Source organism: Streptomyces sp. NPDC031479 (assembly GCF_055581065.1).
The window spans coordinates 55,281-104,079 of record NZ_JBVIKC010000027.1 but is presented as its reverse complement, the minus strand read 5'-3'; the positions used below and the strand labels follow the sequence as shown (position 1 = coordinate 104,079).

Below are 48,799 nucleotides of genomic sequence, written 5' to 3'. Positions count from 1 at the left end.
GGTACTGCAGGGGGGACCCTGTGGGAGAGTAGGACGCCGCCGAACAATCATTGTGGGAAAGCCCCGCACCTTATGGTGCGGGGCTTTTCTGCGTTCAGGGGCCGGTCGGTCCGCTCGTGGACTCCTGTAGGGTCAGGGGGCAGCGATTCAACCATTTCTAGCGTCACAGTGGAGGCCCCCGGGTGGAGGTCCAGGAGACTCGGGTTCAGACTGACCGAATTTTCACCATTCCGAACATCCTGAGCATGGCTCGCCTCGCCGGCGTACCCCTGTTCCTCTGGCTGATCCTGGAGGGCTACGACGGGTGGGCGCTGGCCGTCCTCATGTTCAGCGGGATCAGTGATTACCTCGACGGGAAACTCGCGCGACGCTGGAATCAGATCAGCAATCTGGGGCGGCTGCTGGACCCCGCCGCGGACCGCCTCTACGTCCTGACCACGCTGTTCGGGCTGACCTGGCGCGGGATCCTGCCCCTGTGGCTGACCGGGCTGCTGCTCGCCCGTGAGGCAATGCTGCTGGTCATGGTGTGGATCCTGCGTCGGCACGGCTATCCGCCGCCCCAGGTGAACTTCCTCGGCAAGGCCGCCACCTTCAACCTGATGTACGCCTTCCCGCTGCTGTTGCTGAGCGACGGTACCGGCTGGTTGGCCTGGACGGCGTCCGTTTTCGGATGGGCGTTCGCGGGTTGGGGTACAACGCTCTATTGGTGGGCAGGAATCCTATACGTGGTGCAGGTCCGCCGTCTCGTGAAGGCGGATGCCACGGCCGATTGAGCTCGCTCGGCGCCGGTACTGACGCGGAGGAGTAGCGGAGTCACCGTCCGGGACGGGTGAGGTCGGCCAGACCGTCATCTCTCTAGGAGGACTCTTCCGACATGAAGGCCGTCGTGATGGCCGGTGGCGAAGGTACGCGGCTTCGCCCCATGACCTCAAGCATGCCCAAGCCGCTCCTGCCGGTGGCGAACCGGCCGATCATGGAGCACGTGCTGAGGCTGCTGAAGCGGCATGGACTCAGCGAGACCGTGGTCACCGTCCAATTCCTGGCGTCACTCGTCAAGAACTATTTCGGTGATGGCGAGGAGCTCGGAATGGAGCTCACCTATGCCAATGAGGAGAAGCCACTCGGCACCGCCGGCAGCGTGAAGAACGCCGAGGAGGCCTTGAAGGACGACACCTTCCTGGTCATCTCCGGTGACGCGCTGACGGACTTCGACCTCACCGATCTCATCAACTTCCACAAGGAGAAGGGCGCACTGGTCACGGTGTGCCTGACCCGGGTGCCGAACCCGCTGGAATTCGGCATCACCATCGTGGACGAGGAGGGGAAGGTCGAGCGCTTCCTCGAGAAGCCGACATGGGGGCAGGTGTTCTCGGACACCATCAACACCGGCATCTACGTGATGGAGCCGGAGATCTTCGACTACGTCGACGCCGACGTCTCCGTCGACTGGTCCGGTGACGTCTTCCCGCAGTTGATGAAGGAAGGCCGGCCGATCTACGGCTACGTGGCCGAGGGCTACTGGGAGGACGTCGGCACGCACGAGAGCTACGTCAAGGCACAGGCCGACGTACTCGAAGGCAAGGTCCAGGTCGACATGGACGGCTTCGAGATCTCCCCCGGCGTGTGGATCGCCGAAGGGGCCGAGGTGAGCCCGGACGCCGTCCTGCGCGGGCCGCTGTACATCGGGGACTACGCCAAGGTCGAAGCCGGTGTGGAGATCCGCGAGCACACGGTCATCGGGTCGAACGTGGTCGTCAAGAGCGGCGCCTTCCTCCACAAGGCCGTCGTGCACGACAACGTGTACATCGGGCCGCACAGCAACCTGCGCGGCTGCGTCATCGGCAAGAACACCGACATCATGAGGGCCGCCCGGATCGAGGACGGGGCCGTCATCGGTGACGAGTGCCTGGTGGGCGAGGAATCGATCGTCCAGGGCAACGTGCGCGTCTACCCCTTCAAGACCATCGAGGCCGGCGCGTTCGTCAACACGTCGGTGATCTGGGAGTCGCGCGGCCAGGCCCACCTCTTCGGTGCCCGCGGGGTCTCCGGGATCCTGAACGTCGAGATCACCCCGGAACTGGTGGTCAAACTCGCCGGGGCCTACGCGACGACCCTGAAGAAGGGGGCCATCGTCACCACGGCCCGTGACCACTCCCGAGGCGCGAGAGCACTCAAGAGGGCCGTGATCTCGGCCCTCCAGGCCAGCGCCATCGACGTGCGCGACCTGGAGAACGTACCGCTGCCCGTCGCCCGGCAGCAGACCGCCCGAGGAGCCGCCGGCGGGATCATGATCCGGACCTCTCCCGGGGTGCCGGACTCGGTGGACATCATGTTCCTCGACGAGCGGGGCGCGGACCTCTCGCAGGCGCAGCAGCGCAAGCTGGACCGGGTCTACGCACGCCAGGAGTACCGCCGCGCCTTCCCCGGCGAGATCGGCGACCTCCAGTTCCCGTCAAGCGTCTTCGACTCGTACACGGGCTCGCTGCTGCGCCGGGTGGACACCACCGGCATCGCGGATTCCGGCCTCAAGGTGGTCGTGGACGCCTCCAACGGCAGCGCCGGACTCGTGCTGCCCAGCCTGCTGGGCCGGCTCGGGGTGGACGCGCTGACGATCAATCCCGGCCTCGACGAGTCGCGGCCGACCGAGACCGCGGAGTCCCGGCGGGCCGGACTGGTGCGGCTCGGGGAGATCGTGGCCTCGGCGCGGGCTGCCTTCGGCGTGCGCTTCGACCCGGTGGGCGAGCGGATCTCGCTGGTGGACGAGCGAGGGCGGATCATCGAGGACGACCGGGCGCTGCTCGTCCTGCTCGACCTGGTCGCCGCCGAGAAGCGCAGCGGCAAGGTCGCGCTGCCGGTGACCACCACACGGGTCGCCGAGCAGGTCGCCGCCTACCACGGCACGCAGGTGGAGTGGACGACGACCTCGCCCGACGATCTGACGCGGGTGGGCCGTGAGGAGACCACGATCTTCGGCGGCGACGGCCGGGGCGGGTTCATCGTCCCGGAGTTCAGCAGCGTCTTCGACGGATCGGCGGCGTTCGTACAGCTGATCGGACTGGTCGCGCGCACCCAGCTCACCCTGAGCCAGATCGATGCCCGCATCCCGCGGGCGCACGTGCTCAAGCGGGACGTGCCGACGCCGTGGGCGGCCAAGGGGCTCGTCATGCGGCGGGTCGTGGAGGCGGCCGGCGACCGGCAGGTGGACACCACGGACGGCGTGCGCGTCGTGGAGACCGACGGACGGTGGGCCCTGGTGCTGCCGGACCCGGCGGAGGCCGTCACCCACCTGTGGGCCGAAGGACCCGACGACGCTTCCGCGCAGGCCCTGCTCGACGAGTGGGGCGCGGTCGTGGACGGTGCCGGGGAGCACTGACCGCAGGCCGGCCCCGTAGGGCGGCCGGGGGCGCGACCGCGGCCGGGGCGGGCACGGTCAGTCACCCGGCCCGGTCCTCCGGACGGCGCATTGGATGTGGGCGGCGGCGACATGCGACGATGTGCGGCATGTCGCAGCCGCCCACCAACCGGAGTCCGGCCACGCCGCCCGCGCGCCCGGACGCGTCCATGTCGCTGCTGACGCACGTGATGGACAACAGCCTCGACGAGGGTTATGCGGAGGCGTCGGCCCGGCGCGAGGCGGACGGCACGGCGGGACTGCCGCGTACCCTCAAGGCCAAGCTGGCGCTCGCCGCCGGGCTCGTGCTGGCCGCGATGGTCGTCACCCTCGGTGCGGCCCAGGCGCGGATAGCGGCGCCGGTGCTGGCCAAGGAGCGCCAGGAGCTGATCGACCGGGTCGAGCGGGCCGACGCGCACGCCAACGGCCTGGAGCGGGACATCGAGCGGCTGCGGACCGAGGTCGAGGACCGGCAGGGCGCGGTGCTCAAGCAGCCCGGCGGGGAGCGGGCCCGGTTGCTCGCCCTGCTGTCGGGTGCAACCGAAGTGCACGGTCCGGGCGTCAAACTGGTGGTGGACGACGCGAAGGGATCTTCGTCGGGCGGCGGTGGCGGCCCGCGGGAGAGCGCCGGTTTCTCGGACACCGGCCGGGTCCGTGACCGGGACATGCAGCGGATCGTCAACGGGCTCTGGCAGGCCGGGGCGGAAGCCGTCTCGATCAACGGCCAGCGGCTGACGTCACTGTCGGCGATCCGGGCGGCCGGTGACGCGATACTGGTCGACAACAGGCCTCTGGTGCCGCCCTACGAGATCCTCGCGGTGGGGGACAAGAAGCGGCTCGGCACCGCCTTCCAGGATTCCGTGGACGGCCAGTACCTGCACGTCCTGCAGGAGAGCTACGGGATCCGCTACACCCTGTCCGCCGTGGACGAGGTGAAGCTGCCGGCCGCGTCGAGCCTGACCGTCCGCACAGCCACAGCAGTAGAGCCGAAGAAGGGTGCATCGTGATCGCGGTACTGGGCCTCGTGGCCGGAGTGGTGGTCGGACTTCTGGTCCGGCCCGAAGTGCCGGCCGTGGTGGAGCCTTATCTGCCGATCGCCGTGGTGGCGGCGCTGGACGCGGTGTTCGGCGGCCTGCGCGCGATGCTGGACGGGATCTTCGTCGACAAGGTCTTCGTGGTCTCGTTCCTCTCGAACGTGGTGGTGGCCGCGCTGATCGTCTTCCTCGGCGACAAGCTGGGCGTCGGCTCGCAGCTGTCGACGGGCGTGGTCGTCGTCCTCGGCATCCGGATCTTCTCCAACGCCGCGGCCATCCGCCGGCACGTCTTCCGGGCGTGAGGCCGATGAGCAACGACAACACCCCGCCCGAGGAGCCCCGGGTTCCCGAGCGCCCCCAGAAGGGCGAGGCCGGCGCGGAGGCTCCGCGGTCCGGTCCTGGGCCCGGGGAGCCGCAGGAGAGCGGGCGCCGGCGCCTGGCGGCCGGTCTGTGGCCGCCGCGGGTCAGCCGGGCCCAACTGATCGTCGCGCTGCTGCTGTTCGTGCTGGGGCTCGGGCTCGCGATCCAGGTGCGGTCCAACAGCGACTCCAGCGCGCCGCTGCGCGGTGCCCGTCAGGAGGACCTCGTCCGGATCCTCGACGAGCTGGACGGGCGGACCAAGCGCCTGGAGGACGAGAAGCAGAAGCTGGAGGACCAGCGCAAGGAGCTGGAGAGCAGCTCCAACCAGGCCGAGGAGGCCCGGCGGCAGACGGTGGAGAAGGAGCGCCAACTGGGCATCCTGGCCGGTACCGTGGCTGCTCAGGGGCCGGGGATCACACTGAGGATCACCGACACCAAGGGCCAGGTGCGCTCCGACCAGCTTCTGGACACCCTCCAGGAGCTGAGGGCGGCCGGGGCCGAGGCGATCCAGATCAACGGCGTGCGCGTCGTCGCGGGCTCGTACTTCTCGGACGAGGGCGGAGGGGTCTCGATCGACGGTAAGAAGATCACACAGCCCTACGAGTTCAGGGTGATCGGCAGACCGCAGGACCTGGAGCCGGCGCTCAACATCCCGGGTGGTGTCGTGCAGACCATGGAGAAGGAGCAGGCCACGGTCGCCGTCACACGGTCGGCGAAGATCGTTGTGGATGCCTTGCGGGCTGCGAAGCAGCCTGACTACGCTCGGTCGTCATCGTCGTGACGCGGGGCGGAGTGTGGACAGGCTCACGTGGGCGTATGCCTGCGGGGGGTCGACGCACCGAAGTCGCGGTGCGTGGTGGAAACTGTCTGGTGGTTACGGACGTTGTGAGAATGTCCGGGTCGGCAGGTGTGTGCATGCAGAGTTCGTCCTGCCCCACGGGCGGGTCTGTTTCGTTCAAGGGGAATCGCCCGTGAAGTTGTTTGAGAAGTTGTTCGGCAAGAAGAACCGCGAGGAAAGCGGCGCGGCGCGCCACCGTGCGGGGCACGGTGACGGCGAAGGGCAGGGCGACCGGCCGCTCTTCCGCGACGAGGTGGCCGGTCCGGGTGACATTTCGGGCGCGCAGGGCGCGTCGTCTGTTGACCCTGCCGGTTCCGGACGCATAGGTTTCGGTGACCCATCAACCTCAAGTGCGGGTGGAGGGTTTGCCCCCGACCCGTATGCCACCAATGCCTCCGCGGGGCAGCCGCGGCGCGAGGAGCCGTCCATGTCGGCCGAGCAGGTTTGCAGCAGGTGTGGCCACCGCAGCGATGCGGCGAGCCGTTTCTGCTCGAACTGCGGGGCGCCGCTGCGGGCGGGTCTGACGCCGGAGCGTGCTTCGGAGACCACGTCCACCATCTCGATCTCGGGCCTCGAGGCCTACGAGGCCGAGGTGTCGGGACAAGCGCACGTGTCGTCCTCGCTGTCCCCCGAGGCCCAGGCCGCGGTGGAGGCACTGCCCCCCGGTTCCGCCCTGCTGATCGTGCGGCGCGGCCCCAACTCGGGCAGCCGCTTCCTGCTGGACGGCGAACTGACCACGGCCGGCCGGCACCCGCAGAGCGACATCTTCCTGGACGACGTGACCGTCTCCCGGCTGCATGTGGAGTTCCGCAGGGGCCAGGAGGGCGGCTTCACCGTCGCCGACGTGGGCAGCCTGAACGGCACGTACGTCAACCGTGAGCCGATCGACTCGGTCGCCCTGCACAACGGCGACGAGGTCCAGATCGGCAAGTACCGGCTGGTCTTCTACGCGAGCCTGCGGGGCATCTGACCCTTCCCCCGGACGTGGTCCGGGGGGACCCCAGGGAAGGTCCCATGCTGCGTACCCCGACCGGCGGTGCCCCGAAGAGCGGCACCGCCGGGTCCGCCGGGCGGCTGGTGAGCATCGGAACGGTGCTCACCATGCTGCGTGACGAGTTCCCCGACGTCACGATTTCGAAGATCCGCTTCCTGGAGGCGGAGGGGCTCGTGGAGCCCGAGCGCACACCTTCCGGATACCGCAAGTTCAGCACGGGTGACGTGGAGCGGCTCGGCCGCGTCCTGCGCCTGCAGCGGGACCACTACCTGCCGCTGAAGGTCATCCGCGAACAGCTCGACGCGCTCGACCGGGGCGAGCAGATCCGCATTCCCGGGCCCGCGTCCCACGGGGAGGCGGTGGACCCGGCCGGTCCCGTCGCCCTGTACGGGGAGGTGGGCCGGGAGCGGCCCACCGTGGCCCGGGTGGGCCGGGCCGAGCTGATCGCCGCCGCCGAGGTGGACGAGGTACAGCTCGTCGAATGGGAGTCGTACGGGCTCATCTCCGAGGTTCCGGACGGGGGGTTCGACGCCGAGGCGGTCACCGTGGCCCGCCTGATCGCGGATCTCGGCCGTTTCGGGCTGGAACCCCGCCACCTGCGGGCCATGAAGGCCGCCGCGGACCGGGAGGCCGGTCTGGTGGAGCAGCTCGTGGCACCGCTGCGGCGGCACCGCAACCCGCAGACCAGGGCGCACGCCGAAGCCACGATGAAGGAGCTCGTGGGGCTCTCCGTACGGCTCCACGAGGCCCTGGTGCAGACGGCCCTCGGGGTGCGGTCGCACTGACCGGACGGCCCCGGAAGGGGCCCCGACTACCCAAACCTGCCGAGCAGGTCCTAGGGTTGCTGTGTGAACGAGCTCGACGTTGTGGGTGTCCGGGTGGAAATGCCCTCCAACCAACCGATCGTGCTCCTGCGTGAAGTGGGAGGCGATCGGTACCTCCCCATCTGGATCGGTCCTGGGGAGGCGACCGCCATTGCCTTTGCGCAGCAGGGCATGGCCCCTGCCCGGCCGCTGACGCACGACCTGTTCAAGGACGTGCTGGAGGCGGTCGGTGAGGAGCTCACCGAGGTCCGGATCACGGATCTGCGGGAGGGCGTCTTCTACGCGGAACTGGTCTTCGCCAGCGGGGTCGAGGTGAGCGCGAGGCCTTCCGACGCCATAGCGCTGGCCCTGCGCACGGGAACGCCGATCTACGGCAGTGACGGCGTCCTGGACGACGCCGGAATCGCCATTCCCGACGAGCAGGAGGACGAGGTGGAGAAGTTCCGCGAGTTCCTCGACCAGATCTCACCCGAGGACTTCGGCACCGGCCCGCAGTGAGGGCCGGGGGGTGTGAGGGGCGCAGCCGCGGCGAAACGCGGGCCGCGTCGACCACCGGGAACTTTCAGCCCATTCGAGTAGCCTTTCCCCGCAACGGGGTACGGGAAACCACTCTCAGGGTGATTATCACTCGGCGTGCCGAGTGTGGCGATCGTTGACGCACCCCTGGTCACTGCCTACCTTCAAGGTGGCAGGTCAAGGACGGAGGGTCGGCGTGAGGATCACGGGCGACGGTACGACCGGGGGCACCCCCGCACGGAGTGACGGTGGCTCGTACCCGCTGCACGGCGGCGCGCAGGGTTCCGCGCACCGTCAGCCGGCTTCGACGCCGGTCGGACCGGTGAGCGACGCTCCGGCGCCCGAGCAGGTCGGCTACCGGGGACCGACGGCGTGCGCCGCCGCCGGGATCACCTACCGCCAGCTCGACTACTGGGCCCGGACCGGGCTCGTGGAGCCCAGCGTGCGGCCCGCGTACGGGTCGGGCACGCAGCGCCTCTACAGCTTCCGGGACGTGGTCGTCCTCAAGATCGTCAAGCGCTTCCTGGACACCGGGGTGGCGCTCCAGAGCATCCGCACCGCCGTCCAGCACCTGCGTGACCGGGGTTTCGACGACCTGGAGCGCATGACGCTGATGAGCGACGGTGCCACCGTCTACGAGTGCACCTCCCCGGACCAGGTGGTGAGCCTGCTCCAGGGTGGACAGGGCGTTTTCGGCATCGCCGTCGGCGTGGTGTGGCGGGACGTGGAGAACGCGCTGTCGCAGCTGCACGGGGAGCGCGTGGACACCGGGGAGACCCTGGTGGGCCACAACCCCGCCGACGAGCTGGCCGCGCGCCGCAACCGGGCCGTCTGAGCGGCGCGGGGGCGCCCGTGGCCGCGTTGTCAGTGGCGTAGGGCAGCATCGGGGCCGTGAGAGCCGCGCCGACCATCCTGCACCTGGACATGGACGCCTTCTACGCCTCGGTCGAGCAGGCGTCGAAGCCCAGCCTGCGGGGCAAGGCCGTCATCGTCGGGGGGCTCGGGCCGCGCGGTGTGGTGGCCACCGCCTCCTACGAGGCCAGGCGGTTCGGGGTGCACTCGGCGATGCCGACCGCCCAGGCCCGTCGGCTCTGCCCGAACGGCGCCTACCTGATCCCGCGCTTCAGCCTCTACCGGCAGGTCAGCGACCTGGTCATGGGCCTGCTGCGGGAGCTGTCGCCGCTGGTGGAGCCCCTCAGCCTGGACGAGGCCTTCGTCGACCTGGAGGCGGGCGGCACGGCCTTCGACTCGGCGAGCGCCCGGGCCACGGGGGAGCGGCTGCGGGCCGACATCGAGGCCGCCACGGGGCTCAGCGGCTCGGTGGGCCTGGCCGGGTCGAAGATGCTGGCCAAGGTGGCCTCCGAGGAGGCCAAGCCGGCCGGGCTGCTGCTGATCGAGCCCGGGACGGAGCGGGAGCTGCTCGCGCCCATGTCGGTGCGGACCCTGCCCGGGGTCGGGCCGGCCACCGGGGAGCACCTGCGGCGGGCCGGGATCACCACGGTGGGGGAGCTGGCCGAGGCCGGCGAGGACGAGCTGGTCCGGATGGTGGGGAAGGCGCACGGGGCCGGGCTGTACCGGATGGCGCTGGGGCTGGACGACCGGCCCGTGGTCGCCGAGCGGGACGCGAAGTCGGTCTCGGTGGAGGACACCTTCGACGTGGACCTGCACGACCGCGTCCGCATCCGCTTCGAGGTGCAGCGGCTCGCGGACCGGTGCGTGGGGCGCCTGCGGTCCTCCGGGCACTCGGGCCGGACCATCGTGCTGAAGGTGCGCCGCTACGACTTCTCCACGCTGACCCGTTCGGAGACCCTGCGCGGGCCGACCGACGACCCCTCGGTGGTCCGGGAGGCCGCGGCGCGGCTGCTGGAGGGCGTGGACACCACCGGAGGCGTGCGGCTGCTGGGGGTGGGGGTGACGGGGCTCGCGGACTACACGCAGGAGGACCTCTTCGCCCAGGTGCTCGGCGCCGGGGCGGAGGAGGGCGGTGCCGCCTCGGAGGGCGCCGCCTCGGAGGGCGTCGCGCCGGAGGAGGAAGAGGCGGGCGAGCCGGACGCGGCCGGCGGGACCGGTGCGGCCGGCGGGACCGGTGCGGCCGGTGGGGCCGTCGCGGAGGCGGGCGGGCCGGACGCGGCGGCCGCGCGGTACTGGCCGGCGGGGAGCGACGTACGGCACGCCCTGTACGGGCCCGGATGGGTCCAGGGCAGCGGGGTGGGGCGGGTGACCGTACGGTTCGAGCGGCCCGGATCGCCGCCCGGGCGGGTGCGCACCTTCCGGGTGGACGATCCCGAACTGGCGTCCTCCGATCCGCTGCCCCTCGTGGGGCGGGCGGAAGGGACGGCCACGACCTAGATCCGCTCCTCGGGCGGCGGGTGGTGGAAGTCGGTCGGCAGGGAGACGTCCAGGCCGTAGTGGTGGTAGAGCTGGAGCTCCTGCTCGGGGGACAGGTGGCGCCCGACACCGAAATCGGGTGCATCTCTGATCAAGGAACGCTCGAAGGGCACGCGCAGGGTGTCGTCCACCACTTCACTGGGCTCCAGGGGGACGAAGGCGTCCCGCCCGAAGAGGCCGGTCCGGACGGCGGCCCATTCGGGCACGCCAGTGGCGTCGTCGAGGTAGACCTCGTCCACGGTGCCGATCTTGGCGCCGTTGCGGTCGAACGCCTTGCGGCCGATCAGGCTGCGCGGATCGATGTCGGTCTGCACGGTCCCTCCGTACGGTCGCAGTGGTACAAGTCATTCGTAATGACTACGAAAGTGCATATTTGAAGAGGGGGCCACTCGGGGAGGGTCCAGATCCTCGCTGGTAGGCTGGGTGATGGCTGTTGACCCTGTGCGGGAGAGTCCTCCGAGTGAGTACGACGGAGGCGCCGAAGGAGCAAATCCTCCCCGGAATCTCTCAGGCATACGTACCGCACGTGGTGAGGCCACTCTGGAAAGCAGGGGCGGGTACCGGGCACGCAGTACCGGTTCCCCTCCTCACCGACGGTGAAAGCCGGACCTCAGGGGCGATCCCCGTGCGGCCCGGTGAAGCTCTCAGGTTGAGATGACAGAGGGGGAGGCCGTCCGGGTGCCCGCGCCGTGGTGCCCCTCGCAGGTCATACGACCAGGAGGCCTCCGTCATGACCGCCAACCGCATTCCGCTCTCTCAGCTGGAGCGAGGCATCCCCTTCGAGCAGCGTCACATCGGCCCGGATGCCGAGGCGCAGGCGAAGATGCTCGCCCAGGTGGGCTACGGCTCCCTGGACGAACTCACCGCCGCCGCGGTACCGGATGTGATCAAGACCGCCGAGGCGCTGAACCTGCCCGAGGCGCGCACCGAGGCCGAGGTGCTGGCCGAGCTCCGCTCGCTGGCCGACCGCAACCAGGTGCTGTCGTCGATGATCGGCCTCGGCTACTACGGCACCTTCACGCCCCCGGTGATCCTGCGCAACGTCATGGAGAACCCGGCCTGGTACACGGCGTACACCCCGTACCAGCCCGAGATCTCGCAGGGCCGCCTCGAAGCGCTGCTGAACTTCCAGACCGTCGTCGCCGACCTGACCGGCCTGCCGACCTCCGGTGCCTCCCTGCTCGACGAGGGCACCGCCGCCGCCGAGGCCATGTCCCTGGCCCGCCGCGTGGGCAAGGTCAAGGGCGGCGTCTTCCTGATCGACGCCGACGCGCTGCCGCAGACCATCGCCGTGATCGAGACGCGCGCCGAGCCCATCGGGGTCGAGGTCGTCGTCGCAGACCTGTCCGACGGCATCCCGGCCGAGATCGCCGAGCGCGGCGTCTTCGGCGTGCTGCTCCAGTACCCGGGTGCCTCCGGCGCCGTCCGCGCGATCAAGCCGGTCATCGACCAGGCGCACGGGCTCGGTGCCATCGTCACCGTCTCCGCCGACCTGCTCGCCCTGACCCTGCTCACCTCCCCGGGCGAGCTGGGCGCCGACATCGCCGTCGGCACCACCCAGCGCTTCGGCGTCCCGATGGGCTTCGGCGGCCCGCACGCCGGTTACATGGCCGTCCAGCAGCAGCACGCCCGCTCGCTGCCCGGCCGCCTCGTCGGCGTCTCCGTGGACGCGGACGGCAACAAGGCGTACCGCCTGGCCCTGCAGACCCGCGAGCAGCACATCCGCCGCGAGAAGGCCACCAGCAACATCTGTACCGCCCAGGTGCTGCTCGCGGTCATGGCCGGCATGTACGCCGTCTACCACGGCCCGGACGGCCTGCGCACGATCGCGCGCCGGACCCACCGCTACGCCGCGCTCCTCGCCGCGGGCCTGACGGCCGGCGGGGTCGAGCTGGTGCACGGCTCCTTCTTCGACACCGTCACCGCCCGGGTGCCCGGCAAGGCGGCCGAGGTCGTCGCCGCCGCCCGTCAGGGCGGGGTCAACCTCTTCCAGGTCGACGCCGACCACGTCTCCGTCTCGTGCGACGAGACCACCCTGCGCGCCGACCTCGACGCAGTCTGGGCCGCCTTCGGCGTCAGCGCGGACATCGAGGCCCTGGACGCCACCACCGCCGACACGCTGCCCGAGGGCCTGCTGCGCTCGGACGCGTACCTCGGCCACCCGGTCTTCCACCAGCACCGCTCCGAGACCGCGATGCTGCGCTACCTGCGCAAGCTCTCGGACAAGGACTACGCGCTGGACCGCGGCATGATCCCGCTGGGCTCCTGCACCATGAAGCTCAACGCGACCACCGAGATGGAGCCGGTGACCTGGCCCGAATTCGGTCAGCTGCACCCGTTCGCCCCGGCGGAGCAGGCGGAGGGCTACCTCACGCTCATCACCGAGCTGGAGGAACGTCTCTGTGAGGTCACCGGATACGACAAGGTCTCGATCCAGCCGAACGCGGGCTCCCAGGGCGAGCTCGCCGGCCTGCTGGCCGTGCGCGCCTACCACCGGTCCAACGGCGACGAGCAGCGCACGATCTGCCTGATCCCGTCCTCCGCGCACGGCACCAACGCCGCCAGCGCCGTGATGGCCGGAATGAAGGTGGTCGTCGTCAAGACCGCCGACGACGGCGAGGTGGACGCGGCCGACCTGCGCGCCAAGATCGAGCAGTACCGCGACGAGCTCGCGGTCCTGATGATCACCTACCCGTCCACGCACGGTGTGTTCGAGGAGCACGTCGCCGACATCTGCGCCCAGGTGCACGAGGCCGGCGGCCAGGTCTACGTCGACGGTGCCAACCTGAACGCCCTGGTGGGCCTCGCCAAGCCGGGTCACTTCGGCGGCGACGTCTCGCACCTGAACCTGCACAAGACCTTCTGCATCCCGCACGGCGGCGGCGGCCCGGGCGTCGGCCCGGTCGGTGTCCGGGCCCACCTGGCCCCGTTCCTGCCGAACCACCCGCTCCAGCCGACCGCCGGCCCGGAGACGGGCGTCGGTCCGATCTCGGCCGCGCCGTGGGGCTCGGCCGGCATCCTGCCGATCTCGTGGTCGTACGTACGCCTGATGGGTGGCGAGGGCCTCAAGCGCGCCACCCAGGTGGCCGTGCTCGGTGCGAACTACATCGCCAAGCGCCTGGAGCCCCACTACCCGGTCCTCTACACCGGTCCGGGCAACCTGGTCGCCCACGAGTGCATCATCGACCTGCGTCCGCTGTCGAAGGCGACCGGCGTGAGCGTGGACGACATCGCCAAGCGCCTGATCGACTACGGCTTCCACGCGCCGACCATGTCCTTCCCGGTGGCCGGCACGCTGATGATCGAGCCGACGGAGTCCGAGGACCTCGGCGAGATCGACCGCTTCTGCGACGCGATGATCGCCATCCGCGCCGAGATCGAGCGGGTCGCGGGCGGCGAATGGCCGGTGGACGACAACCCGCTGGCCAACTCCCCGCACACGGCGGCGGCGCTGGGCGGTGAGTGGAACCACCCGTACAGCCGTGACGAGGCTGTCTTCCCGGGCGGCGTCACGGCCGCCGAGAAGTACTGGCCGCCGGTGCGCCGGATCGACGGTGCCTTCGGCGACCGCAACCTGGTCTGCTCGTGCCCTCCGCTGGACGAGTACGACAACTGAGTCCCGTGACACGGTGAAGGGGCCGGTCCTGGAGCGTGAGCTCCGGGACCGGCCCCTTCGCGTGGTCCTTCCTCGTGCCGGCTCGGTGCAAGGTGGCCTAGGCCACCGCGAGCGGGCGGTGCGGAGCGATGATCTGGCCGTCCGGCAGCAGCTCACCGGTGTCCTCGAAGAGCAGGACCCCGTTGCACAGCAGGCTCCAGCCCTGTTCCGGGTGGTTGGCCACCGGGCGCGCGGCCTCCCGGTCGGCGGACTCTGATGACGGGCAGGCAGGCTGGTGCTGGCACATGGATGCGTTCTTTCGCTGCGGTGTGGTCTGTTCGCTACGGCTCGATGCGTGATTCATGGCCGTCCCCCTGGGTCGTCCCCGCGCCTGCGGGGAGGATGTCCTCAGTCTTCCCCCACGACGGCTGCTTCGCAGGTATTTCCCGGCAGCTGTCCTCATGGATTGAGGACGCATCACTCGTGCGGGCGGTTCAGGCCAACTGCCCTGTCATTTCGGATGGTTCGCGGGTGGTCCGGGCGGACTAGGCCGGATGGGCAACCCGGGCCACCCCGAACAGGCCAACGGCGGAGCGGGGCCTCAGGCGGCCGGGGCGGCCACCGGGGGCGGGACGGGCGGGGCCGACCGGGTGAGCCGGTGGGTCAGCACGGGCAGCAGTTCGGATACGGGGTGGGGCCGGAACGCGGCGATCCCGGGTGGCGCCGGTGCCAGTGGCACCAGCAGGTCGGCGGCGGCGGGCAGGCCGGCCGCGGCGTCGGCGCCGACCGCCCCGTGCAGCCACAGCGTCAGCATGTACAGCTCGGGTACGGACAGCAGCCGGGGCTGGTAGCCCTTGCCGAGCGACTCGGCCTGGCGCAGGGCGCGTTCGGTGGCGGCGACGTAGGGCCCCTCGAAGAAGTGGGAGAAGGCCCACCCGTCCGGGGTCAGCCGGGTGTCGGCCGCGGCGACGAAGCGGTCGCCGCTGCGGATCAGGAACCGCCACCCGGTCAGCCGGGTGCGCGGCGGCCGGCCGCCCGCCGGGCGGCCGGACCCGTCGAGCCGGTCGAGCACGTGCACCGGAAGCGGGAGTTCGGCGGTCACCGGCCCTTGGAGCGCGCGCAGGGACGGAGTGTGCGCCTCGTGGACGGCGGTGGGGGAACCGAGTGCCGCGAGGACGCTGCGCAGGGCGGGCGCGGGAGCCGGGGGAACATGCAGCGGCATGGTGGGTCGCCTCTCACTTGGGAGACCTGTGGTACGGGGGAAGGTGCGGACGGCGCTGTCGCATTCTGGGGCCAGAGGGGGGCTGAGGGGCAATGGCCGCGCGCCAACTCTCTGCCTCGTTTGCGGAGTTTATACGACATGTGTTCACGCGGTGTTTCGGCTAGCTGTCCCGCCTATTGCCGACAAGGCGCATACCGGTCCCGCTGTCAGGCTATTCATGCCGGTTGCGCGCGAACGTGCCGCGCTGACCTCGGAGGTTACCCGAAGGGCGCTCGGCTGGAAAGCGTCTGTTATCGGGAATCGGCACAGTCTACGCGGAATTTGCATACGGCGAGTTGCCAGGTGAATGTGCCGAAGCGCCCATCAGGCCATACCGGCGCGCGCTCCCCGCCGGACCGCCCGGCCCGGAGTTATCGATCACGGGGCTGGGCATCATCGACCGTAACGCGCGCCCGGGTGCACCGTTCCGGGCCACACGAGGAGGGACGCTTCGATGGGGGAGAAGGTCGTGGCAGGAGGATTCGACCTGTCCGATCGGCATCGGTATCGGAGGAAGCTCCACGAGTGCCTGGAGGGACTGGAGCGCCTTCTGGCGGAGAAGAGGTTCGATCGGCCCAAGAACATGATGGGACTGGAGATCGAGCTGAATCTCGCGGGTGCCGACGGTTTGCCGCGCATGGTGAATGCACAGGTACTGGAGAAGATTGCGAGCGCCGATTTCCAGACCGAACTCGGAATGTTCAATCTGGAGGTGAACGTACTCCCGCACCGTCTCGGCGGCCGGGTATTCGACCAGCTCGCCGAAGAGCTGAGCGCGGGGCTGCACTACGCCCACCGGCAGGCCGCCGAGATCGACGCGGGAGTGGTGATGATCGGCATCCTGCCGACGATCTCCCGGTCCGACCTCGCCCTCGCCAACCTCTCGGCCGTGGACCGCTACTCGCTGCTCAACGAGCAGATCCTGATGATGCGCGGCGAGGACTTCACCCTCGACATCGACGGGGTGGAGCGGCTGACCTGGAGCACCGGGTCGATCGTGCCGGAGGCCGCCTGCACCTCCGTACAGCTGCACCTCCAGGTGACCCCGGCGCGGTTCGCGCACGTGTGGAACGCGGCGCAGGCGGTGACCGCCGTGCAGATAGCGGTGGGCGCCAACTCGCCGTTCCTCTTCGGGCGGGAGCTGTGGCGGGAATCGCGTCCGCCGCTGTTCACCCAGGCCACCGACACCCGGCCCCCGGAGCTGCAGGCACAGGGGGTGCGGCCGCGCACCTGGTTCGGGGAGCGGTGGGTGGACTCGGCGTACGAACTGTTCGCCGAGAACGTGCGCTTCTTCCCCTCCCTGCTGCCGATCTGCGACGAGGAGGAGCCGCTGCGGGTCCTCGCGGAGGGCGGTGTGCCGAGGCTGCAGGAGCTGGTGCTGCACAACGGCACGGTCTACCGCTGGAACCGCCCCGTCTACGGGGTCGCCGACGGGGTGCCCCACCTGCGGGTGGAGAACAGGGTGCTGCCGGCCGGGCCGACGGTGGCCGACGTCGTCGCCAACGCCGCCTTCTACTACGGGCTCGTACGGACCCTCGCGGACGAGCAGCGCCCCGTGTGGACCCGGATGCCGTTCGCGGAGGCGGAGGCCAACTTCGACGCGGCCTGCCGCTACGGGATCGACGCGCGGATCCGCTGGCCGCGCCGCGGCCGGGCCGGGGGACTGGTGAGCGTGCCCGCGGTGCGCCTGGTGCTGGACGAGCTGCTGCCGATGGCCGCGGCCGGGCTGGACGCCTGGGGGATCGAACCCGCCGACCGTGACCTGTACCTCGGGATCATCGAGGAGCGCTGCCGGCGCCGGGTGAACGGGGCGACCTGGCAGGTGGACACCTACCACCGGGCGCTCGCCGGCGGGCTGGACCGGGACGCCGCCCTGGCGGCCACCACCCGCCGCTACAGCGAGCTGATGCACAAGGGCGACCCGGTCCACACCTGGCCCGTCGGCGTGGAGGAGCAGGAGGTGGACGCCGGCGGGGCCGTCCGGCGCTGACCGGTGATCCGCTCCGGGCCCCGAGGAGGCAGTATGGGGTGGTCGGAACAGGATGACGCGGTGGGTTGGCGGGACGGGAGTCGGGCGTGCGGGCGGAGCCGGAGCCGGTGGTCGGGGAACTGCGCGGGGACGGGCGGCGGGGTCTGCTGCGGACCGAGACCCTGCTCGTGCTCGCGCTGTCACTGGGCGCGAGCGGGGTCTCGGCCCTGATCAGTTTCATCGGTTCGCTGACCAAGCCCGGCGGCCTCAAGGACCAGGCGGCCACGCTGAACGGCTCGTACGCCCCCGGGCGGCCCTGGCTGGACCTGGCCTGGCAGTTGTTCGGGATCGCCTCCGCCCTGGTTCCCGTCCTGCTGGTCGCACACCTGCTGACCCGGGAGGGCGTGCCGGGGCTGCGCGTCCTGGGCTTCGACCGGACCCGGCCGGGGTGGGACCTGGCCCGGGGCGCGCTGGTCGCTGCCGGGATCGGGAGCGCGGGACTGGCCTTCTACCTGGCGGCGCGGGCCTCCGGCTTCAACCTGACGGTGGTGCCGGAGGCGCTGCCCGACGTGTGGTGGAAATTCCCCGTACTGATCCTCTCCGCGGTGCAGAACGCCGTGGTGGAGGAGGTCATCGTGCTGGCCTACCTGCTGCGCCGGCTCGGCCAGCTGGGCTGGTCGCCGACGGCCGCGCTGCTCGCCAGCTCCGTCCTGCGCGGCTCGTACCACCTCTACCAGGGCATCGGCGGGTTCGTCGGCAACATGGTGATGGGCGTCGTCTTCGTGCTGGCCTACCGCCGCTGGGGCCGGGTGGGACCCCTCGTCGTCGCGCACACGCTGCTCGACGTGGTGGCCTTCGGCGGGTACGCGCTGCTCGCGGGGAAGGTGGGCTGGCTGCCCACCCCGTAGCCGCCGGGCTCAGGGCGCGGTGAGCAGCTCGCCGTCGATCACGGTGACCGCGCGGCCGGTGAGCAGGGTCCGCTGGCCCGCGAGGGTGACCCGGACCAGGCCGCGGCGGGCTCCGCCCTGGAGGCCGGTCATCTCGGTGCGGCCCAGGCGGGCGGCCCAGAAGGGTGCGAGGGCGGTGTGGGCACTGCCCGTCACCGGGTCCTCGTCGATGCCGTGGACGGGGAAGAAACCGCGCGAGACGAAGTCGTAGCCCCGGGAGGGCTCCTCGGCGGGGGCGGTGACGATCACGCCGCGACGGGCGTAGGCGCGCAGGGCCGCGTGGTCGGGCGCGAGTTCCCGCACGGTCCGCTCGTCGGCCAGCTCCACCAGCAGGTCGCCGATGTGGGCGGCGGTGTCGTGCAGCGAGACGATCGTGGCGCCCAGGGCGCGGGCGACCTCGGGGACCGGATCGACCGGGGTCAGCGAGGAGGTGGGGAAGTCCATCGTGACCGTGCCGTCCCCGGCCGCCTCGGCCGTGAGGACCCCGCAGCGCGCGTCGAACCGGATCAGGCCCTTGGCCAGGCCGTTCTCGTTCAGTACGTGGGCGGTCGCGAGGGTGGCGTGCCCGCACATGTCGACCTCGCCGGCCGGGGTGAACCAGCGCAGCGCCCAGTCGGCGGCCCCGCCGGGCGGCAGGGGACGGACGAAGGCGGTCTCGGAGAGGTTGACCTCGGCCGCGACCTGCTGGAGCCAGCCGTCCGGGGGGAAGGGCCCGTCGAGGACGAGGACCCCGGCGGGATTGCCCTGGAAGGGGCGGTCGGTGAAGGCGTCGACGATTCGGATGCGCATGGACCGACCGTAGGGCGCCCCCGCCGGCGCGCACCAAGGCCAATCCGGGATGACTGGCCTTGGTGCGGGCGGTCAGGTGCGAGAGAGGGCCTTGGTGCCCGACAGGACCGGGACGGGAAGGAAGTTCCCGTCACCGCCCCCGCAGGTCGCGGTCGTGTCGGCGGTGCCGGAGACCTTCGTCCCGGTCCTGAACCGGCCGTCGCGGCGCGTGGGCACCACCGTGGTGAAGTGGTCGGTGAGGCGGGCGGAGTAGTACTGGCACTGCTGGAGGTTCACGTACCGCCCGGCGGTGAGGTCCAGGGCGATCACGTCGGACAGCAGGGGGACGAGGTAGTAGAGGCCGCGGCCGGGGCCGCAGGTGACGGTGGTGTCGGGCGTGTCGGAGACGTTCGTGCCGGAGCTCCACTCACTGCCGCCGCCGGGGGCCACCACGGTGAGGTGGTCGTGCTGGAGCTCGGAGTAGTACACGCACTGGTGGAGGTTCAGGTACCGGCCGGAGCCCAGGTCGAGCGACTGGAGTGAGGCCCACGGGCGGATCGTGGTGTAGTTCCCGTCTCCCGGGCCGCAGGACAGGTCCGGGTCCGGTGCGGCGGCGGTGTTCGTCGCGGCCGTGAACCGCCCGTCGCCGCTGGGCGGCACGACCGTGGTCAGGTAGTCGACGCCCGGAGTGGGCGCGTACACGCACTGGTGCAGGTTGAGGGTGTGGCCGGCCGGCGGCCGGGTGTGCCCGGCGTCCGCGTTGGCCGGGCCCGGTACCAGCAGCAGCGCGGTGGCGCTGAGGGTGGCGGCGAGCCATTTTCCGGCGCGTCCCGTGTGGCGCACGAAGGTCCCTTTCTCTTCGGTGCGGGTGCTCCGTTCCGCGCCCCGCGCGGGGAGCGCGGCCAGCACAGCACACGCGTACGTCCCTCGTCAGGAGGTTCCCGCACGGATCCACTCGAACGGCCCCATTCCGCTCGACTGTCGAAGATAGGTTCCGATATATCGTTGACGCATCGCGATGGGTCAGCGATAGTGAAGGAGTCGAAGCGTCGAGAGTCGCTGCGACAGCCACCACGACAAGCGATGACGAAAGGAGCGCAGTGATGCGTTCACGTGGACAGCACGAGCACGGACACGAGCACGGACGGGGTCACGGCCACTGCGGGCCGGACCGTCGGGAGGAGTTCCGGGGGCTGCGGGCCGCCTTCGGGCCGTTCGGGCCGCCCTTCGGCGGCGGACCCTTCGGCGGAAGGGGCGGCCGCGGCGGGCCCCGGGGACGGGCGCGGCGCGGTGACGTGCGCGCCTCGATCCTGGCGCTCCTCGCCGACCGGCCGATGCACGGCTACGAGATGATCCAGGAGATCGGCGAGCGCAGCGGCGGGGCGTGGAAGCCCAGCCCGGGTTCGGTGTACCCGACCCTGCAGCTGCTGGAGGACGAGGGCCTCATCGTCAGCCAGAGCGAGGGCGGCAAGAAGCTGTTCACGCTCACCGACGCGGGTCGCACCGAGGCGGAATCGGGTCCGGACGCCCCCTGGGCGGACGCCGGGCGCGGCTTCGACTTCGAGGCGATGCACGAGGTCCGCACCGCCGGCGTCGGCCTGATGGAAGCCTTCGGGCAGGTCTTCAAGACCGGCTCGCCCGAGCAGCGGGAGAAGGCCCTCGCGGTCGTCAACGACGCCCGCAAGAAGCTCTACCTGATCCTGGCCGACGAGCACTGACCAGGACGCCGGGCCTCCCGGCACACGCACGGCGCGCCCCGCGAGATCGCTCGCGGGGCGCGCCGTGCGCGTGCCGGGGGCCGGGCCGGGGGCGGGTCAGGCGACCAGGCCGGCCAGCTTGCGCAGGGATTCGTTCAGGGCGGCGGTCGCCGAGTCCTTGAGCTTGCCCGCCATGAGGGACACCGCGGCGCCCGTGAACTCGCCGTCGATGCGGACGGTGGTGGCGTCGCCGTCCGGGAGCAGGGTGTAGCGGGTCAGGACGGCCACGCCCATCGGGCCCTTGCCGGTGATCGCGAAGACGCGCTGGTCCTCCAGTTCCGAGACGGTCCACAGGACCTCTGCGGGGAAGCCCATCATCTTCATGTTCTCGGCGAAGGTGGACCCGACCGCGAGGGTTTCGGGACCGCCCTTCGGGAAGTCGGTGTGGGTCATGCTCCACTGCCCGTACGCGTCCCAGTCGGTCAGCTGGGCCCAGAGCTTCGCGGCGGGCGCCTCGATGCGTGATTCCGCGGTGACTTCAGCCATGCGTCCACCCCTTCTCGTCGGGTTCGTGCGGCGGAAGGTAGTCCCGGGGGGCGGAACATTCAATACTGACGACCTGTCAGAAACGGCGGGTTCCGGACCGGCCGGTACCGACTGCGTCTCAACAGGCGTCACCGGCGTGACGCTCCTGACCGGCCCTGCCATGATGGCCCGATGCAAGCGTCAGGGAAGAACGCCGGACTGGGCCTCGCCCTCGTCTCGGCGTGTGCGTTCGGTGGTTCCGGTGTGGCGGCGAAGCCGCTGATCGAGGCGGGTCTGGACCCGCTGCACGTGGTGTGGCTGAGGGTGGCCGGGGCGGCGCTGGTGCTGTCCCCGCTGGCCTGGCGGCACCGCGGTCTGGTGCGGCGCAAGCCCCTGCTGCTCGCGGGCTTCGGCCTGGTCGCCGTCGCGGGCGTGCAGGCCTTCTACTTCGCCTCCCTGTCGAGGATCCCGGTCGGCGTGGCCCTGCTGCTGGAGTACCTGGGCCCGGCCCTGCTGCTCGGCTGGATCCGCTTCGTGCAGCGCAAACCGGTGACCCGGGCCGCCGCGGCCGGTGCGGCGGTGGCGGTCGCGGGGCTGGCGTGCGTGGTCCAGATCTGGTCGGGGCTGAGCCTGGACCCGCTCGGGGTGCTGCTGGGGCTGGCCGCCGCCTGCTGCCAGGCCTTCTACTTCGTCTTCGCCGACCAGGGCGCCGACGGGGACGACGTGCCCGACCCGATGGGCGTGATCGCGTACGGGATGCTCGTCGGGGCCGCGGTCATGACGGTACTCGCGCGGCCCTGGGAGATGGACTGGGCCGTGCTCGGCGGGAACGCGCTGCTCGGGGACACCGAGGTTCCCGCCCTGGCCCTGCTGGGCTGGGTGGTGCTGGTCGCCACCGTGTTCGCGTACCTGACCGGGGTGGTCTCGGTGCGCAAGCTCTCCCCGCAGGTGGCCGGTGTGGTGGCCTGCCTGGAGGCGGTCATCGCCACCGTGCTGGCCTGGGTGCTGCTGGGCGAACACCTCTCGACCCCGCAGATCGTGGGCGGCGCGCTGGTGCTCGGCGGGGCCTTCATCGCGCAGTCCTCGCGGCCGGCGCCGCCCGCGGCGCCGGATCCGGCCGTGCCGGCCCCCGAGACCGCCAGGGCGTAGGGCGGGGCCGACTGGCCGGAGGCGGGGAGCGCCCCGTAGGGTGACGGACATGCCGTCGATCGTGCTTCCGCCTCCCGCCGCCTAGCGCGGGCGGCCTCCACGCGAACGAGAGACCCGCCCGGGGAGTCCCCGGGCCGGTGAGCGCTGCCCGCGAAGCGATGACCTGCTTCCCTCATCCTTCACGCATGCGCGGAGACACACGTGTCGAACCATTCGCCCGCTGCCGGGCGCAGTCTGCTGTACCTCGTCGTCGCCGGAGTCGCCTGGGGCACCGCCGGGGCGGCGGCCTCCCTCCTGTTCCTGGCCAGTGACCTGGGCCCCGTCGCGCTGTCGTTCTGGCGGTGCGCGGGCGGTCTGGTGGTCCTGCTGGGCGTGCTCGCCGTACGCCGTTCGGTGCGGGCGCGGCGGGCTCCGCGGGGCGTGTCGGCCTCGCCCGTCGCGCCGGCCTCGCCCGTCCCGGCGCTTTCGCTGATCGGGACCGGGTTGATGTTCACCCTGTTCCAGGCGGCGTACTTCGCCGCCGTACGCGACACCGGCCTCGCCGTCGGCACCGTCGTGACCCTGGGGGCCGGGCCCGTGCTGATCGCGCTGGGCGGCCGGTACTGGATGGGCGAACGGCTGGGCCGGGGCGGAGCGGCAGCCGTGCTCGGCGCCCTGGCCGGTCTCGCCGTGCTGGTGCTGGGCTCCGGTGGGGGCGAGGTGCGGCCGCTCGGGGTCGGCTGGGCGCTGCTGTCGGCCGCCGGGTACGCGGGGATGACCCTGCGGGCGCGGTGGCTGGGCCGGCGCGGGGCCGGCGGGGACCCGCTGGTCACCACCGCGTGGTCGGTGGCGGTGGGCACGGTCTGCCTGCTGCCGCTCGCCCTGGTCGAGGGGCTGCTGCCGCACACCGCCGACTGGGGCCGGGTGTGCTGGCTGCTGGTCTACGTGGCCACGGTGCCCACCGCTCTCGCGTACGCGCTGTACTTCACCGGCGCCGCGTCGGTGCGGGCCGCGACGGTGTCGGTGATCATGCTGATCGAGCCGGTCAGCGCGGCGGCGATCGCCGTCGGGATGCTCGGCGAACGGCTGACCGGGGCGGTGGTGCTGGGCACCGTACTGCTGCTGTCGGCGGTGGGCGCGCTGATCGCGGCCGAGGCGCGCGGTCCGCGGGCCGGGTCCGGGGGCGGGCCGGTGGCCGGGGGCGGTTCCGGGCCGGTGGCCGGGCCCGCCCCGGAGCCTCAGAGCGCGGCGAGGTAGTCCGGGGCCGTGACGCCGGGGGTCAGGTCGGCGGCCGGGAGCGGGGTCCCGTACGCCGGCGCGACCGGGACCACGCCGGACCAGAACGGAAGGCCCAGGTCCTCCGGGTCGTCGTTCGGGCCGCCGGTGCGGATCTTCGCGGAGACCTCGTTCAGGTCCAGGCGGATCACCGCGGTCGCGGCGAGCTCCTTGGCGTTGGCCGGGCGGGAGTCGGCCGAGCGGCCCGGGACGACGTGGTCGACGAGGGCGTCCAGGGCCATCCGGCACTCGTCCTCGTCGGTGACCTGGTAGGCGGTGCCGTGGATGACCACCGAGCGGTAGTTGATCGAGTGGTGGAAGGCGGAGCGGGCCAGTACCAGGCCGTCCACGTGCGTCACCGTCAGGCAGACCGGCAGGCCCGGGTCGGCCTTCCCGGCGGCCAGCAGCGGGCGCGAACCGGTGGATCCGTGGACGTAGAGGGTCTCGCCCACCCGGCCGAAGAGGGTCGGCAGGACCACCGGCGCGCCGTCGCGGACGAACCCGAGGTGGCAGACGTAGGCCTGGTCGAGTATCGAGTGCACCGTCTCGCGGTCGTACCTCGCCTTCTGGCGGCCGCGGCTCGGGAGGGTGCGGTCCGTGGGTTCGTAGGCGGCCGGGGTGGCGCTCATGGTGCGGACTCCGTTGTACTAGTGCATAATGTTGTTTGTGCTAGGAGAGTATCGGATCACAGGCCGTCGCGCATCGGATATCGCGGCGAGCATCGAAACGGGTGTCGGTTCCGGCGCGCTCGCGCCCGGAGCGCTGCTGCCCCCGATGCGGGAACTGGCGGGGGAGCTGGGCGTCAACCCCAACACCGTGGCCGCCGCGTACCGGACCCTGCGCGAACGCGGCGTCATCGAGACGGACGGCCGGCGCGGCAGCCGGGTGCGCGCGCGGCCCGCCACGGCGCCGCGCGACACGCTGCGGATGACCGTCCCCGAAGGCGTCCGGGACGTCACGGAGGGCAACCCCGACGTGTCCCTGCTGCCCTCCCTCGACGCGGCGCTGGCCGCCGCCGCCCGTTGGTACGCGCAGGCCCCGGCCCTCTACGGCCAGGACCCGGTGCTTGCGGACCTCGCCCGGATCGCACGGGCGGACCTGGACGCCGACGGGGTCCCGGCCGGGCCCGTGGCCGTGACCTCGGGGGCGCTGGACGGCATCGAGCGGGTGCTGGCCGCGCACCTCAGGCCGGGCGACGCGGTCGCGGTGGAGGACCCGGGCTGGGGGGCGATGCTCGACCTCGTGCCCGCGCTGGGGCTGAGGACGCTGCCGGTCGCCGTCGACGACGAGGGGCCGGTTCCGTCGGCGGTGGCGCGGGCCCTGGCCGACGGGGCGCGGGCCCTCGTGGTGACGGCCCGCGCGCAGAACCCGACCGGCGCCGCGGTCGGTGCCGCGCGGGCCCGGGAACTGCGGGAACTGCTGGCCGGGCACCCCGGGGTGCTCGTCATCGACGACGACCACGGGCACGGCATCGTGGACGTGCCCCTGTGCCCATTGAGCGGGGTGACCCGGCACTGGGCGCTGGTCCGCTCCACGGCCAAGGCGTACGGGCCCGACCTGCGGCTCGCGGTGCTCACCGGTGACGCGGTGACCCTCGACCGGGTCCGGGGCCGGCAGCGACTGGGGCCGGGCTGGGTCAGCCGCCTCCTGCAGCGCGCGGTCGTGGAGCTGTGGACCTCCGGCGCCGTGGACCCGCGGGCGGTGGCGCGTTCGTACGGGCTGCGCCGGGACGGGCTGATCGCGGCGCTGGCCGAGCGCGGCGTACGGGCGCACGGGCGCAGCGGGATGAACGTGTGGGTGCCGGTCGCCGACGAGACGGCGGTGGTCACCCGGCTGCTGACCGCCGGGTGGGCGGTGACGGCCGGGGCCCGGTTCCGGGTGGAGGCGGGTCCCGGCGTGCGGATCACCGTCTCCGGGCTCTCCCCGGCGGAGGTGGGCCCGCTCGCCGACGCGGTGGCGGCGGCGGTCCGTCCGGCGCCCGGCGGCCGCTCGGACTGAACGGCCCGCCCGGGTGCCGCGCGGCGTCGCCGAACGGATCCGCCCCCGCCGCGGAGCGCGACGGGGGCGGGTGCTCGATCGCCGGGCCGGATCTCAGGCGGGCTTGGGCGCCCGGGGGCGGGCCTGGGTGAGGGCGGCGCCCGCCAGGACGACGACGGCGCCGACCGGGGTGTTCCAGTGCAGCTGCTCGCCGAGGATCAGGACACCGGCGGTCGTGGCGATGACCGGGATGAAGTAGGTGACCATCTGCGCGGTGGTGGGGCCGACCTCGGTCACCAGCCCGTACTGCATCTGCAGGGCCATGCCCGTGCCGAGGGCGCCCAGGGCGATCACGGAGAGGGTCGGCCAGAGCGGGAAGCCGGTGGGGGCGGAGGTGAACAGGGCGCTGACGGCGGCCAGTTGCACCGTCGACACCATGAGCTGCGCTCCGGTCAGCGCCACCGGGGAGCCCGGGGTGCCCGCCAGGGTGCGGCGGACGTAGATCCAGCCGATCGGGTAGCAGAGCGAGGCCAGCAGGGCCAGTGCGGTGCCCTTGGCGTCGATGCCCGCGAAACCCTGCCAGGCGCCGAGGACGGTCAGCACGCCGAGGAAGCCGAGGCCCAGACCGGCGAAGCGGCGGCGGGTGGGGCGGTCCTCGGAGAGGGCGACCAGTGAGAGCGCCATGCCCCACAGCGGCGAGGTGGCGTTGCAGATCCCGGCCAGGCTGGAGGGGATGCTCAGCTCGGCGTACGCGAACAGCGAGAAGGGGGCGGTGTTCAGCAGGAGCGCCGCCACCGTGAGGTGGCCCCAGGTGCGCACTCCCCGGGGCAGCGGCTCGCGCCGTACGAGCAGCACGGCCAGCAGGGCGAGGGCGCCGAACAGGACGCGGCCGAAGGCGACCTGGAAGGGCGCGAACGCCTCCGTGCCCACCTTGACCAGGAGGAAGCTGAAGCCCCAGACGACCGAGAGGAAGGCGAAGCGCAGCCGCCAGTCCAGACCGCCGGTGGCGGTGCCCGCGGCGGAGGCCGTGCCGGACGGCGAGGTGGTCGCGGGAGCGGTGACGGGGGAGGGGGAGGGGGTGGAGGAGGGGCCGGAACGGGCCGGGCGGGAGGGGGCGGGTGCGCTCATGTGCACACTCTGCTGCGCGGGACCTCGTAGGACAAGCGAGACTTCCTGCGCCTCACCGCGTAGCATCGCTTACATGTTGAACCTGGAGCGCCTGCGCACCCTGGACGCCCTCGCCCGCCACGGCTCGGTCAGCGGCGCGGCCGACGGCCTCCATGTGACCACGTCCGCGGTCTCCCAGCAGATGGCCAAGCTGGAGCGGGAGGTCGGCCAGCCCCTGCTGGCCAAGAACGGCCGCGGGGTGCGCCTGACGGACGCCGGGCGGCTGCTCGCCGATCACGCCGCCCGGATCATCTCGCAGGTGGAGCTGGCCCAGGCCGACGTCGAGGCCCAGCGGGGCTGCGCGGTCGGACAGCTGCGGATCGGGGCCTTCCCCACCGCGATGCGCGGGCTGCTGCCCCGGGCGCTGACCGCGCTGCGCACCGACCACCCGGACCTGCGGGCGATGGTGCGGGAGCAGGAGCCGGAGGAGGCCATGTTCGCCGTGGTGCGGGGGGACCTCGACATGGCCCTGGCCATCGACTGGCACAACAAGCGGATGCCGGTGCCGGCCGAGCTGACCCGCACCCACCTGCTGGACGACGCCGTCGACATCGCGGTGCCGCGCTCCCACCCGCTGGCCGACCGCACGAAGATCTCCCTGGCCGACTTCGCCGACGACGACTGGATCTCCTGGAACGAAGGCCAGTTCTGCCACGAGTGGCTGGTGTTCACCCTGCGCGGCACCGGGGTCGAGCCGCGCGTCGCCCACATCGCCGAGGAGCACCACACCCAGCTCGCCTTCGTGGAGGCCGGGCTGGGGGTGTGCGTGACGCCCCGGCTGGGCCGGGGGCCCGTGCCGGCGGGCGTCCGGCTGCTGCCGGTGTGCGACGCCGTACGCCGTCACGTGTACGCGGTCTGGCGCGCGGACGCCGGACGGCGGCCCTCCATCCGGGCCGCCGTCGGGGCGCTGCGCGAGGCGGCGGCCGCGGTGTAGGGCGCCCCGGGGGCTCGTCGGCCGGGCCGCCCGCCCCGGGTCCGGGCTCGGACCCGGGGCCGGACCCGGGGCCGGACCCGGGTCAGATCTTGCGGAAGTCCCAGGAGACGATGGACTGCGGCGTGAGGCGGATCCACGCGTGGCGGCCGTCGTGGGGCATCTCCTCGATGCCGAAGTTCTTGACGGGGAAGATCCGTTCGGCCTCCGTCAGCTCGGGGCAGGGCTCACCGGTGCGCGGGGCCTCGCCCACGAAGACGGCGCTGCCGGACAGTTCGACCCCGCGCAGCTCGTCGTACGACTCGCCGGAGTCCACCACCACCGAGATCCGGGGGTCCTTGCGCAGGTCGGCCCAGCGGCGGCTGCGCGTGATCGAGTACAGCCACAGCGAGGTGCCGTCCCAGGCGAACCACAGGGCCCCCACGTGCGGCCGTCCGTCGGGGGAGACGGTGGCCACCCGGCAGGTGCGCTGCTCGCGGAGGAAGGCGTCCACTTCCGCGTCGGTCATCATGATGCGGCGGCCCCGCCGCTGTGTCCCGGCCCCGAGCGTCTCGTCCATCGTGCCCCTTCCCCTTCACATCTGACTGTGTGTCAGGAATCATGCGGGCTCCGCCGTCACCACGCCAGGGGGAGCCATGCCGGAGTTCGATCCCGCCACCACCGCGCTGCTCACCGTCGAGTGCCAGAACGGTGTCGTCGGCGAGGAGAGCGCCCTGCCGGAGCTGGCGAAGGAGGCGCGGGACTCCGGGATGCTGGACCGCGTGGCCGCCCTCGCGGTCGCCGCGCGCGCCGCCGGCGTGCGGGTGCTGCACGCCGTCGCCGAGCGGCGGCCGGACGGGCTGGGGTCCAGTACCAACGCGCGGCTCTTCCGGGCCGCCGAGCGGCTGCCCGTGCGCCAGCTGACCGGGAGCCGGGCCGTCGAGGTCGCGGCCCCGATCACCGTGGCCGAACGGGACCTGGTGGTCCGGCGGCTGCACGGACTGTCCCCGATGGCCGGCACCGACCTGGACGCCCTCCTGCGCAACCTCGGCATCCGCACCCTCGTCGTCACCGGGGTCTCCTCCAACATCGCGATCCCCAACACCGTCTTCGACGCCGTCAACCTCGGGTACGCGGTCGTGGTGCCCGCCGACGCGATCGCCGGAGTGCCGGCCTCGTGCACCGCCGAGGTGATCCGCAACTCCCTCGCGCTGGTGGCGGAGGTCACCACGACCGGGGCCCTGCTCGCGCGGTGGGCTCCCGCGGGCTGACCCGTCCGGTGGGCCGGCGGGGGGCGCTACGACCCGCGTGCGGCGCGCAGGAGCCACGGGCTGGGGCTGGTGAGGGTGACCAGTTCCCGGTACGTCGTGTCGCCGGGCAGCGGGACGACCAGCCACAGGCCCGGGGGGAAGAACCGGCTCTTGGAGTGGGCCAGTCCGCCGTAGACGGAGCGCAGGAAGGCGGGGACGGCGTCGCGGGGTACGTCGTGGAAGTCGACGTGGTCCACCGTGATCTTCGCGTCGTCCTCGGGGAAGAGGCGGACGCTGACCGCCGGGGTGCCCGCGAGTTCGACGAACGCCTCGTGCGGCAGCGAGCCGTCGGGGTCGAGGACCTCGAAGAGCGGGGCCGAGGTGCGGCGTGAGGTCTGGTCCGCGCCGATGTCGTCGGTCGTGGTCATGGTCAGGCGGTACTCGTCGGCGATCTCGCGGATCGCGCGGACGGCCGACTCGGTGGTCGGGAGGTGGGGATGGTTCACGGTCGGGATCGATCCTCCTCGGGCCGGCCCGGAACGGGGGCGGGGGACGGGTTCGTGCCGCGGGCCGGGGCGTCGGCGCGTTGCGGTCCGAGGACGCGACGGCGCGTCCTGGCCAGCGCGGCGGGGTCGGCGCGCTCCGCGGACCAGGGGCGGTGCAGGTGGTCGGCGTCCCGGCGCGGAACGAGGTGGACGTGGAGGTGGAAGACGTCCTGCCAGCCCGCGGGCCGGTTGGCCTGGAACAGGGTCATGCCGTCCGGGGCGAACACCCCGTCCAGGATCCGGGCCATGCGGTGGGACGTGCGCATCACGTCGGCCGCCTCGTCCTCGGAGACCGCCCAGATGTCGGCCGCGTGGCGACGGGGGATGACGAGGGTGTGGCCCTCCATCACCGCGGTGTTGTCGAGGAAGGCCACGGTCGACTCGTCCTCGTACAGGATCTCGGCGTGGAGCCGGCCGGACACGATCTCGCAGAAGTCGCACCGGTCGGACTGCGGGGTCACCTCACCGGACACGGGGGCGGGACTCCTCTCCGGGGGATTCGGGCACGGGGGATTCGAGCACGCCCGGTTCGACCGCGGCGGATTCGACCAGTCGGCGCCACCGGCTGACGGCGGCCGGGTCGACCGGGGTGCCCCAGCCCCCGTGGCGGACCGACGTACCGACGTGGAAGGCGTCGACGCCGTGCGCGCGCAGGGCGGGTACGTGCCGGGGCAGCAGCCCGCCGCCCGCCATCACGCACACCCCGGTGCCGGTGCCGGGACCGTCCGGGTCGAGGACGGCGGACTCCGAGAGCAGGACGTCCAGACCGTCGGCCACACCGGTGACGCTGCCGGCGGTCAGGACGGTGTCCAGGCCCGGCAGGCCGCGCAGGGCGCGGCGGACCGCGGCGCGGTCCGCGGCGTGGTCCATGGCGCGGTGGAAGGTCCAGCGGCAGCCGGGGACCGCGGAGAGGACGGACGTCACCGCCGGCAGGTCCAGCGTGCCCCCCGGGGTCAGGAATCCGAGGACGAACGCGTCGGCTCCGGCCGCCCGCAGGGCGGAGGCCGCCTCGCGGAGCCGGTCCGGGTCGGCTGCCCGGAAGCCGCCGTGGTCCCGCAGCATGACCCGCAGCGGGACGGACACCGAGTCCCGGACGCGCCGGAAGTCCGCGAGGTCCGGGGTCATGCCGTCGGCGGCCATGTCCGTCGCCACTTCCAGCCGGTTCGCGCCGCCCGCGACGGCGGCCACGGCCTCTTCCACGGAGGTGACGACCACTTCCAGCACGGGTTCCCGCATCGTTCAGCCCTCCGATCGGGTCGCACCGGAGAACGGACGGAACCTGGGGGGCCAGGTGATGTCCCTGAGGTCGGGGACGATCAGGTCGGCGGCGCGGAGCGCCTCGCGGGAGTGCCCGGAGGCGATCGCCACGACGCGGGCGCCCGCCGACCTGGCCGCCGCCACGCCGGCCGGGGCGTCCTCGAACACCACGGTGGACGCCGGTGCCACGCCCAGGGCCGCGCAGCCCGCGAGGTAGCCCTGCGGATCCGGCTTGCCACAGGTCACGTCGTCGGCGGTGATCATGACGTCGAAGTGGGAGAGCGCCCCGATGGCGGTCAGCTCGGAACGGGCGTAGTCGCGCGTGCCCGACGTGACCAGAGCCACCGGTACGCCCGAGGCGCGCAGCCGGGCGACCAGTTCGACGGCGCCGGGGACGGTCCCGACGGGCGGCATGTCGGGCAGGGTGGTGTAGTGGAGGGCCTCGGCGAACAGCTCGTCGACGCTGCGGCCGGAGAACCGGTGGACGTGGTCGAGGAGCGCTTCCCTGCCCGGACGTCCGGCGAAGCCCCTGATCGTGCCCTCGTCGAACGGGACGCCGTGGTTGCGGAACAGACGTGACCACGCCTCACGGCTGCGGGGCTCCGTGTCGATCAGTGTGCCGTCCAGGTCGAACAGCGCGGCAGAGTACATGGGTCGGTCCTTCGTGGTCGGTGGAGGGGGCATGACCGTTCAGCCCAACCGGGCGGAGAGCGCGGCCAGTTCACGGGCCGTCCTGGACAACGGGAACAGTGCCGCGTTCCGGTGGCCGGCGGCGCGGAGGTCGTCCAGGACGCTCCGGTCCGCGGCCAGGCCCGCGAGCGTCTCGCGCGCCCGGTCGGGGGCGGCGAGGATGTCGAGGGGCAGCGCCGAGTCGCCCAGGGCGTCCGTCAGTCCCGGTACCGGCTGGTAGGCCACCGGGAGGCCGCAGGCCTGGGCCTCGACGGCCGTCAGGCCGAACGCCTCCAGCCTGGCCGAGGGGATCACCAGCAGGTCGTGCTCGGCGAAGGCGGCCCACAGGTCCGGGCGGCTCAGCCAGCCCAGGTAACGCGCCGCGGAGAGGTCCAGGACCCGGGAGAGCCGCCGGAACTCTGCGGTCGGCGCCGCCATGCTGAGCCGTACGCCAGGGGTTCCGGACACCGCGCGGACCAGTGCGGCGGCGCCCTTCTCCGCGGTCAGGCGGCCGGCGTACAGGACCCGGAGGTCCCCGTCGCGGCGGGCCGGCCGCACGGGAGGCCGGTCCAGCAGCCGGTCCGGGATCCCCCAGGGGATGTGGACGACGCGGTCGGGGGCGACGGGGGCGAGCAGGCGCAGCTGGTCGGCCATCGCCGCCGTCGGCACCACGACCGCCCGCGCGGCGGCGGTGGCCTCGCGCAGTACGTCGGCCTGCGTGGGATGGTCCGCCGCGAACAGCAGGTCCGTGCCGTGGACCAGGGCGATCGCAGGCTGCTTCGGGTAGCCCCGCAGCAGTGCCGGAGTGGCGCCGAAGGCGAGGTGCTGGAGGTGGACCACGTCCTGGTCCGCGGGCGGGAACCGGGTGGTGAGCGCGTCGGTGAGGCGGTCGACGTACGACCAGAAGCCCTCGCCGTCCAGCTGCTTGCCGGGTACGTCGAGCAGGGCGGGCAGGCCGGTCCCGGCCGGCGCCGGAACTCCGTCCGGTGCCAGCATGAAGGCGTCCGACGCCGACAGGGGCCCGTCCGGAACCAGGTAGAGGTCCTTGAGCAGCTCGACGCTGCCACCGGGACTGCCCCACGGCAGGTCGAGCCCGGTCAGTATCTTCACCGGGGGCCTCACAGCTCCTCGTAGAGCCGGGAGATGTCGATCCCGTCCGTCCGCGCGTACTTGCGGCCCACCTGCTGGTAGCTGGAGGGCTGCCCGGCGGTGGACAGGAAGACGATCTTTCCGAAGGGCATGCCCGGGTAGACCCGGACCGGCTGCGCCACACGGATCTCCAGGGTCCAGTGGATGGCGTGGCCCATGTGTCCCAGGGGCGCGGACACGTGCACCCAGATGCCCAGGGCGCCGAGACTGCGGTCGCCGTTGATCATCTGTGCGTAGCGTTCCGAATGGGTGCGCTCGTGCGTGACGCCGAGGTAGAGCCGGCCGGGCCGTAGCACCATGCCTTCCGGAGGGATGACGTGCTCGGTGACGCGGGTGGCGGTGGCCGCGTCCAGTTCCTCGCCCTCGAAGGTCCGGATCCGGTCGCCCAGGTGCCAGTCGTAGGCGTTGGGGGAGACCCGGGCGGCGGCGAAGGGCTCGATGGTGATGTCGCCCCGCTCGACGGCGGTGAGGATGGCTGCTCGCGTCAGGATCACGGCGCCGGCACCGCCGCGTCCCTCCAGTAGCGGGACGCCTGCGGGCCCGCCGAGGACTGGTACTTGCCGTCGTAGAGGTCGACCTGCCCGAGCGACACGAAGAACATGATCTGGCCGATCTTCATCCCGGGGTAGACGCGCAGCGGCTGGACCGGGGACAGCATGAGCGTCCACTGGCCGTGGAAGCCGATGTCGCCGATGGGCGCGGTGATCTCCACGAAGAGTCCGAGGCGTCCGACGGAGGAACGCCCGAAGAGGAGGGGCACGTACAGGTCGGAGCCGACGCTCTCCATGGTGTGACCGAGGTAGAGCCGTCCGGGTTCCAGGACGTGGCCGTCCTCCCCGATGGTGATCTCCTGCGTCGGGTTGGGGCGGTGGGCGTCGATGACCTCGTCCGTGTAGGTCAGCAGCCGGTCTCCCAGGCGGACGTTGTAGCTGTTGGGGTTGACCTGTTCCGCGTGGAACGGGGAGATGACGATGCGCCCGTCGGCCGCCGCGCCCGTGATCTCGGGACCTGTGAGGATCATGTCGCCCTTCCGGCCAGGCCGGGGTTCCCGGCCTGGAAGTCGAAGTCCACCCTGTTCTCGATGCCGAGCTCGCGGCACAGCCGCCGCACTCCGGAGAAGTCGGTGACGAGCAGCTCGGCGTGCTGTCCGCCGCGGCCCGTCCGGGAGTCCTCGATGATGTCCCTGGCCTTGGGGATCCCCGCGAACTCCAGCACCTTCAGCCACCAGTCGAAGTCCTCCGCGCAGAAGGCGGTGATGCCGGCGGGAAGGCGGGAGACGAAGAAGTCCTGCTGCTCGCGGGTCAGATGGACGAAGACGTCCTTCATGACCTCGATCATCACCGGGCCGTGCGCCGCCTCGTCGCGTGCGTGCAGCCGGGCGATCAGGGAATGCATCGGCTGCACGGTGGTGTCCTGTGCCATCAGGTCGAGGAAGGCGTTCACGCTGACCTCGCCGACCGTGGTCCACAGCAGGTACAGCAGGTCCCTCTGCCAGCGCTCGCCCGCCGCCCCTTCCGCCGCGTACAGCAGACGGTTGGTCACGGGATGGCCGCAGTCGGGTTCGGCCGTGACCCGCCGTGCCTCCCGCGTGCGCTGCATGCCCAGCATGTGCATGTACGTGTGCCACACCTCGTCGATGTGGGACTGCCGGACGATCTCCTTGACCTCGAACCGGTCCACACCGGGGAAGACCGCGTGCCCGAGCTTCTCGAAGGTCGGGTTGACGACGAACTCCTCGGCGGCGACGACACGCTCGTTGTACGCGATCCAGCCCAGGGTGTTCACCGTGCGGCGCTTGTCCTCGGGGGCGCCCAGGAAGTCCGGGTGCTCACCGAACGGCATCAGGGAGACCGGGTAGTCGAGCAGTTCGGGGTCGTACTCCTCGGAGCCGGTGATCCTGTCCATGTCGGTGCGCACGGTGGCCCGCCGGGGCCAGGCGGCGGCCAGGCGGCGGAGCGTACTGGGGCCGACTCCGTGGGCGGAGTCCTCGATCGTGGTCCGGGGCGCGGCCGCGGACTCCTCGGTCGTCGTCATGCGTCGCCGCTCCCCGCCGCCGCCGGGGCGGCCTCGATCATCCGGTAGCCGTTGAACCCGACCGGATCGCCGATGCGCGTCAGCCGGAGGCCCGCGGCCCCGAGGACGCGGGCGAACTCTTCCTCGGTCCGTTCCCGGCCCCGGGTGAGGACCAGCAGGTTGAGGTCGCTCACCGGCAGGAAGGGATCGGTGGCGGCGTCCATGGCGGCGGGCGCGACGATCTCGACGATCAGCACCCGGGCCGTGTCCTTCATGGCCAGGCGGCAGTTCCGCAGGATGCGCACGCACCGCTCGTCGTCCCAGTCGTGCAGGACGCTCTTGATCACGTACAGGTCGCCGCCGGCGGGGACGGACTCGAAGAAGTCCCGGGCCGAGATCTCGCAGCGGTCCGACACCCCTGCTGAGGCCAGGGTGCCGGGCGCGCCGGACACCCCGGTGGGGGTGTCGACGAGGACGCCGCGCAGCCGGGGGTGGTGCCCCAGCACACCGGCGAGCAGGGCGCCGGAGCCGCCGCCGACGTCCACGACCGTGTCCACGCCGGTGAAGTCGTACAGCTGGGCGATCGCGCTCGCCTCCGCGCCGGCGCTCACGGCCATCGCGGCGTGGAACTCGGCGGCGAGGCCGGGTTCGGACGCGAAGTGGGCGAACACGGGCCCGCCGGTGACCGATTCCACCGAAGGCTCTCCGGTGCGCACGGTGTCCAGCAGCCGGCCCCACGCGGCCCAGATGGCCTGGTCGAAGTACGGCATCAGCATGGGGCGGACTGAGCCGGGGACGTCCGCCCGCAGCGGCGTACCGGCCGGCGTCAGCCGGAAGACGCCGCCCTCCGCCTCCTCCACCAGGCCGAGCGAGGCGAGCCCGCGCAGCAGCCGGCGCAGCGAGGGCGCGTGCGCACCGGTCCGCTCCGCCAGCTCCCCGGCGGTCAGGCCCTGTCGCGCCAGCAGGTCGGGGAGGCCCAGGCGGGCCGCGACGTGAATCATTTGTGCGGGGATGAAGCCGAAGGCGAGGCGGTAGAGATTGGCCGCCGCCATCGGATCGCTGATCGTCACGAACCACTCGTTTCAGGGAAAACGGGATCAAAGGAAACGGGGAGTGCGGTGAGGCCGCAGAGGATGCTGATCTGCCGCCAGCGCAGCTCCTCGGGAGGTACGCGCAGTGCGAGGTGCGGCAGCCGGGCCAGCAGGGCTCCGAAGGCCGTCGCCGCGAGCATGCGGGCCAGGGGTGCGCCGAGGCAGAAGTGGATGCCGTGTCCGAACGCCAGGTGGGGGTTGGGCTCCCGCCGGATGTCCGGGGTGTCGGGATCCGTGAAGACGCGGGGGTCCCGATTGGCCAGTGACAGGCCGATGTTGACGACGGAGCCGCGGGGGATCCGGGTTCCGCCGATGACGGTGTCCTCGACCGCGACGCGCAGGGAGGACTGACCGGCGGAACCCTCGTACCGCACCAGCTCCTCCACCGCGGCGGGAAGCAGGGACGGGTCGTTGCGGAGCCGGTCCAGCTGGTCGGGGTGGAGCAGCAGGGTCAGCAGCCCGTTGCCGATCAGGTTGGTCGTCGTTTCGTGTCCGGCCACCAGGAGCAGGACGGCGAGACCCACGAGTTCGTCGTCCGAGAGGGTGCCGTCACGCTCCTGGGCGACGACGAGTGCGCTGAGCAGGTCGGGCTGCTCGTCGGGGGAGGAAGCGGCCCTGACGGTGGCGCGCTTCGCCGCGATCAGGCGGGTGAAGTAGGTGCGCAGCCGGCGTGAGCGCTCCTCCCGGGTGCGCGGGCCCGCGTTCGTGGACAGGGTGCGGTCCGCCCAGGCGCGGAAGGCCGCCCGGTCCCCGGTGGGCACCCCGAGCAGCTCGCAGATGACGAGTACCGGCAGCGGGAAGGCGAGGTCGGCGATGACGTCGGCACGGCCCGACGGGGCCACGCCGTCCAGGAGTTCCCCGACGGTGCGCTCGGCCACGGGGGCGAGCTGCGCCACGCGCCGGCGGGTGAAACCGTGGGAGACGAGCCGGCGCAGCCGGGTGTGGTCCGGCGGGTCGTTGTTCGCCATCGGGGAGTAGGCGTGGTGGGTGTCGACGGCGGTGCCCAGGCGGCGCGGATCGTTCGACAGGCCCGGTGCGGCGAGTGCCTCGCGGGCCTCGGCGTACCGGGAGATCAGCCAGTAGGAGAACCCGCTCTCCTCCCTGACGAAACGCACCGGTGGCTCCGCGCGCATCCGCCGGTGGACGGCCTCGGGTTCCGTGAGCAGCCGGTAGGGGCTGAAGTCGAGCAGTGGAGCGGGCTCCGACGGTGTTTGCACGTGTACCCCCTGTTCTGGCTGACGGCACCACTTTCGCACCGGAGGCCGAGGGGCGTCGTCCGTCTGCAGACCAGTTCTGATTCCCCGACTGTGGGTTGAGCCGGGGGCACGGGAACCAACCCCGATACGTCACCCCCGTCTGATGAGTCAATGGTCAGATCAGTGGATCTCAAGTTGGCGTAGGGGTAGCCTTCGATGGTGGTCCAGACCAGTTGCGGATCACCGTTTTCTGTGCGAGCTGCACGGGATTCATGTATTCATGGGGGTAAGTCACACTGTGACGAACGAAATTGAGGCCGACTGTATCCGTGTCCTGATCTGTGACCCGCACCATCTGACGCGCATGGGACTTGCCAGCGTCTTGGAGCGGGAACCGGACATCGCGGTGGTCGGAGAGGCGCTGCACACCCGGGACGTGGAGGGGGCCGTGCAGAGACTGCGTCCCCACGTGGCGTTGGTCAGTCACGATCCCGATGCCATGGACGGCATCGCCATCGCAAAGGTGCTGAGGAGAACCGCCTGGAGCACCACGCCGGGCGTCCTGATGCTCAGTTCCAGAACCGACGACGAGGAGCTGCTGTGCGCCCTGCGCGGCGGCATCCGCGGTCTGCTTCCGGGCAACTGCGATCCCATGTCGCTCCCGGCCGCCATCCGTGACATCGCCGGAGGCGCGATGGTGCTGAAGTCGCCCTCGGCGGTGCAGCTGATCAGGCTGCTGCTCAACCGGTCGCCGGAGATGGCTCCCGCCACCTCCTCGCAGCTCTCCCTGCTCACCGGCCGGGAACGCGACGTACTGGCGCTCGTCGCGAACGGTCATTCCAACCTGATGATCGCCAAGATGCTTTCGCTCAGCGAGGCCACGGTCAAGTCGCACCTGTACCACCTGTGCCAGAAGCTCGGCCTGCGCGACCGCACCCAGGCGGTGATCCTGGCCTACGAGACGGGTCTGGTCAGGCCTTCCGCGGCCTGACGGGCGGCGGTGGTTTCCGGTGCCGGCGGCGCACCGGAAACCACCCACCCTCACAGTGCGGCCGCGGCCGGGGCCAGCAGGGCCGGGTCGATGTGGCTCACCGCCACCGACAGGAAGGCCTCGGCGGACGCCGGGTCACCCGCGATCCAGCGCGTGAACTCCACCCGCTCCGGCGTGACCTCCAGCCGCGCGCTGTCCAGCGCCGTGCGGTACCTCGGTTCCATGAGCCGCCGGTGCCCCGCGGCGTACCGCTCCAGCGCGGCGTCCGCCGCCCGGTCGTCGTGCAGCGTCTCCCCGACCGCCCCGGCGAGCAGCGAGGCCTGCTCGAAGGCGTCGCTGATGCCGGTCCCGGTGATCGAATCCTTGTGGCACGCGGCGTCTCCGACCAGCACCCACCCCGGGCCGGCCGTCCTCCGGAAGAAGTTGAGCTGGCTTCCCGTACCGCGCAGCCGCTCCACCCTGCGCGCCGACGCCGCGCGGTCGGCCAGTTCCGGCGCAGTGGTGCGCAACGCCTCCAGGTACGAGCCCCGGGGGTCCCGGCGGACCTCCGGGAACTCCTCCTGCGGGAAGTAGGCCGCCACCAGGGTAAGTTCGTCGTGCGTACCGACGACGCCGATCAGCCTGCCGGTCCGCTCGAACACCTCGAACTGCGCGGGGAGCCCCTCCCAGTACCCGTAGTACACGCACGTCAGCGGGGCGTCCTCGCGCTCCACTCCGGAGCCGAAGTGCCCGGCCATGGCCGAGCGCATGCCGTCCGCCCCCACGACCAGACGGGCCCGGACCCGGCCGGTGGCGCCGGAGGCCGTTCGCCAACGCACGCCGTCCACCCGGCCGTTCCCGGTCAGCACGCCGGTCACGGTGCACCCCGGACGGAACTCGACGCCGGACTCGACCGCCGCGTCGATCACGAGGCTGTCCAGCACGAAGCGCCGCGGGGCGTAGACGGCGTCGATCCCCTCCTCGACCGGCACGGCGCCCTCCAGCCGGAGGTCGCCGAGGGTGTACGAGATCCGCCGCACCGCGGGACAACCGGTGTCCGCGAGCCGTCCCAGCAGGCCCCACCGGTTCAGCAGCCGCAGCCCGGGGCGGTGGATGTGCTGGGTGGAGAGCGTGTCGCTGGGGAACCGCGACCGGTCCAGGAGCAGGACCCGGTAGCCGGCCCGCGCGAACAGCATGGCGGTCGAGGCGCCCGCGCTGCGGGCGCCGACGACCACGACGTCGTAGTGGTCCATCGGTTCGGTCTTTCCTCCGGTCGGGTGGGCGGGTGTACGGAACGCGGGGTGCGGGGGGTCCGGGGGGCCCGTCCGGGCGGGTCTCACGGAGTCCCCCACAGCGGCAGCTGCGGATCCGTGCGCTCCGGGGAGCGCGGTCCGACGGTCACCACCACCAGCGGCTGCAGACCGCCGGGTTCGAGGCCCAGGGCGGAGCCGACGCCGTCCGGGTCGAAGTCGCAGTGCACATGGCTCTCCAGCCCGGCGGCCGCCGAGGCCAGGGCGATCCGCTGGGCGAGCGCGCCCGCCGCGATGTTCTGGGCGCGGTACCAGCGGTCACCGAACCGCTCGACGCCTTCCCGCAGCAGGCCGCAGGGCACCAGCGTCGCGGTGGCGGTGCGGCACTCGTCGGCCAGCATGGGACTCTTGGCCGCGCCGATCACGGCCCGCACCGCGTCGGCCCCCCGCGTACGGACCAGCGCGTGCCCGACCGGGTCGTACACGTGGGCACCCGTCTCCACCCCGGGCACACGCTGCACCACCGCGGCCAGCCGGACGGGAGGAACCTCGTCCGCACCGGGGGCTCCGGCGGGCGGCGGGGCGGCCGCCGCGGCGAGGAGGGCGGCCAGGGAGGCCTCCGGTACGGAGCCGGGCCGGAACCCGTAGACGGTCCGCCGGCCGGCGAACCCGTCCGCCAGGCGCAGACCGGCCGGCGGCAGCACGTGCCGCGGGGAGCCGGCCGGTTCCGACCGGTCGGTGAACCGGCCCCCGCGACCGGGTGCGGAGAGGCGGACGGCCGCGTGCAGCGCGGCCGCCTCCGCCATGGCGGGGACCTCGGATATGGACAGCTGCCCGGGCTCGGCCCGCGGAAGAGGGCCGTCCCACGCGGCGGGCGCCGTCGCCCGGGACACGGGCGGGGCGTCCTCCCGGTGCAGAGTGACCACGGCGAAGACGCTCTCGGCGAAGGGGTCGAGCCCGAGGAGCGCGTCCAGCGCCGCGTCGTCGAAATCGAGGTGGACCGTCACCGCCAGCCCCGCCGCCTCGGCGGCGGCCGCCGCCTGCGCCGTCACGGCCCCGACGTCCAGGCTCTGGAGCCGGTAGCCGAACGCCCCGTACTTGGCGGCGTTCCGCCACAGCACACTGGTCAGCAGCAGCACCGATTCGGCGTCCCGGGCCGGCGGGGTCCGGAGCGCCGCGAGGACGCGGGCCCGCCCGTCACCGTCCCGCAGGCGTTCCAGCACGTGGTGCACCGGGTCGTAGTGGGAGAGCCCGCCGGGCGCACCGGCCGTCCCGCCGTGGGCGACGTAGACCTCCACGGGATAGCGGGAGCCCGACGCCGCCGCCGTACGCCCGGGGGAGAGCAGCACGCGCCGGTCCCCCGGAGCGCCCGCGCCGCCCAGGCCGAGCGGCATCAGGCCGCTCATCCAGCGCATCCTGGTGATCCCGTTCGTGTGGCGCAGCAGCCGTGACAGGAGTGCGGGCCCGGTGTCGTCCGCCGGCGCGCCGCCGGGCGGGAGGGGCACGCGGACCGCCGACGGGTACCTCTTGTGGACCGGCGGGAGGCGCGCGGGGTCCGCGGCGGGCAGGGCCTCGGGCGGGCGGTGGCCGGAGTCCAGGAAGGCCAGGGCCGCCGAGCCGGCGGACGGATCGTGCGTGGTCATGCCGCGTGCACCTCGTTCCCTGCCGGGGCTCCGCCCCCGTGACCGTCGGACAGGCCTCGCACCCGCGCCGGTGTGGGCGCCGGGAGGACCGGCATCAGATAGCGTTCGTCGGGCCCGGGCACCCCGAGCGCGATCTGGAACAACGGCTCGTGGCCCGGCGGCAGCCGCAGGGCCCGCGACAGCGTGCGCGCCGCGTAGCCGTTGTGGATCCTGGCGGCGAGGCCCTCCGCGGCACTCAGTACGCAGACGCGCTGGGCGACCACCCCGGCCTCCTGGTGCAGGACACGGAAACCGCGGTCACCGAAGGCCGCCTGTGCGTCCGCACGAGGTGCCGAGAGGAAGACCACGCCCGCGACCGCCCGGTAGTCGATGTTGGCAGCCTCCGTCCCGAGCCGGGAGGAGCCGCCGGGGCCGACGTGGTGGAGTCCGTCCGCCGCCCAGCGGTACACCCCGTCAGCGAGTCCGTCCACGTTGACCGCCCACAGATGGGCGGTCACGGGCGGTACGCAGCCGTCCGGCACGGCGTCGCCGGCCCAGGGGCCGAGTACGGGTCCGAGCACGCGCAGGACGGACTCCAGGGGGACCGGGCGGGCCACCGGGTTGAAGGCGGGGCTGCCCGAGCTCCGCCGGCGCAGGCAGTCGGCGAGTTCGGCGGCCCGGACCGCACCCGCCCGCCCCCGGCCGGCGACCGGGCCGACGGGCAGCAGGGAGAACGAGCGGGTGTCGTCGAGCCGGGCGGCCGCGTCGATCCCGGTCAGCGCGTCCAGCGAGCCGAGGCCGTCGGCCCCGGGCGCGGGCCGGGCTGCCGGCCGGCCGATGAGGGCGGACAGCGCCCCCTCGGTGTCGGCGGCTCCGCTGCGCCGGACCGATCGGTGCGCGTCACCCCGCCGGGGGTACAGCGGCAGGACCGCGGCGAGGCTCTCCTGCGGGCGCGGGATCCCCACGAGCCGCTCCAGGACCCCGTCGAGGAACTGGTGGTGCAGGTGAGCCTGAGCGCCCAGAGCGTTCGCGACCATCATCGCGTTCCCGGCCACCAGCCCGGTCTCCTGAGCGCACAGCCGGTACGCGTAGCTGCCGTAGCGGAAGGCCGTCCGCCAGAACACGGTGGACAGCATCAGCACCCCGATGGCGCCGTCGAGGTCCGCGCCCAGCGCCCTGCCCAGGACGGCACGGTGGTCGCCGGGCCGGAGGAGGACCAGCGAGTGGTGGGCGGGGTCGTAGGCGTGGACACCCGCGGGGAGCCCCTCGTGTCCCGGGGTCCACAGGTACGCATCGACCGGCGCGAAGCACCGGGCGGAGGGCGTGGGCCGGTGGTAGGGCCAGCGGGCCGTCGGCCCGAACTCGGTCCGCAGCACGCCGCACGCGTAGTGGAGCAGCGCGGAGTGGAAGGCCGCGTCCGCCACGGCCGTCGGAACGGGTCCGGCCGGAGCGGGCCGGGCCGGGGCGTCCTCGGGGTACGCGGGGGCGAACGCGGAGGCCACGGGGCCGAGCGTCCGGGCGGGGGCGGGCAGCGGATGCCGGGGCAGCCCGCCGAACCGGGTGAACCTGGCCGGTTCCCCGGCACCCCCCTCGCGGCCTCCCGGTGCCCGCGCGGTCATGGCGGCGTAGTCGTGGAGGGACCGGTGCCAGTACCGGGCGCCGGGCGATGCGCCGGCCCCGTCCGGGCGTTCGATGGCGGTCATGGGCGGTGTCCTCAGGGGAAGGGGTGAGGGTGGGGGTTGACGTCCCCGGGCGTCAGAACCCGGTCGCGGTAGCCCAGTTCGTACGGGACGTTCAGGAGCCGGGGCAGGCCGTCGACGCGCCTGTTGCGGTGCCCGAAGGTCATCGGCAGGGTGCCCGGCACCATCACCTTCGCGCAGGCGAAACCGCCCGCCCGGTGCTCCGGCGTCGTCTGGTCGACGACCAGGACGTCCATGCCCCGGTCCAGGTACCGGCGCAGCATCTCGTCCAGATCGGACCGCAGGTCCGTGTGGACCGGCCACCGCCACTGCTCCTCGAAGTCGGCGAACGGCCGCGCCTCGCGCTCGGACAGCAGGAAGTCGAACCGGTCGAAGGCGCTCCAGTGGCTGTAGAGCACCGAGTGGTCACCCATCACCTTGACCAGGGACGGGTCGGCCACCATGCGGGCCGCGCGGTCCTGCTCCGCCGCGTCGTAGAGCTTCGCGTGCTCCAGCAGGTGCGCCATTTCGTGGAGGACGTTGATCACGGCCTTCTCCGGCTGCAGCGCCGAGCCGCCCGCGCACAGCAGCCGGGGCCGGCCCGGGTCGCCGGCCGTGTCGATCCCCACCGCCCAGAAGCACGGCACGCGCTGCTCCAGCGTGGCCGAGTACAGCTGGACGGCGTACCCCGTTCGGTGGCGCAGGTGCTCGATCATCATCGGGATGGAGCGGTCCCGCGCGCTGGCCGGGTCGATCCGCGGGATCGGCATCCGCCCGTACCAGGTCATCAGGAAGGCGTCGCGCTCGGCCACTTCCAGCAGGCCGCACAGGATCGCCTCCTCCAGACAGCCGCCCATGGCACAGCCGTTGGAGATCTCGTACACGAACCGCGGTTCCTCGTGGCTGTGCGCGGCGTAGTAGGCGTACCGCTCCGGTACCAGCACGGCTTCGCCACGCCCGAAGGAGTACCCCCACACCCAGGGCATCACCAGGTCCTCGTCGTACCGGGTGTACGGGAAGCCCGGCAGGTCGTACCGGTCGTCCGGGTACAGGCCGAAGGCCCGTGGGTCGACGGCACGGTCGCCCAGCTCCCGGCGGCTCGCCGTGACCGTGGTGCGGCGGCCGCGCGGCTGCTCCCCGCCGAAGCGTTCCAGGGCTTCCAGCACCGCGGTGATCCTGGACGACCGGTAGTCGTTCGTACGGCCCCAGCCGTGCTGGGAGTTGTTGCCCCGCAAGGAGCTCAGCGGCGCGACGGCGCGCGGCAGCGGTCCGCCGCGCTCGTCGTCGACCGACGGGACCACACCGGCGGCGGGGTCGACGTAGAGGTCGTAGAGCTCCCGTTCGCGCGCCACCACGTCCTGCACCCGGAAGACATCGGGAGCCGCCTTGGGGCGGGAGACGGGGACCACCTCCGCCGGTCCGGGGGCGTCGTCGGGCAGGCCCCCGCAGTCCTCGCAGAGAGAATAGGGCAGGTAACGGTGGGTGCTGACGGCGAGTGAGGCCAGGTCGACGCGCAGGAACACGTCTCCCGGGCGACGGATCCTGGTGGAGTCGGTGGAGTCGGTAGAGTCGCAGGGGCCGGTGGGGCCGGCGTTGCGATCGTCCGCGCCGGACACCGCGGACTCCAGCAGACGGACGGCGAGTTCCGCGGCCACCGCCGCGGCCGGACGGGAGCGCAGCCGGGACGGCAGGCCGGTCAGCGCGGCACCGTGGCGTGCGCGCAGCGCCTCGTGGTGCTGGGCCTGGTCCCGGGCGAGGCGCCGCCGCCAGCCCGCGCAGGCCGGGCAGGCGTCCCGTGCGCTGCGGGTCGCCGGACCCACGTGGACGGCGTCCGCGTCGGTCGCGACGGGCACCCAGGGGATTCCGGCGGCCTCCGCGCTCTCGCGCACGTCCCCGTGGCGGTCGGTGCCCGGGGTGTCGGTCGCCACCAGCACGGCGACGCACGAGGGGAGGACCTCCGCGAGGGCCCCGTCGCCCGGCCGGACGACGTGGAAGGTGCGTGCCGCGACCGCCGCGACGGCCAGGTCCAGCAGACCGCCGTCGCCGACCAGGGCGACGCTGCGCGCGGCCGGAGCGTTCCGGTTCGGGTCAGACATCGAGCAGCACCACCCTGACGAGGTGGGGCAGCGCGGCGCGGACGGCCGGGTCGCCGTCGAGGGGGACCGCCACCGCCGCGTGTCCGAGGGCGCGCAGGGAGTCGACGAGTCCGCGGTGGCGCGGTCCGCCGGCCGGTTCGTCCCCGGGCCGCAGCGATGTCCGCAGGGACACGGCCGGCGACGGTGCGTACTCGGGCTGTCCCGACGTACGGGACTGCCGCGCGAGCAGCAGCCGGGCGAGTCCCGCCTCGACCGCCTCGGCCTCGGTGAATCCCGCGCCGTGCTCGACGAGGCCCGCCCCGCCGGTGCCCAGCCGGAAGGCGTGGACGTGCACGCCCTCCGGGGCCCGGACCGCGTACGCGGTCACGCCCTCGCCCGATGCGACGAGCAGGTCGAGGAACGTCCGGGACCGCTCTGTCAGTTCGAGCTCCTCGCAGGAGCGCGCAGGGCTGTCCGGGCCGGGGACGGGACCGTCCGCGGTGAACCGCAGGACGTGGTCGAGCAGGCCCTGTTCGACGGCCTCGGTCCAGGTGACTCCGCCCGCCGTTCCGGCGGGAAGGGGCACGGCCGGGTCGGTGCCGGACGCGGCGAAGACCGCGTCGGCCGGCACGCGGGCGGCGGAGCCGTCGGCGAGGGATGTCCCCGCCACGGTGTCCGCGCCGGCCGGGGCGTCCCCGGGGCCGGTCAGGCGCACGGCGTGGGCGGCGAGCCCGAGGCGCAGGGCGGCGTCCCGCGCGTGCGGGAAATCGGGGCCGGCCCCCCACACGGACAGCACTGCGTCCGGCCGGCGGGGATGCGTGACCGGGACCCGGACCACCCGGAGCGGGAACTGCTCGAAGTGGGCCTCCGAGACGGGGCCGAGGACACCGAGCCTGGTGTCCGTCAGCGCCGCGACCCGTGCGGCGAGTTCGTCGGCGTGCACGGCCGCCCCCGCGGCGGACACCGGGGTCGGCGCGGCCTGCGCCGCCTCCGGCTCCGTGTCGGCGCCGCCGGCCGGCCGGACCAGCGGGTGGGGCGCGAGTCCGTGCACCGAAGTCTGGAGCGTTTCGAGATCGATGCGTACGGCACTGCCGCCCGGCAGGGCCCCGGACGCGTCGGGCGAGCCCGCCCCGGCCACGCCGGTGAGGTGTTCGAAGGCCCGGAAGACGAGGTGGTTGGCGACGATGCCGGGTACCGGGCCGGTGAGGAACCCGGTGGGTTCCCCTCCGGCCCCCGCCCGGGCGCCCAGCCGGAGCCACAGGCTCTCCCAGCGCGCGGCGGGCCGGTCCGCCGCGCACACCGGCCCCACCCAGGCCTCGTCGGCGTACACGGTGACCGGGACGAACGTCCGGCCGAGCTCGGCGCAGAGCCGGTCGAGCGCGCTCAGCAGGACGGGGTCGGTGCGGTCGGCCGCGTACAGGACCAGTCCGGCGTCCGTGACCGCCGCGCGCAGCGCCACCGGGTCGGCGGCGTCCAGGGGCGCCGTCTCCAGCCGCTGACCGGGATCGCCGTGGCGGGACTCCGCCGCTCTTTCGCCCGGGGGCCGCCCCGGGGCGGGGGCGACCTCCGCGGAAACGAGGACGGGCCGGGCGGAGAGCCGGGCGACCCCGGTGAGCAGGGCGCCCTCCACGGCCGCGGCGTAGATCGCGCCGGAGCCGATGACCACCGTGCGGGTCTCGCGGTACCGCTGGAAGCGCAGGGCGGGAGACGTCCGGAACGCTTCGACGAACGCGATCTCAGAAGCGTAGGAATCCAGTTCGTCCGGCGTCAGGGAATGCGGTTCGTCCTGGCTCACGTCCCGGACCAGCCCCGCCTCGTACAGGGCGCCCACCAGCTTCTCCACCATCCGGCGGGGTCCGGGCGGCAGGCTGCCCGTCAGATCGGCCATGCTGTGCCGGCCGTTGAGGTGGGGGGAGAGCTTCTCCAGCCAGGCGTGGGTGGACGCGCCGTGGAAGGTCACGATCTCACTGCCGTTGGTCAGCAGGACGCCGTCGCCTTCTGCGGTCGGCGTGAAGAAGATCCCGGTTCTCATCCGCGGATATGTGTCCGCGATGGTGCTGTGCATGGTGGAGGGCTCCGCATTCGGCTGGTCGTGAAGGTGTGCCCGCGTCAGATTCGTCGGATCGATCGTGTCAGTGACGCCCCCGCCCGGTCGTCCGTCCCGGGACTGCTTTGCCGTCTCCGCCACGGACACGCGCGGGGGGCCGGACTCCGACTGGAGTGGGGGCCGGCAGCTCAGATCCGCTGGTGGAGGTCGGTCAGCCGCTCCAACACCGGCACGAGGGCGGCCGGTCCGGGAAGCATCTCGATCTCCTCGCGCAAAGCCCGCGCCCGAAGGCGGAAATCGTGGTCCCGGAGGAGGGCCGACAGCGCTGTCCGCAGGTGGTGCGGATCGCGGTGGGCGCCGTCGAGGACGAGGCCCGCGCCCCGGCGCGCCAGGTGTCCGGCGGTCGCCTCCTCGTCCCAGAACGCGGTCGGGAGGATCAGCTGGGGCGTGCCCTGGCCGGCGGCCGCGGCGAACGTCGCGCCGGCGCCCCGGTGGACGATCGCGGCACATCCCGGCAGCACCTGGTTCAGCGCGAGCCGCTCCACCAGGCGGGGCCGCCCCGGCGGACCGCCCGTCGCCCCGGCCGACGGGCCGACGCCGGTGACCACCACGTCCACGTTCAGGTCCGCGAGGGCGCCGAGCACGTCGGACAGTGCGCTCCCGTCCTCCGGGCCGGGCCGCGGACCCCACGGGCCGGCCTCCCAGGCGACGCAGACCCGTGGGCGGGCCGACCGGGTGTGGAGCCAGTCGGGCACGGACCCGCCTCCGCCGTACGCGGACCAGCGCATGCTCTCGTACCGGACGTGCGGAGCCGGCAGCCGCACCCCGGGCGGCATCGGGTCGACCGTCCACTGACCGAGGAGCAACTCCTCCTCGTACGGCAGCCCGTACGGTTCGAGCAACTGCTGCATGACCTCCTCCAGGGGGTCGTGCCGGCCGTCGCCCGGGGCCTGCCGCAGGTACCGCTGGAACCGCGCGTGCAGCCAGGCGACGTTGTCCCGGCCCCACAGCAACCGGGCGTGCGCGGCCCCGCTCAGCCGCGCCGCGACGGCGGCCGGCAGGCAGAACGGGTCCCACAGGACCAGATCGGGCCGCCAGCGCACGGCGACACCGGTCAGCTCCTCCAGCAGCGGGCGCAGCCCCGCGAACACGCGGGTCATCCGGAACCACTTGGGCCCCCAGTCGGCGCAGTCGGAGGAGACGACGTCCAGCCCTCCGCCGGGGTGGCCGCTCAGACCGGGGTTGCGCTCGAAGTCCGTCAGCTCGGCCGGATCCACCGCACCGCCGACGGGAACGGCCGCCAGTCCCGCCCCCGTCACGGCTCCCATCGCGTCCGGGTGGGTGGCGATCCGTACCTCGTGCCCCGCGTTCTGGAGCGCCCAGGCGAGGGGGACGACGGGCAGGGTGTGGGCGGTGGTGGGAAAGACGGCGAACAGGACACGCACGCGGGGTTCCTTCCGGAGGGCTGCGGGCCGTCGGCGGACGGACCGGCTTCGGTGTCTGGGGGCTGGGGGAGGGGGCGCGACGGCCCGAGGCGCTTCGTCACCGTCCCGCGGTGACGTCCGCGTACCAGCGGACGGTCTCCGCCAGGCCCCGTTCGAAGTCGACGCGGGGCCGGTAGCCGAGGCGGCGCAGCTTCCCGTCGTCCACGCAGTAGCGCCGGTCGTGGCCCTTGCGGTCCTCGACGTGCCGCACGGAATCCCAGTCGGCTCCACAGGCGTCGAGGAGCAGTGCGGTCAGTTCCCGGTTGGTCAGCTGGGTGCCGCCCCCGACGTTGTAGACCTCGCCCGCCCGGCCGCGTTCCAGCACCAGCCGGATGGCGCGGCAGTGGTCGGAGACGTGCAGCCAGTCGCGCACGTTGCCGCCGTCGCCGTAGAGCGGCACGGTGCCGCCCGCCAGCAGGGTGGTGACGAAGAGCGGGATGAGCTTCTCCGGATGCTGATGGGAGCCGTAGTTGTTGCTGCAGCGGGTGATCCGCACATCGAGGCCGTGGGTCCGGGCGTACGCCAGAGCCAGCAGGTCGGCGGCGGCCTTGGAGGCGGCGTAGGGGGAGTTCGGCGCCACGGGCGCGTCCTCGGTCCAGGCGCCGTGGTCGATGGACCCGTACACCTCGTCGGTGGACACCTGCAGGAAGCACCGGGCGCCGGCGGTGAGCGCGGCGTCCAGCAGTACGTGCGTCCCCGTGACGTTCGTGCGGACGAAGGTGCCCGCGTCGGCGATGGAACGGTCCACGTGGCTCTCCGCCGCGAAGTTGACCACGACGCATCCCGGCGACATCAGCGCGGCGACGAGCGGCGCGTCGGTGATGTCGCCGTGCACGAAGCGGAGCCGGGCGTCCGCGGCGACCGCGTCGAGGTGCGCGGTGTCACCGGCGTAGGTGAGCGCGTCGAGGACGGTGATCTCGGTGTCGGGCGGTGATCCG

The 48,799-nt window shown here is 72.7% G+C and carries 46 protein-coding genes and 1 riboswitch (1 of these 47 running past the window's edge); of the genes, 20 read left to right on the top strand and 26 right to left on the bottom strand.

Annotated elements, in window-relative coordinates; all coding sequences use genetic code 11:
* Nucleotides 1-182 precede the first annotated feature (182 nt).
* From ACZ5D2_RS26565 to ACZ5D2_RS26520, 10 genes are all read left to right on the top strand, one after another.
* Nucleotides 183-773: a CDP-alcohol phosphatidyltransferase family protein gene (locus ACZ5D2_RS26565; RefSeq protein ID WP_371679576.1), complete on the top strand. Its 591-nt coding sequence runs from the start codon at nucleotides 183-185 to the stop codon at nucleotides 771-773.
* Between the two features lie 101 nt (nucleotides 774-874).
* Nucleotides 875-3,373, top strand: coding sequence for a sugar phosphate nucleotidyltransferase (locus tag ACZ5D2_RS26560; RefSeq protein WP_371679577.1), 2,499 nt, complete (start codon nucleotides 875-877; stop codon nucleotides 3,371-3,373).
* A 119-nt stretch (nucleotides 3,374-3,492) separates the two neighbouring features.
* On the top strand, nucleotides 3,493-4,398 hold the full coding sequence (locus ACZ5D2_RS26555; protein ID WP_371679578.1) for a DUF881 domain-containing protein: 906 nt from the start codon (nucleotides 3,493-3,495) through the stop codon (nucleotides 4,396-4,398).
* The gene (locus tag ACZ5D2_RS26550) at nucleotides 4,395-4,727 is read left to right on the top strand and encodes a small basic family protein (protein WP_030158423.1); all 333 of its coding nucleotides are present in this window, start codon (nucleotides 4,395-4,397) and stop codon (nucleotides 4,725-4,727) included. The genes ACZ5D2_RS26555 and ACZ5D2_RS26550 overlap by 4 nt, the downstream gene beginning before the upstream one ends.
* 5 nt (nucleotides 4,728-4,732) lie before the next feature.
* Nucleotides 4,733-5,566: a DUF881 domain-containing protein gene (locus ACZ5D2_RS26545; RefSeq protein WP_371679579.1), complete on the top strand. Its 834-nt coding sequence runs from the start codon at nucleotides 4,733-4,735 to the stop codon at nucleotides 5,564-5,566.
* Nucleotides 5,567-5,648: 82 nt separating this feature from the next.
* Nucleotides 5,649-6,593 (top strand): FHA domain-containing protein, encoded by a 945-nt coding sequence (locus ACZ5D2_RS26540; RefSeq protein WP_371681345.1) that lies wholly within the window; start codon nucleotides 5,649-5,651, stop codon nucleotides 6,591-6,593.
* A gap of 44 nt (nucleotides 6,594-6,637) precedes the next feature.
* Nucleotides 6,638-7,402 carry a transcriptional regulator FtsR gene (ftsR, locus tag ACZ5D2_RS26535; RefSeq protein ID WP_266837664.1) on the top strand — a complete coding sequence of 255 codons (765 nt, stop codon included), beginning with the start codon at nucleotides 6,638-6,640 and terminating at the stop codon, nucleotides 7,400-7,402.
* Nucleotides 7,403-7,465: 63 nt separating this feature from the next.
* Entirely contained in the window at nucleotides 7,466-7,939 is a 474-nt protein-coding gene (locus tag ACZ5D2_RS26530) for a bifunctional nuclease family protein (protein WP_007262890.1), read from the top strand.
* Nucleotides 7,940-8,153: 214 nt separating this feature from the next.
* Nucleotides 8,154-8,792 carry a MerR family transcriptional regulator gene (locus ACZ5D2_RS26525; RefSeq protein ID WP_371679580.1) on the top strand — a complete coding sequence of 213 codons (639 nt, stop codon included), beginning with the start codon at nucleotides 8,154-8,156 and terminating at the stop codon, nucleotides 8,790-8,792.
* 56 nt (nucleotides 8,793-8,848) lie between these two features.
* A complete protein-coding gene (locus tag ACZ5D2_RS26520) occupies nucleotides 8,849-10,306 on the top strand; it encodes a DNA polymerase IV (RefSeq protein WP_468932614.1) in 1,458 nt (485 codons plus the stop codon).
* On the opposite strand, the gene ACZ5D2_RS26515 is transcribed toward ACZ5D2_RS26520, so the two are convergent.
* Nucleotides 10,303-10,659: a PRC-barrel domain-containing protein gene (locus ACZ5D2_RS26515; RefSeq protein ID WP_371679582.1), complete on the bottom strand. Its 357-nt coding sequence runs from the start codon at nucleotides 10,657-10,659 to the stop codon at nucleotides 10,303-10,305. The two genes, ACZ5D2_RS26520 and ACZ5D2_RS26515, sit on opposite strands and share 4 nt — an antisense overlap.
* A gap of 120 nt (nucleotides 10,660-10,779) precedes the next feature.
* Nucleotides 10,780-10,878: riboswitch (glycine riboswitch) on the top strand.
* A 197-nt stretch (nucleotides 10,879-11,075) separates the two neighbouring features.
* On the opposite strand from ACZ5D2_RS26515, the gene gcvP reads away from it, so the two are divergent.
* Entirely contained in the window at nucleotides 11,076-13,961 is a 2,886-nt protein-coding gene (gene gcvP / locus ACZ5D2_RS26510) for an aminomethyl-transferring glycine dehydrogenase (RefSeq protein WP_371679583.1), read from the top strand.
* A 97-nt stretch (nucleotides 13,962-14,058) separates the two neighbouring features.
* Here gcvP and ACZ5D2_RS26505 read toward each other — a convergent pair whose 3' ends face one another.
* Nucleotides 14,059-14,247: a DUF5999 family protein gene (locus ACZ5D2_RS26505; protein WP_030236602.1), complete on the bottom strand. Its 189-nt coding sequence runs from the start codon at nucleotides 14,245-14,247 to the stop codon at nucleotides 14,059-14,061.
* 294 nt (nucleotides 14,248-14,541) lie between these two features.
* Complete coding sequence (locus tag ACZ5D2_RS26500; RefSeq protein WP_356220270.1) at nucleotides 14,542-15,162, bottom strand: hypothetical protein; 621 nt, start codon at nucleotides 15,160-15,162, stop codon at nucleotides 14,542-14,544.
* 493 nt (nucleotides 15,163-15,655) lie between these two features.
* On the opposite strand from ACZ5D2_RS26500, the gene ACZ5D2_RS26495 reads away from it, so the two are divergent.
* Both ACZ5D2_RS26495 and ACZ5D2_RS26490 read left to right on the top strand, forming a co-directional pair.
* The gene (locus ACZ5D2_RS26495; protein ID WP_371679584.1) at nucleotides 15,656-17,191 is read left to right on the top strand and encodes a glutamate-cysteine ligase family protein; all 1,536 of its coding nucleotides are present in this window, start codon (nucleotides 15,656-15,658) and stop codon (nucleotides 17,189-17,191) included.
* Between the two features lie 86 nt (nucleotides 17,192-17,277).
* The gene (locus ACZ5D2_RS26490) at nucleotides 17,278-18,078 is read left to right on the top strand and encodes a CPBP family intramembrane glutamic endopeptidase (RefSeq protein ID WP_266837649.1); all 801 of its coding nucleotides are present in this window, start codon (nucleotides 17,278-17,280) and stop codon (nucleotides 18,076-18,078) included.
* Nucleotides 18,079-18,087: 9 nt separating this feature from the next.
* Here ACZ5D2_RS26490 and ACZ5D2_RS26485 read toward each other — a convergent pair whose 3' ends face one another.
* Together ACZ5D2_RS26485 and ACZ5D2_RS26480 are read right to left on the bottom strand one after the other, a co-directional pair.
* A complete protein-coding gene (locus tag ACZ5D2_RS26485) occupies nucleotides 18,088-18,906 on the bottom strand; it encodes a PhzF family phenazine biosynthesis protein (RefSeq protein WP_371679586.1) in 819 nt (272 codons plus the stop codon).
* 72 nt (nucleotides 18,907-18,978) lie between these two features.
* Complete coding sequence (locus ACZ5D2_RS26480; protein ID WP_371679587.1) at nucleotides 18,979-19,728, bottom strand: hypothetical protein; 750 nt, start codon at nucleotides 19,726-19,728, stop codon at nucleotides 18,979-18,981.
* A 260-nt stretch (nucleotides 19,729-19,988) separates the two neighbouring features.
* Between ACZ5D2_RS26480 and ACZ5D2_RS26475 the strand changes: the two genes are divergently transcribed.
* Complete coding sequence (locus ACZ5D2_RS26475) at nucleotides 19,989-20,603, top strand: PadR family transcriptional regulator (RefSeq protein WP_468932607.1); 615 nt, start codon at nucleotides 19,989-19,991, stop codon at nucleotides 20,601-20,603.
* Nucleotides 20,604-20,699: 96 nt separating this feature from the next.
* Here the strand turns inward: ACZ5D2_RS26475 and ACZ5D2_RS26470 are convergent, their stop codons facing one another.
* The gene (locus ACZ5D2_RS26470; RefSeq protein ID WP_371679589.1) at nucleotides 20,700-21,128 is read right to left on the bottom strand and encodes a type II toxin-antitoxin system Rv0910 family toxin; all 429 of its coding nucleotides are present in this window, start codon (nucleotides 21,126-21,128) and stop codon (nucleotides 20,700-20,702) included.
* Between the two features lie 171 nt (nucleotides 21,129-21,299).
* Between ACZ5D2_RS26470 and ACZ5D2_RS26465 the strand changes: the two genes are divergently transcribed.
* Together ACZ5D2_RS26465 and ACZ5D2_RS26460 are read left to right on the top strand one after the other, a co-directional pair.
* On the top strand, nucleotides 21,300-22,256 hold the full coding sequence (locus tag ACZ5D2_RS26465) for an EamA family transporter (protein ID WP_371679590.1): 957 nt from the start codon (nucleotides 21,300-21,302) through the stop codon (nucleotides 22,254-22,256).
* 201 nt (nucleotides 22,257-22,457) lie between these two features.
* Entirely contained in the window at nucleotides 22,458-23,492 is a 1,035-nt protein-coding gene (locus tag ACZ5D2_RS26460; RefSeq protein WP_371679591.1) for a DMT family transporter, read from the top strand.
* Here the strand turns inward: ACZ5D2_RS26460 and ACZ5D2_RS26455 are convergent.
* Nucleotides 23,474-24,139 (bottom strand): pyridoxamine 5'-phosphate oxidase family protein, encoded by a 666-nt coding sequence (locus ACZ5D2_RS26455; protein WP_371679592.1) that lies wholly within the window; start codon nucleotides 24,137-24,139, stop codon nucleotides 23,474-23,476. The two genes, ACZ5D2_RS26460 and ACZ5D2_RS26455, sit on opposite strands and share 19 nt — an antisense overlap.
* 37 nt (nucleotides 24,140-24,176) lie before the next feature.
* Here ACZ5D2_RS26455 and ACZ5D2_RS26450 point away from each other — a divergent pair, with 37 nt between their 5' ends.
* On the top strand, nucleotides 24,177-25,508 hold the full coding sequence (locus ACZ5D2_RS26450) for an aminotransferase class I/II-fold pyridoxal phosphate-dependent enzyme (protein WP_371679593.1): 1,332 nt from the start codon (nucleotides 24,177-24,179) through the stop codon (nucleotides 25,506-25,508).
* A 93-nt stretch (nucleotides 25,509-25,601) separates the two neighbouring features.
* On the opposite strand, the gene ACZ5D2_RS26445 is transcribed toward ACZ5D2_RS26450, so the two are convergent.
* Nucleotides 25,602-26,615, bottom strand: a complete 1,014-nt coding sequence (locus tag ACZ5D2_RS26445) for a DMT family transporter (protein WP_371679594.1) — start codon at nucleotides 26,613-26,615, stop codon at nucleotides 25,602-25,604.
* Between the two features lie 73 nt (nucleotides 26,616-26,688).
* Here ACZ5D2_RS26445 and ACZ5D2_RS26440 point away from each other — a divergent pair, with 73 nt between their 5' ends.
* Nucleotides 26,689-27,588 (top strand): LysR family transcriptional regulator, encoded by a 900-nt coding sequence (locus ACZ5D2_RS26440; protein ID WP_371679595.1) that lies wholly within the window; start codon nucleotides 26,689-26,691, stop codon nucleotides 27,586-27,588.
* Nucleotides 27,589-27,670: 82 nt separating this feature from the next.
* On the opposite strand, the gene ACZ5D2_RS26435 is transcribed toward ACZ5D2_RS26440, so the two are convergent.
* A complete protein-coding gene (locus ACZ5D2_RS26435; protein ID WP_371679597.1) occupies nucleotides 27,671-28,144 on the bottom strand; it encodes a pyridoxamine 5'-phosphate oxidase family protein in 474 nt (157 codons plus the stop codon).
* Nucleotides 28,145-28,220: 76 nt separating this feature from the next.
* On the opposite strand from ACZ5D2_RS26435, the gene ACZ5D2_RS26430 reads away from it, so the two are divergent.
* Nucleotides 28,221-28,835: an isochorismatase family protein gene (locus ACZ5D2_RS26430; RefSeq protein WP_371679598.1), complete on the top strand. Its 615-nt coding sequence runs from the start codon at nucleotides 28,221-28,223 to the stop codon at nucleotides 28,833-28,835.
* Nucleotides 28,836-28,861: 26 nt separating this feature from the next.
* Here the strand turns inward: ACZ5D2_RS26430 and ACZ5D2_RS26425 are convergent, their stop codons facing one another.
* From ACZ5D2_RS26425 to ACZ5D2_RS26380, 10 genes are read right to left on the bottom strand one after another with little or no spacing between them, the layout of a single operon-like run.
* Complete coding sequence (locus ACZ5D2_RS26425) at nucleotides 28,862-29,320, bottom strand: hypothetical protein (protein ID WP_371679599.1); 459 nt, start codon at nucleotides 29,318-29,320, stop codon at nucleotides 28,862-28,864.
* Nucleotides 29,317-29,832 (bottom strand): HIT family protein, encoded by a 516-nt coding sequence (locus ACZ5D2_RS26420; RefSeq protein ID WP_371679600.1) that lies wholly within the window; start codon nucleotides 29,830-29,832, stop codon nucleotides 29,317-29,319. Before ACZ5D2_RS26420 ends, ACZ5D2_RS26425 begins: the two co-directional genes overlap by 4 nt.
* On the bottom strand, nucleotides 29,822-30,595 hold the full coding sequence (locus ACZ5D2_RS26415; RefSeq protein WP_468932598.1) for a copper homeostasis protein CutC: 774 nt from the start codon (nucleotides 30,593-30,595) through the stop codon (nucleotides 29,822-29,824). Before ACZ5D2_RS26415 ends, ACZ5D2_RS26420 begins: the two co-directional genes overlap by 11 nt.
* Before the next feature lie 3 nt (nucleotides 30,596-30,598).
* A complete protein-coding gene (locus ACZ5D2_RS26410; protein ID WP_371679602.1) occupies nucleotides 30,599-31,267 on the bottom strand; it encodes an HAD family hydrolase in 669 nt (222 codons plus the stop codon).
* A gap of 39 nt (nucleotides 31,268-31,306) precedes the next feature.
* Nucleotides 31,307-32,395, bottom strand: coding sequence for a glycosyltransferase family 4 protein (locus ACZ5D2_RS26405; RefSeq protein WP_371679603.1), 1,089 nt, complete (start codon nucleotides 32,393-32,395; stop codon nucleotides 31,307-31,309).
* A gap of 8 nt (nucleotides 32,396-32,403) precedes the next feature.
* Complete coding sequence (locus tag ACZ5D2_RS26400; protein ID WP_371679604.1) at nucleotides 32,404-32,928, bottom strand: dCTP deaminase; 525 nt, start codon at nucleotides 32,926-32,928, stop codon at nucleotides 32,404-32,406.
* Nucleotides 32,925-33,455: a dCTP deaminase gene (gene dcd, locus ACZ5D2_RS26395; protein WP_371679605.1), complete on the bottom strand. Its 531-nt coding sequence runs from the start codon at nucleotides 33,453-33,455 to the stop codon at nucleotides 32,925-32,927. Before dcd ends, ACZ5D2_RS26400 begins: the two co-directional genes overlap by 4 nt.
* Entirely contained in the window at nucleotides 33,452-34,468 is a 1,017-nt protein-coding gene (locus tag ACZ5D2_RS26390; protein WP_371679606.1) for a diiron oxygenase, read from the bottom strand. The genes dcd and ACZ5D2_RS26390 overlap by 4 nt, the downstream gene beginning before the upstream one ends.
* Nucleotides 34,465-35,517 carry a methyltransferase gene (locus tag ACZ5D2_RS26385; protein WP_468932591.1) on the bottom strand — a complete coding sequence of 351 codons (1,053 nt, stop codon included), beginning with the start codon at nucleotides 35,515-35,517 and terminating at the stop codon, nucleotides 34,465-34,467. The genes ACZ5D2_RS26390 and ACZ5D2_RS26385 overlap by 4 nt, the downstream gene beginning before the upstream one ends.
* Nucleotides 35,514-36,755, bottom strand: coding sequence for a cytochrome P450 family protein (locus ACZ5D2_RS26380; RefSeq protein WP_371679608.1), 1,242 nt, complete (start codon nucleotides 36,753-36,755; stop codon nucleotides 35,514-35,516). Before ACZ5D2_RS26380 ends, ACZ5D2_RS26385 begins: the two co-directional genes overlap by 4 nt.
* Nucleotides 36,756-36,897: 142 nt before the next feature.
* Between ACZ5D2_RS26380 and ACZ5D2_RS26375 the strand changes: the two genes are divergently transcribed.
* Nucleotides 36,898-37,725 (top strand): LuxR C-terminal-related transcriptional regulator, encoded by an 828-nt coding sequence (locus ACZ5D2_RS26375; RefSeq protein ID WP_468932588.1) that lies wholly within the window; start codon nucleotides 36,898-36,900, stop codon nucleotides 37,723-37,725.
* A 50-nt stretch (nucleotides 37,726-37,775) separates the two neighbouring features.
* Here the strand turns inward: ACZ5D2_RS26375 and ACZ5D2_RS26370 are convergent, their stop codons facing one another.
* From ACZ5D2_RS26370 to rfbB, 7 genes are all read right to left on the bottom strand, one after another.
* Entirely contained in the window at nucleotides 37,776-38,957 is a 1,182-nt protein-coding gene (locus ACZ5D2_RS26370; RefSeq protein WP_371679610.1) for an NAD(P)/FAD-dependent oxidoreductase, read from the bottom strand.
* Nucleotides 38,958-39,040: 83 nt separating this feature from the next.
* Nucleotides 39,041-40,597: a SagB family peptide dehydrogenase gene (locus tag ACZ5D2_RS26365; protein WP_371679611.1), complete on the bottom strand. Its 1,557-nt coding sequence runs from the start codon at nucleotides 40,595-40,597 to the stop codon at nucleotides 39,041-39,043.
* Entirely contained in the window at nucleotides 40,594-42,279 is a 1,686-nt protein-coding gene (locus ACZ5D2_RS26360; RefSeq protein ID WP_468932584.1) for a hypothetical protein, read from the bottom strand. The genes ACZ5D2_RS26365 and ACZ5D2_RS26360 overlap by 4 nt, the downstream gene beginning before the upstream one ends.
* A gap of 11 nt (nucleotides 42,280-42,290) precedes the next feature.
* Entirely contained in the window at nucleotides 42,291-44,351 is a 2,061-nt protein-coding gene (locus ACZ5D2_RS26355) for a TOMM precursor leader peptide-binding protein (protein ID WP_468932581.1), read from the bottom strand.
* Nucleotides 44,344-46,362, bottom strand: a complete 2,019-nt coding sequence (locus ACZ5D2_RS26350; protein WP_468932579.1) for a hypothetical protein — start codon at nucleotides 46,360-46,362, stop codon at nucleotides 44,344-44,346. The genes ACZ5D2_RS26355 and ACZ5D2_RS26350 overlap by 8 nt, the downstream gene beginning before the upstream one ends.
* 203 nt (nucleotides 46,363-46,565) lie before the next feature.
* Complete coding sequence (locus ACZ5D2_RS26345; RefSeq protein ID WP_468932576.1) at nucleotides 46,566-47,822, bottom strand: nucleotide disphospho-sugar-binding domain-containing protein; 1,257 nt, start codon at nucleotides 47,820-47,822, stop codon at nucleotides 46,566-46,568.
* A gap of 97 nt (nucleotides 47,823-47,919) precedes the next feature.
* On the bottom strand, nucleotides 47,920-48,799 hold the 3' portion of the coding sequence (rfbB, locus tag ACZ5D2_RS26340) for a dTDP-glucose 4,6-dehydratase (RefSeq protein WP_371679617.1). Its footprint extends 77 nt past the window's final position; only the last 880 of its 957 coding nucleotides appear in the window; its start codon lies off the right edge, out of view; its stop codon occupies nucleotides 47,920-47,922.

Bases quoted from the DNA above. Each gene is read 5' to 3' on its own strand.
- ACZ5D2_RS26360 (WP_468932584.1), bottom strand. From the start codon at position 42,279: ATGACCGCCATCGAACGCCCGGACGGGGCCGGCGCATCGCCCGGCGCC.
- ACZ5D2_RS26495 (WP_371679584.1), top strand. From the start codon at position 15,656: ATGGGGGAGAAGGTCGTGGCAGGAGGATTCGACCTGTCCGATCGGCAT.
- ACZ5D2_RS26455 (WP_371679592.1), bottom strand. From the start codon at position 24,139: ATGAGCGCCACCCCGGCCGCCTACGAACCCACGGACCGCACCCTCCCG.
- ACZ5D2_RS26555 (WP_371679578.1), top strand. From the start codon at position 3,493: ATGTGCGGCATGTCGCAGCCGCCCACCAACCGGAGTCCGGCCACGCCG.
- ACZ5D2_RS26475 (WP_468932607.1), top strand. From the start codon at position 19,989: ATGCGTTCACGTGGACAGCACGAGCACGGACACGAGCACGGACGGGGT.
- ACZ5D2_RS26470 (WP_371679589.1), bottom strand. From the start codon at position 21,128: ATGGCTGAAGTCACCGCGGAATCACGCATCGAGGCGCCCGCCGCGAAG.
- gcvP (WP_371679583.1), top strand. From the start codon at position 11,076: ATGACCGCCAACCGCATTCCGCTCTCTCAGCTGGAGCGAGGCATCCCC.
- ACZ5D2_RS26415 (WP_468932598.1), bottom strand. From the start codon at position 30,595: ATGCGGGAACCCGTGCTGGAAGTGGTCGTCACCTCCGTGGAAGAGGCC.
- ACZ5D2_RS26355 (WP_468932581.1), bottom strand. From the start codon at position 44,351: ATGTCTGACCCGAACCGGAACGCTCCGGCCGCGCGCAGCGTCGCCCTG.
- ACZ5D2_RS26545 (WP_371679579.1), top strand. From the start codon at position 4,733: ATGAGCAACGACAACACCCCGCCCGAGGAGCCCCGGGTTCCCGAGCGC.
- ACZ5D2_RS26485 (WP_371679586.1), bottom strand. From the start codon at position 18,906: ATGCGCATCCGAATCGTCGACGCCTTCACCGACCGCCCCTTCCAGGGC.
- ftsR (WP_266837664.1), top strand. From the start codon at position 6,638: ATGCTGCGTACCCCGACCGGCGGTGCCCCGAAGAGCGGCACCGCCGGG.
- ACZ5D2_RS26430 (WP_371679598.1), top strand. From the start codon at position 28,221: ATGCCGGAGTTCGATCCCGCCACCACCGCGCTGCTCACCGTCGAGTGC.
- ACZ5D2_RS26445 (WP_371679594.1), bottom strand. From the start codon at position 26,615: ATGAGCGCACCCGCCCCCTCCCGCCCGGCCCGTTCCGGCCCCTCCTCC.
- ACZ5D2_RS26375 (WP_468932588.1), top strand. From the start codon at position 36,898: ATGAGTCAATGGTCAGATCAGTGGATCTCAAGTTGGCGTAGGGGTAGC.
- ACZ5D2_RS26390 (WP_371679606.1), bottom strand. From the start codon at position 34,468: ATGACGACGACCGAGGAGTCCGCGGCCGCGCCCCGGACCACGATCGAG.
- ACZ5D2_RS26410 (WP_371679602.1), bottom strand. From the start codon at position 31,267: ATGTACTCTGCCGCGCTGTTCGACCTGGACGGCACACTGATCGACACG.
- ACZ5D2_RS26560 (WP_371679577.1), top strand. From the start codon at position 875: ATGAAGGCCGTCGTGATGGCCGGTGGCGAAGGTACGCGGCTTCGCCCC.
- ACZ5D2_RS26365 (WP_371679611.1), bottom strand. From the start codon at position 40,597: ATGACCACGCACGATCCGTCCGCCGGCTCGGCGGCCCTGGCCTTCCTG.
- ACZ5D2_RS26350 (WP_468932579.1), bottom strand. From the start codon at position 46,362: ATGAGAACCGGGATCTTCTTCACGCCGACCGCAGAAGGCGACGGCGTC.
- dcd (WP_371679605.1), bottom strand. From the start codon at position 33,455: ATGATCCTCACAGGTCCCGAGATCACGGGCGCGGCGGCCGACGGGCGC.
- ACZ5D2_RS26500 (WP_356220270.1), bottom strand. From the start codon at position 15,162: ATGCCGCTGCATGTTCCCCCGGCTCCCGCGCCCGCCCTGCGCAGCGTC.
- ACZ5D2_RS26465 (WP_371679590.1), top strand. From the start codon at position 21,300: ATGCAAGCGTCAGGGAAGAACGCCGGACTGGGCCTCGCCCTCGTCTCG.
- ACZ5D2_RS26435 (WP_371679597.1), bottom strand. From the start codon at position 28,144: ATGGACGAGACGCTCGGGGCCGGGACACAGCGGCGGGGCCGCCGCATC.
- ACZ5D2_RS26505 (WP_030236602.1), bottom strand. From the start codon at position 14,247: ATGTGCCAGCACCAGCCTGCCTGCCCGTCATCAGAGTCCGCCGACCGG.
- ACZ5D2_RS26370 (WP_371679610.1), bottom strand. From the start codon at position 38,957: ATGGACCACTACGACGTCGTGGTCGTCGGCGCCCGCAGCGCGGGCGCC.
- ACZ5D2_RS26440 (WP_371679595.1), top strand. From the start codon at position 26,689: ATGTTGAACCTGGAGCGCCTGCGCACCCTGGACGCCCTCGCCCGCCAC.